We start from the raw sequence: 56,174 nt of genomic DNA, 5'->3' as shown, positions 1-56,174 counted from the left end.
CGTCTTCGAATTGCGCGTCCGGACCGCGATAGATGCTGACCGGCTCGACCAATGCGGCACGGTAGCGCGTCCAATCCACCTCGCCCTGGTAGGCGTATGGCATGCGGTCACCACGGCTGCCATCGTGCGGGCGCAGATAGCTTGAAGACGGCAACTGGCTGTACGGCATCGGGCGCGTACTGGCACAACCGATCAGCGTCACGCCGACAACCAGCAGCGCGCAGCAGCGGACAAGGGAATGCGACGACATGGGCAGATACCTGGAGAGGAAGCAGATAGGGACAAGCACGCGCGAGCGAGGCCGCGCGCTCAATGCATCAGATAGCTGGCCACCGCCAGCGCAAACACCACTGCGGCAGCAGTGAACAACACCCCGCTCTTGGCCCAGTGCTGCAGCCGGCGCGCCTGACGCGCGCTGCGGATATCCGGCAGTTCGCTCCAGATGTCGCGATTGCGCGTGCCGGTGCGGCCACAGCGAAAGTCCAGCAGCAGGACATCGGCGACAGGGGCAGGGGCAACGCTGTCGTTGGCAGCCGTATGCGGCGCCAGCAGCGCGATGGCGGCGGGGGAAAGCGGGGTGGAACGGATCGAGTGAAACATCACCATGCATCCTGGATGCGTGCGGTGAGTGCACTGTAGGCAGCGGGTGTTGGAAACTTATTGGGTTGGGTGCTGGACGATCGCCGCGCGCCGCCTGCGTTCAGCCGGTGCGGCGCACGCCCTCGCTGGCGAACACCACGCGCACGCACAGGCCGCGGCCCTCGTGGCCTTCGCAAGTTTCGATGCTGGCTTCGTGCAGGCGCGCGATACCGGCCACCAGCGACAGACCGATTCCGCTGCCCTGCACCTGGCTGCCGGCAACCCGGTAGAAGCGTTCGAAGATGGATGCGTGGGCACTCTCCGGCACGCCCGGGCCGTTATCGCTGACCTGCACGAACGGATGCAGGGCATCGGCGCGCAGGCAGTAGCCGCAACTCACTTCCACCATGCCGTGAGGCCGGCCATAGCGGATGGCGTTGTCGACCAGATTGCGGATCAGGATGCCCACCGCATCCACATCGCAGCGCAGCAGGCAGGGCGATGCTTCCACCTGCAGATTGATGTGGCGGGCCTCGGCCTGCACGCTGAATTCGTCCAGCACATGCGAGATCAGCTCGCCCATGTCCACCTGCTGGTACGCCGCCGAACTGATGCCTGCATCCAGCCGCGCCAGATCCAGCAATTGCTCGGCCAGCCGATTGCTGCGGCGCGCGGTTTCCAGCAGCTGCTGCAGCGCCGCGTCCTTGGCCTCCAGCGTGGGTGCGCGCAGCGCGACCTCGGCGTAGGCATGCAGCGCAGACAGCGGGGTGCGCAGTTCGTGCGCGGCGTCTGCCACGAAATCGCGCTCGGCCTGCACGGTCTTCTCCACGCGGGCCAGCAGCGAATTGAAGGAGCCGATCAGCGGGCGAATCTCGTCCGGCACCTGCGCCAGCGGCACCGGCTCGGTTTCCAGCCCGGTGCGTTGCGCGATGGCGCTGGAAATGGCGCGCAGCGGTGCGAGCGAGGTGCGGACCGCCCACCACACCAGCACGCCCAATACCCCCAGTTGCAAGGTGTTGAGCACCATCGCAATCAAGGTCTGCTTGAAGCTCATGCGCGAGGACACATTGCCGATCGGGGTGTGCGCATCGACCGCAGCCGGCGGCTCCGGTTGCGTATCGAAGCGGTGCTCCAGCGCGTCGGGCAGGGCGCTGATCAACTGGTCGCCGAACATGTTGAGCTCCTGCTCGAACACGCTGTGATGGCCCTGAGTGACCAGGGCGACCAGGATCCACAACGAGGTGGACCAGCTCAACAACACGATTGCGGCCAGCGCCGCCAGCATGCGTGCTTGCAGCGATTTCATTCCGGTGCCTTGCCGACCATGTAGCCCTGGCCATACACCGTGGAGATCAGCTCATCGCCCAGCTTGCGGCGCAGCTGGTGCACGTACACCGCAATCATGTTGCTGCCGCCTTCGGACGGGCCGCCGTAGACGCCTTCTTCCAGTTGATCCTTGGTGACCACGCGCCCGGCGCGTTCCATCAGCGCCAGCAGCAGGCGGTATTCGTGCGCGCTCAGCGCCACCCACTTGCCGTCGCGGGTGACCTTGCGGCTGCTCGGGTCCACGCAGACATCGCCCTGCGTGAGCAGCGGCACTACGCGGCCCTGGCTGCGCCGGGTGATCGCACGCAGCCGCGCCATCAGCTCGTCGAACTGGAACGGCTTGACCAGGTAGTCGTCGGCACCGGCATCCAGGCCGCGGATGCGGTCGGTGAGCTGGCCGCGCGCGGTCAGTGCGATCACCGGCGTGGCGTCGTAGTGGCCGCGCATGAAGCGGATCACCGTGAGCCCGGACTCGCCCGGCAGTCCGATATCCAGCAGCACCGCGGTGTAGCGGTGGTCCACCAGCACGGTCTTGGCGGCATTGGCGCTGCCGACGTGGTCGATGGTCCAGGACTGCTGGCGGACGCCATCGCAGATCGCGTTGGCCAGCATGGTGTCGTCTTCGACAAGCAGCAGGTGCATAGGGGTTCCGCCGGGCCCAGGGCCAGTCCGAGATCGGCAGCACTGTCGGAGATGGTCGTTAGGCAAATATTAGTGCATGGCCCGCCGGGCCGTTACAGGCGGCCGGCAGCCCTGCCATTGCGCAAGGCCCAGGGCCCCCGCGCAGGCGCTAGCGCTGCAGGATGGCGCGCAATGCCGCTTCCAGGTGGACGTACTGGAAGCGGAAGCCGGCATCCAGGGCGCGTTGCGGCAGCACGCGCTGGCTGACCAGCAGCAGCTCGGCCATCTCGCCAAAGCCCAGCCGCAGCAGGCTGGCCGGCAGCGCCAGCAGCGCCGGGCGATGCAGCACGTGGGCCAGGGTGCGCGCGAACTCGGCATTGGTAACCGGGGTCGGCGCGGTGGCGTTGTAGGCGCCGGCCTGGCCGTGTTCCAGCAACCACAGCAGCAAGGCCACCATGTCGGCGCGGTGGATCCAGCTCATCCAGTGCCGGCCATCGCCGAATGGGCCGCCGCCGCCGAAGCGGAACGCCGGCAGCATGCGCGCCAGCGCGCCGCCGTCGCGGTCGAGCACGATGCCGGTGCGCACCCAGCTCACGCGCGGGCCGAGCACGGCGATCCTGGCCGCTTCGGCTTCCCAGTCGCGGCACAGCTGTGCAGAGAAATCGTCGCCGGCGTGGTCCGCCTCGGTCAGGACGCTGTCGCCCCGCTCGCCGTAATAGCCCACCGCCGAGCCGGAAATCAGCACCGCCGGGCGCCGTTCGGCCGGCTGCTGCGCGATCCAGGCATGCAGCTGGCCGGTGATGCCCAGGCGCGATGCGCGGAAGCGCTGCTTGCGCGCATCGGTCCAGCGGCCGGCCGCCAGCGGCTCGCCCGCTAGATTGATGACCGCATCGGCCTGCACGCCATCCAGCGTGTCCACCACGGTCATGCCGGGCAGGCGACGCGTTGCGCGCCGCAGGTCGCGGGTCAGCACGCTGACCTGGTGCCCGGCCTGCACGAGTGCCGGACACAAGGCCTGGCCGATGAACCCGGTGCCGCCGGTGATGAGCAACTGCATGGGACATTCCTGCGCCGAATCGATGCGGCACGATAGGCCAGCGCTACCTGCTGCAAAGTGAAGTCGCTGCACACGCTGCGATGGCCGCGTGCGGCACCAGGACTGCGGCCGCGCGGAGGGCGTGTTCGATCGGCAAGACCGGCAAGGCCCAAACGCCAACGCGCCGGACAGGCCGGCGCGTTGGGTGCTTGCAGACGCTGTAACAGGCTCAGCGCGAGGAGGACACCGCGTGGGCACGCTCGAAGTGCGCCGACACTACGCGCCGGCTTTCTTCCAGATGCTGCTTGACCGGCGCGCTTTCGGCGGCGGGCAGCAGTTCGGCGTCGATGATCTTGATGGTGTCGCCGTGGTCGCTGACCATCGTGCGCAGGAAGGCATTGCGGTAGGCGTCCTTGCCATCGGGCAGGGTCGCTGTCTTTGCCAGTGCATCCACCGCTGCCTTGCCCTTGGCGCGCATTGCATCGGCACGTGGGCTGTCGGTGGCACCCAGTGCCTTGCTCTTTTCCAGGTTGGCTTCGTGGTCGTGCAGCAGCTGCTTGGCGAAGGTGTCGGTCGCGCCGCCCAGATCCTGGGAGATGGCCTGCTTGGCCAGCGCGATTTCATTTTCATCCAGCGCCGCCAGCACGCCGAGCACGGCGGGATCGCCCTTGGCCAGTTCGGCAGCGCCGGTGCCGCTGACCGGTGCGGCAGTCGGCTCGGGCGATACTGCTGGCGCAGTCCGCGAGGCATCGCCGCCAGGGCGATCGCAGGCGGTCAGGGAGAGCATGGCAAGGAGCGATGTCGCGACAAGAAGGGATTTCATGGAGGTCCTAAGGAATGCGGCCAATACTGCCGACGGTGAAATGCAAAGGAGCCGCTACGCGGCTCCGGTGATGCGTGGATCGGCGCCTGCCGGTCAGGCCAGCTGCGCCTGGGCGGCCGCGCCAAGGCCCAACGGTCTGGCTGGCGTACGCACGGTGTCCTGCGCGGTGCGGCACACGCGCGCCATGCGTGCGGTGCGCTCGCGAATCAAAGCGTGTTCGCTGGCCGGGGCACTGCCCAGCAAGCTGGCGACATGGAAGCCTAGGATGTCCTCCGCGCGGTCGCCCTGGTCGCTGACGATGTGCGGAACCAGCCGCTCCAATCGCTCCAGCTCCTGCTGCACTTGATACGGGGTTTTCATGATGCTCTCCAATGAGTAACGGTCCTGCTCAATACATGCTGCTCAACTATTGCGTGTGCCTAGCCGCTGCCAGCAATCAGTAGCCAACTGTTCGTAGTTGGACTGGGTGCTGGATGAGATGAAGTGATGCTCCAGGCGGTCGCGAAACAGGCGCAGACGTTCCTGATCGCTCGAACGCGGTGCCTGCAGGTAGATATCGCAGGCCATTTTCACCACCGGGGACAATTCGCTGAACTTGCCTGCACCCAGGTTGCCCTGCGCGTGCCGCGCCTGCCAATGCGCGATTTCGGCTTGTACATCGATGACGGATGGGTCTCTGCTCATGACTTCGCGTGGTCCGGGTTAAACAAACTTGACATGCAGGGTAACTGCGGCTGTGTCAACGAATGATCATCGAACACGACTATTCAACGCACTGCAGTGGTGCGTGCTTAACTGGTCAGCTTGCATTTGCGCCTCTACACGCTGCGTATGCAGGCCACGTCGCGCATGACGTGCAGTGCGATCGAGGCGATGGCGTCGTGCTGAGTAATAGCCAGCAATCGATTGCATTGGCTGAAATGTCGGCAATCGAGGTGTGAGGCTTGCATCGCGCATCAGTTGGTGGCTGCATCGATGAGCGAGAAAACGCCTACGCAATGCCGCAATTTACGGAAGATTCTGAATCGTTCCACACTTGTGTAACGTCTGATGCTTAGGATGTGGGATGACTTTAGGGAGATGAGAGTACTCAGGATGCAGGACAGCGAAAGCAGCCGTAAGCCGCAAGCCGCCAGCGGTACCTCCGAAGCACGCGTGTGGTGGCATGCCTTGGTGGAGCTACGAGGGGGACGTGTCGCCATCAGCTTGATCGTCGTCCTTGCGATCGTATTTGCGTTCTATCTGACGCTGAAATAAGCCGGTTCTCCCGGGCATCGCGTAACGCTGCATCAATGTCTGCGTGCGTCTCAACTGTTTGAACAAGCCAGCAACGGCACGCGGCTCGACGCTGCGAGGGGAGACGTGATGGCGCACAAGCAGTACTGCCAGGTCGTGGGGCATGTCACGCGTCCGGTGCCCGAGTACGGTCACGAGCGCGCCACGCATGCCTGGGTCTGCGGCGAAATTGCACGGTTGCTGGGCGTGCGCGGCGCAGGGCACGCCAGTGACTCCAAGCATGCTGTCCTCCAGACGGTGTTTCATGTGCCCGATGAGACCTTGACCTCGGAGCAGGCGCATGGACTCGGTATCGATGACGCGACGGACCTGCTGGGCGGCATCGTGCCGCATGCCTTCCTGGCGACCAAGGTGATCGGCCACCCGCTCATTGGCGACCACGCAGCCAGCATTGCCGGATGGAACCAGGCGCTGGCTACCGCGCTGATCCCGGCAACACTGGTGGGCTATACGGTGTTTTCGCGCATCGATGCCCTGCGTGCATTGGAGCTCTTGCTTCCGGATGGCGGTGTGCGACTCAAGCTGCCGACCGGCGTGGGTGGCAATGGCCAATGGCGTATCGCCGGTGCAGCGCACCTCGCGCAGGTGCTGGACAGCCTGCCGGAGCACTATCTGGGCACGCATGGCGCGGTGCTGGAGCGCAATATCCTGCAGCCCATGACGCACAGCGTTGGCGAGCTCTGCGTGGCCGGTGTCCAGATCGCCTATTACGGCACGCAATGCAGCGTGCGCAACATGCAGGATGAAGAGGTCTACGGCGGCTCGTCGCTGCATGTGTATCGCGGATCGCTCGAGGCACTGGCCATGACCGCGCTACCGTCGCTGCAGCAGCGCGTGGTAGAGCAGGCCTGCAGATACGATCGATTCATCACCGCCGCCTATCCTGGGTTGCACATCTCGCGGCGCAACTACGACGTGGTCAGCGGCAATGATGGGCAGGCCGGTCCGGTCTGCGGTGTGCTGGAGCAATCCTGGCGCGTCGGCGGCGCGACACCGGCCGAGCTTGCCGCGATCTCCAGCTTTCAGGATGACGCCAACCTGCAGTGGGTGCACGCATCCACGCATGAGATCTATCAGGGCGAACCGCCCGCGGATGCGCAGATCTACTACCGCGCAGAGCGCGCCGGGCCGGGTCCACGCTTCAAATACAGGAGGGTATCCACCCCATAATGGAAGCCAAACTTTCCAGCATCCAGATCCCGGTCGACCAGGACGAACTCAGCGGCACCTTGCTGACGCCCACCGGCATTCCCGCGGTGTTGTTCGTCCACGGTTGGGGCGGCAGCCAGCATCACAGCCTGGTGCGTGCGCGCGAAGCGGTCGGCCTGGGCTGCATCTGCATGACCTTCGACCTGCGCGGTCACGAAGGCTATGCGTCGATGCGCCAGAGCGTGACACGCGCGCAGAACCTGGACGACATCAAGGCCGCCTACGATCAGCTGGCCGGCCTGCCGTATGTCGATCCGCAGTCAATCGCCGTGGTTGGGCTCAGTTACGGCGGCTATCTGTCTGCATTGCTGACGCGCGAGCGCCCGGTGGAATGGCTGGCGTTGCGTTCGCCTGCGCTCTACAAGGACGAGCACTGGGATCACCCCAAGGTCAGCCTCAACGCCGATCCGGAATTGATGGATTACCGGCAACGCGTGCTGACCCCTGACGATAATATCGCCCTGGCGGCCTGTGCCGATTATAGGGGCGGTGTGCTATTGGTGGAGGCGCAACACGATGTGATCGTGCCGCATCCGGTGTTGCGCAACTACGCCAATGCCTTCGTCAATGCGCGCTCGCTGAGCGCACGCGTCATTGCCGGTGCCGATCACGCATTGAGCGTCAAGGAACACCAGCAGGAATACACGCGCACGCTGATCGACTGGTTGACCGAGATGGTGGTCGGCCGGCGCATCGCCCTGGCCAAGGAAGTGGTGGCCGCGCGCAAGCAGAGGCTCAAGCAGCAGAGCGACGCACCATCCTCGCCTGGGCAAGGCGCCAACGAGTTCCGCGGCGATATCCGCGCGGTGGAGAACAGCTCCAGCTGATTCGCGCGTTCGCCAAGGCGCCTCGTACCTGATGGCGCTTTCGACAAAAAAAGAACGGGCCCCTCGGGCCCGTTCTTTTTCAACTTCAGCGTTGTTTAACGCCAGGCTGTCATGACTTAGACGCGTGGGTCGGTCGGATTGCGACGTGCCGCCTCATCGTGATTCTCGGAATCGAAGGCTTCGCGCACTGCGTGCTTGGCCTTTTCCCAGCTCAGGCGCGAGTTGGACTTGAAACGGTCCCAGCCATCGCCCAGGTCGCGTTCCAGATGGTCGTCCCACTGACGGCCGGCATGTTGCTGGCGCGCCTGCATGCCATAACGATAGGCCGGACGATAATCGTCATAGGAATACTCGGCATCGCGATAGCTTGCGCTGTCGAAGCGGCCTTCGTAATGCGTATCGCCCTCACGATAGACGCTGTGCGTGCGATCGGCGCGTTCCCAGGCATCGCGCGCGGCAAGGCGCGCTTCTTCCCATTCCAGCCGCGATTCACCGCGATTGCGCGGCCACTCGCCGGCCAGGGTCGCTTCGGTTTCTTCCCAGGTGCTGGTCGGCCGCGTTTCGCGCGCCTGCAGGCCAAAGCCGTACACGGTGGCGTAATCGCGGTCGTAATCGGTGCCTTCCTTGTAGTAAGGACGGTTCTGATGTTCCTGGCGCCAGTATTCGGTTTCCACCGTCGGGTCCAGGCGCTCGGCCACGCCCTTGCCGGCTGCAGCGCCGGCCACCACGCCGACAGCAGCGCCGATCAAGGTGCCCAGCGGGCCGAACACCGTGCCGGCCAGCGCGCCTGCGGCAGCGCCGCCTGCGATGCCGCCCACACCCACACCTACCGGATGCGAACCGGGTGCACCGGAGATCGGATCACGATTCAGATCCTGCGCTTCGGCCTTGCGTTCCTGCTTGTCGAGGGGGGTGTCGTGGTTGCTCATGTCGTCTCCGGGGTGCCTGTAGGTGCGTCTGTCGAGCAGATCGCGAACGTGGCGCCACCTTGGACAGGGCGGAGTGAAACGCATGTGCTTGGATGTGAGTGCCGTCGCGACAAGACTGAACTGTGCATCCGCCGCTATGGATGAGGTTGCTGATGTCAGCTTGCAACATCGCGCTCCAAGCAAGTTCGCACTGCAGGTGTATTGATTTCTCGAATAGCCTCACGTGGTGTACGGATAATCTGTACCAAGACGTCAGCCGATAATGCCAAGCGTATCTCTACAAAGCAGTGGTCCGAAGAATCGTGACCGTATCGCCCTGCAGGTAGTTAAGTGCCTCTGCAGGCAATCAGGCACTGCAGATGTTTTAGCGATCGCTATTTCTGGCTGGCTGTGCGAAACGCAGTACCTGCGACCATGTCGATGCACGGGCGCTCGAATGACGCTCGACGCGGCAACGTAGGTGGACTGCGCCATCATGACCACAAGGCCATTGACGCACTGACAGTGCAGAAGTGCGATGCAATCCATACGCAGCCAGCCAGGCTGCAGCGCTCAACGATCAAGCGTCATTGATGAAAGTTGGGCAGGCACGCAGGCCTCCAACGTCAAACCACGCTCACCCGCCGTGCGTGCCCAAGGTGCGTGCGCCGGTCAAGATCATGCGCAGCATCTGCGAGATCTGTTCGATCAATTCGGGATCTTTTTCCGGCGGCGAGTCCATCGCCACCGCGCCCATCGCAAACACCAGCCGGGTGATCGCCTTGGACACCAGCGCCGGTGCATGCAGCTTTGCGTTGTCGGCGGCGGCCAAGCGGATCAGGTCCACCCGCAGCTCGTCTTCGAAATAGCTGAGCTCGCGCTCCACGGCCTGCTTGAATGCATCCGAGCCCACCGCGCCTTCGCGCAGCAAAACATGCAGCAACTTGTCGTCGGCGCGCAGCTGCTCCATGAAGGCTTCGACCGACACGCGGATGACGCTGCGGTCGGTGGAGGTGGCGCGCTGGCGGGCCTGGCCGATGATGGTGCGCAACGAACGCCCGGCCAGATCGATCAAGGCCACCGCCAGCTCGTCCATGTCGCGGAACTGGCGATAGAAGCTGTTCGGCGCGATGCCGGCTTCGCGTGCCACCTCGCGCAGGCTCAGCGTGGACAGGCTGCGGTGCGGTCCGATCAGCGACAGCGCCGCGGCGATCAGGTCCTCGCGTGAAATCGCCGGCTTGCGTGACGGCGGCGCGTCTTGGGAAGGCAGGGCGATGGAAGTCATGAGGCGGCAGCCGGGCGTGGGCCTGAATCATAGCTCCTCTGATCGATATACAACTGTATACACGGCTGTGCATGCATGCGTATAGTGCAATCCATGAACCTGGCATCTCCCCCCAAGTCCAAGTCCCCATTGCCGACGCGTCTGGCGCGCCGGCTGGTGTCGCCGCAGCTGTTCGACTTCTGGGCAACCCGGCTCAACCCGCTGTGGACCCTGGAGCGGCCGATGGCTCGCCTGGTCGCGCGCACGGCGGCCAGCCGCGACGCGGTGACCCTGGTGCTGCGGCCCAATGGCCACTGGCAGGGCCTGCAGGCCGGCCAGCACGTGAGCCTGGGCGTGGAGATCGACGGCCGCCGCCTGTTGCGCAGCTACAGCCCGACCGTGCTGGCCGATGGCCGCCTGGCGATCACCGTCAAGGCGATCGAGGGCGGGCTGGTCAGCCGCTACCTGGCCGGCGCTGCGCCGATCGGGACGGTGGTGTCGCTGGATCCGGCCTTCGGCGACATGCTGCTGCCGACCACCCCGACGCCGCTGTTGCTGCTGGCTGCCGGCTCGGGCATCACCCCGATGCGCGCGCTGCTGCAGGCCGCCGCGCAGGCCGGCATGCCGATGGACGTGGACCTGCTGTACTGGGTGCGCCAGCGCGACGAAGCCTGCTTTGTCGACGAATTCGAGGCGATGGCCGCCGCCCATCCGCGCTTGCGCGTACGGCTGCTGACCACCCGCGAAGGCGCCACGCCGGCGGCGCGCATCGATACCTATCCGTTGGAGCAGATCGCCGATCTCTCCAGCCGTCACGTCATGGTCTGCGGCCCGGGCGGTTTCGTGCAGGCGTCGCGTGCGCGCCTGCAGGGCAGCGTGGCCGCGTTCCAGGCCGAAGCCTTCAGCGTGCCGACGCTGGAAGACGGCGAAACCGGTGACGTGCAGGTCCAACTGTCACGCAGCGGCCGTACTCTCAGCCTGCCGTGCGGCCAGTCGCTGCTGGAAGGGCTGGAAGCACAAGGCCTGCGCCCGAAATACGGCTGCCGCATGGGCATCTGCAACAGCTGCGCCTGCGCGCGCCAGTCCGGCACCACGCGCCACCTGTTGACCGGTGAGCGCAGCAACGAACCCACCGCACAGGTCCGCCTGTGCATCAGTGCCCCGAGCACTGACCTGATCCTGGATCTGTAAGGAATTCTCATGAGCCGAGTCCATAACCGCGCCCTGTCCGCTGCCGAACTGCAGTCCTTCGGCGACGAGCTCGATGCCATCCGCGCCCGCGTGCAGAGCCAGGTCGGCGCCGCCGATGCGCGTTACATCCGCCGCATCGTGGCGGCGGTGCGCTGGACCGGCGTGGCCGGTCGCGCGCTGCTGTTCCTGGGCGCGTTCGTGCACAGCGTGCTGATCCCGGCCTGGATCGCCGGCGTGGTGCTGCTGACCCTGTCCAAGATCCTGGAGAACATGGAGCTGGGCCACAACGTCATGCACGGCCAGTACGACTGGATGGGCGACCCGCAGCTCAACGGCAACACCTACGAGTGGGACATCGTTGCCACCAGCGACAACTGGCGCAAGACGCACAACTTCAAGCACCACACCTATACCAACGTGCGCGGCATGGACGACGACATCGGCTACGGCCTGCTGCGCATCTTCCCCGAGCAGCGCTGGCGCCCGTTCTACCTGCTGCAGCCGTTCGTGGCGGTGTTCTTTGCGCTGCTGTTCGAATGGGGCGTGGCCATCCAGGACCTGCGCCTGGGCCGCTGGTTCGCCGGCAAGATGAAGGCGGCCGAATTGCGCGCCTCGTTCCTGCCGGTCGGCCGCAAGATGGGCCGCCAGATGCTCAAGGACTACATCGTGTTCCCGTTGCTGGCCGGCCCGTTCTTCCTGACCGTGCTGCTGGGCAACCTGGCTGCCAACGTGCTGCGCAGCATCTGGACCTTCGTGATCATCTTCTGCGGCCACTTCACCGCCGATGCGGAAGTGTTCCCGAAGGAGTCGATCCGCAACGAGTCGCGCGGCCATTGGTATCTGCGTCAGCTGCGGGGTTCCTCGAACCTCACCGGTGGCAAGCTGATGAACGTGCTGTCGGGAAATCTGAGCCACCAGATCGAGCATCACTTCTATCCGGACCTGCCAGCCAATCGCTACGCGCAGATTGCGGTCGAGGTGAAGCAGGTCTGTGCGCGCTACGGCCAGCACTACAACACCGGCTCGCTGCCGCGTCAGTTCGGCCAGGTGATGTGGCGGATCGTGCGGCATGCGTTCCCGAGCCGGCCCAAGCCGGTACGCCGCCAACGCGAAGGCGCCTTGCAGAGCGCCTGATCGAAAGGGCCGCCATTGGCGGCCCTTTTTTTTTGGGGTGCAGTCAGTCCCTGCAGGATCGCCACACGAGATTGCGCCTTGTCGGGTGCCCAGCATCGGTACTTGTGGCAGTGGGTGAACGCAAAGCGGTAGCGCCAGCTCGGGCAACACGCGTTCGGGCAATTTGAGCTTGAGTGCGGGTGAGATCAGCACCTGCGCTGCGATTCGAGCATGCCGTGCGCGCATACCGTTTATTGCGGTGCCCGGATCGCCGTGGCTGTTGGTCGACTGCGCGTCCTGACGGTCCAGGTCAGTGCAGGGCGCCGTACTGGCGATGATCAGTGCGCGACGCCACGCATCAGTGCGTGGTAGGCGATGAAGCCGGTGGCTGGCAGCGCGCGCGAGAACAGCCAGCCCTGCGCCAGATCCACGCCGTGCGCGCGCAGATAGTCCAGTTGCTCCTGCCGTTCCACGCCTTCGGCAATGGTGCGCAACTGCAGCGTCTTGGCCATGTCGATGATGTGCGAGGTAACCGCGCTGGTGGCCGAGTGGGTGCCGATGGTATCCACGAAGGACTTGTCGATCTTCAGCGCGTCCAGCGGCAAGCCTTGCAGGTACTGCAGGCTCGAGTACCCGGTGCCGAAGTCGTCGATCGACACCGTGTGGCCGGCACCGCGCAGGTGGGTGATGGTGGTGCGGGCCGCTTCGATGTCCATCAGGCTGCGTTCGGTCGCCTCCACCCACAACTGCCCGCTGTCCACGCTGGTGCCATGCAGCGCCTGCGCAAGCACGGTCTGCACACGGCCGCTCTTGATGTCTTCAGCGGAGACATTGATGGCCACGTGCAGGGAGGGGTCGGTCGCCAGGGTGGGGCCGAGGTCGCGGATGACTTCGGCCACCACCAGATCGGTGATCGGCAGGATCAAGCCGCTTTCTTCGGCCAGCGGGATGAAGGCATCGGGCGGGATCAGCACGCCATCGGGTTGCTGCCAGCGTACCAGCGCCTCGGCACCGACGCAGGCGCCGGTGTCCAGCGCGATGATCGGCTGGTAATGCACGACGAACTCGTTGCGCTGGACGGCGATCTCCAGCCGTGCCAGCGGCGACAACCGCCGCCGCGACACCCAGATCACCAGGCTGACCAACAGCAGCGCCAGCGCAATGCCGACCGGCACCACCTGCAGCCGCGCGGCCGCCAGCGGCCCGCGCAGATAGGCCGCCGGCTCGGTGACGACCGCGGCCCAGTCGCCGCGGCGGTCGCGGCCGGACAACACCTGGCCATCTGCGTCGGTGCCGGATGCATCGGTCGGCGGTGCGATCAGTAGCCGCTCGGCGGCAGTGCCGGTGCTGCTCAGGATCTGCCCGTCTGGCGTGCCGATCGCCAACTGCAGGCCGGGCGGCAGATTGATGTCGGTCAGCGTGGTCGGATTGATCAGGACGTTGTAGTCGCGCAGCTGCAAGGCCATCAGCGGGTGTTGCGGATTGGCCAGCGGACGCAGCCGCGTGGTGACCGCGATGCCGCGCTTGACCACGAAGTCGGCCGTGCTGTGGGCAACGGTCGCTGGCGATGGTCCCCACGAGGTGCAGCGCAACCGGCCCTGCTGCATGTATCCCAGTTCGACGATGTAGTGACTGGCCAGCACCAGCGCGCGCATCTGCCCCAGATGCGATTGGGAGCAGGGCTGCAGCTGCGATGCGGCCATGCTCAGGAGCGCACCATGCGCCTCGTCGAAGGCGGTGTCGGTGCGCCGGATCGACAGTGCCGCGAGCTGCGCGAGCTTGCTTTCCTCGCGGTCCAGCGCCAGCCGCCATGCCAGGTAGTAGGACAGGCTGACCGGAAGCGTTGCGCACAGCACTACCAGCAACACGGTCAGACTGATGATGCGTTGACGCTTCACCTCACCACCCACATCTGCGTGGAGGCGTGCTCACGCACAACAGCCCGTGCAGAGCGGCGCTGACATGCATCGCCCCACGAATGGCGTGGCGTATTTGCGCCGCGCACGGAGGTGCCGCGCGAGGACGCTGGAGACAGTGACGGTGGACTGATGATGCTGCACGTCGCGAATGTACGACAGACGCGCGGGTTGCGCGCGTCCGCGGGGCGAAGCAGATGTGATTTTCTGCAAATGACGGTGCCGGCAGGTGTGGTAATCGGCCTCGTCAATGGATTCACGCGCCTGCACCAGGCGGCGCGCTAGGGTCGGGTGGTCTGTGCTCCCAAGCGGGAGCCGCGGCGCCATCCGGCCCCGTGCAAGGCACTTTCCTGGAGGAATCACCATGACAACGCAGAAAGAACGCGTCGGCGGCACCGATGCAGTGCCGATCTTCAAGATGCAGGAAACCACCCGCGATGGCGAGCTAACCAAGTACGTGGTCGGCGACACCGGCGTCGCCTTCGACAGCCTGGAAGGCGCGCAGGCTGCGGCCAAGGATCTGGGCACGCTCAACGGTTGAGCCGGGCTGCAGTCCGGTCGCCAGTCGTCCACTACCAAATAGGCGAGGGGTGGCAGGTCGAGGGTGCGGCGCCCTCACCGCTTGCGGGACACGCCGTGCATCCGTCCGTGCAGGCTCCTTGGCGGCATTGATGCCGCCAAGGGTCCCGCAACCGGCAGGGGTCTCGCACTAGCGAGCTGGTCGGCTGCTTTCTCGAAAGCGTGTTCCTGAGCTTGTGGCGGGCAGAGGAGACGTTTGTCGGTTGCGCGTTGAAAGCCTCTCTACTGCGCGGCTTGGGATGGGAGGCCGGTAGCATGCACCGTGATCCGAACACCCTATGTCTTGCCTTGCCTTGCCTTGCCTGCCTGCCTGCCTGCGCGCACCGACCATCTCCACTGGTCCTTGCCTGCCCACCGTCGCGGGACCTTACGCGGCATGGATGCCGCGTAAGAGCCTACAAGGACGTACTTGCGGCGTGTCCCGCGATGGTGGGCGGGCAAGGGCCCTGCAGCCAGGCCGCAGATCAGCCGCTCTAGAGTTGGTCTGGCTCTACAGTGCAGCTACCCGCAACCCGACCCCCCAAAGACATAAAACATTCGCTGGTCGAGGGAACGTGCCCAAGCGAGGACGTTGAAGGCTGCTTTGTCAGCTTGGCGTAGCTGTCAGGGAAGTGGCTGCTCCGTCAGCCGCCCGGTGTGCGGGGTGTGGATCAGCGGGGCCAGATCGAAGCCCTGCTCGCGTGCATGCGCCAGATAAGCCTGGGTAATGTTTTCGTCCAGCTGCGGCAGCCTGGCCAGCAGCCACAGATACTTGCGGTCGGGGCCACCGACCAGCGCGGCGGTGTAGTCCGCATCGATGCGCATCACCCAGTAATCGCCTTTGGTGAAAGGAATCCAGCGCAGGCCTTGGGGCAGGAAGGTGACTTCCAGCCGCGCGTTGCTGTCGTCGATGGCGCGCGCCTGCCCGATTGCTTCTTCTAGCTCGCCCTCGGCGGTCAGGCAGCGGTTCTGCACCCGCACCGTGCCATCGTCCTGCAGCGAATAATGCGCCGACACGTCGGTGCAATCGGCATCCTCGAAGCGAATCGGCAGCCGTGCGATTTCGTACCAGGTGCCCAGATAGCGATTCAGATCCAGGGACGGGACGGTGACTAGGTCGGGAAGTCGGCTCATGGCGGCCTCTGCGCAGTGGTGTGGCGGACGTTGTACGTGCATTGCCATGAAATGGATGTTGCGACGCTGGAGAGAACGTGTGGACGTACCGGCGAATGCTGTGCTGCCCGATGCAAGCACGTGTACGCACCTTGTCGCCGAACCGGCAGCAGATAGCTCTGCGATGGATGCAGCGATCGATCGCATTACCGTTTCGAACTCCTTAGCGTCCCAACGAAACAGCGCGGCATCGTTGTGTGGTGGACGCATGCAGCCGCATTGGCGTGTTTGGACCGGTGCTGCTACGCCGCGCTCGCCGTGCCGATGGCGCGATCCAGTTTGCGATAGCCGATGGCCTCGGTCAGATGCCGGGTGGCAATGGCCGCACTGTCGTCGAGATCGGCAATGGTGCGGGCCACGCGCAGGATGCGATGCATCGAGCGTGCGGAGAGCTGCAGGTGTTCGATGGCGCGTTCCAGCAGCACCTGATCGTCGCCTTCCAGGCGGCAATGATGATCGGTCTGTGCCTGATCCAGCTGCGCATTGGGTGCGCCGGCACGCGCAAGTTGCCGCTCGCGTGCGGCAACCACGCGGGTACGCATGCTGGCGCTGTCTTCGCCGAGATTGCCGCTGCGCAAGGCTTGCGGGGGCAGTCGCGGCACTTCGACATGCAGGTCGATCCGGTCCAGCAACGGGCCGGAAATGCGGCTGCGGTAGCGGCGGATGCTGTCGCTGCTGCAGCGGCAACGCCCGCTGCCATCGCCGGCCCATCCGCACGGGCATGGGTTCATGGCAGCAACCAGCTGGAAGCGTGCGGGGAAATCCACGCTGCGCGCGGCGCGCGAGATCGTCACCAGGCCCGATTCCAGGGGCTCGCGCAACACTTCCAGCGTCTGCCGCTGCCACTCGGGCAGTTCGTCCAGGAACAGCACGCCGTTGTGGGCCAGCGAGATCTCGCCGGGGCGCGGATGCGTGCCGCCACCGACCAACGCAACCGCGCTGGCAGTGTGATGCGGGGCCCGATAGGGCCGCTGCCGCCAGCGCGCAAGATCCAGCCCGCGGCCGCTGACCGAGGTGATGGCAGCGGTTTCCAGTGCCTCGGCCTCGCTGGATTCCGGCAACAGGCCGGGCAGGCGCGAGGCGAGCAGGGTCTTGCCGCAGCCCGGGCTGCCGACCAGCAATAAATGGTGACCGCCGGCGGCGGCGATCTCCAGCGCGCGACGCGCGTGCGGCTGGCCGCGCACATCGGCCATGTCGGGCAGGGCACGCGCGCCGAGCGCCGGGATCGCCACCTCGGCAGCGGGCGCCCGTTGGCTGCCGTTGAGCGCGGCGCAGACTTCCAGCAGCGTGCGCGCGGTGAAGGCTTCGACATGCCCGGCGATGGCAGCCTCGGCACCATTGACCAGCGGCACGATCAACCGTCGCCCGGCCTGCGCGGCAGCCAGCGCGGCCGGCAGCACGCCGTCGACGCCACGCAACTCGCCGGTCAACGCCAGCTCGCCAAGAAACTCGTAGTCGGCAAGGGTTTGACGATCGATCTGCCCGCTGGCGGCCAGGATGCCGAGGGCGATCGGCAGGTCGAAGCGGCCGCCGTCCTTCGGCAAGTCGGCCGGGGCCAGGTTGATGGTGATGCGCCGGGCGGGAAATTCGAATTGTGCGCACAGCAGCGCCGCACGCACGCGTTCGCGCGATTCGCGCACCGCGGCCTCGGGCAGGCCCACGATCTGGGTGGAGGGAAGCCCGCCGGAGAGATGCACCTCCACCCGAACCTCAGGCGCATGCACCCCCACGCGGGCACGGCTGTGCACCAGCGCCAGACTCATGGTGGAAGGCCCTGATCAGGGAGTGGCAGGTGGCGCTGCGGGCGTCGTCGCAGGCGCGCGGGCTTCCAGCGCGGCCACGGCCTGTTCCAGCGCGTCGAGTTTCTCGCGCGTGCGCAGCAGCACCGCGCGCTGCACGTCGAACTCTTCGCGGGTGACCAGGTCCAGCTTGCCCAGGCCGGCCTGCAGCGCGCCCTTGAAGGTGCTCTGCAGTTCTTCGCGCGATTGGCGCAGGCCCGGCGGCACCAGGTCGCTGAGGCGGCGGGCGAGGTCGTCGAGCTGGTTGAAATCGATCATGGGTGTTCTCCGCAGGTCCGTAGGAAGCCTAGTGCAGGCCGGACACGCGGGACATCGGCAAGGCAGTCGGCAGGCGGTAAGGATAGTCCCATTCGACTGTCGGCCGCGGTGACGGGCGCGCGCCGCTGGGTGAGTGTTACGGCCGTCCACGGTATGCTGCGCGCCCTGTCATGCCGCTGGATCTGCACCGATGAAAATGATCATGGCCATCGTCAAACCGTTCAAGCTCGACGATGTGCGCGAAGCGCTCGCCGGCTGCGGGGTGGCAGGCATCACGGTCACCGAGGTCAAGGGCTTCGGGCGCCAGAAGGGGCACACCGAGCTGTATCGCGGCGCCGAATACGTGGTCGATTTCCTGCCCAAGGTGAAGATCGAAGTGGCGGTGACCGACGACCAGGCCGAGCGCGTGGTCGAAGCCATCGTGACCGCGGCCGGGACCGGCAAGATCGGCGACGGCAAGGTGTTCGTCTACGACCTGGGCAGCGTGGTGCGCATCCGCACCGGCGAGCTGGACAGCGACGCGCTGTAAGGCGTCAGCGGGCAGCGCCTTTGGCCGCTGCTGCGCCGTTGGTACTCAGGCGATTGGCCGATTGCTGAGATACCGCACCCGTCATCGCCCGATTGCCGCGACACAGCGCCACGGCGTCCACCACTGCGTCGTGGGTCACCGTTCGCCTTGGGTAGGCGGCATTTGGCATCGACGGCCGACGCAGCTGAGAAACGTTGAGCCGGCTCGATTTCACCCGAGCAGCTGGCCTGCTACACAACCCGAGCGGTGCCATGCCACGCAGCCTGCTCATACCATTTCAATACCGAAGATTGGATCCAGCACCTGGGCCCGCAGCGGCACAGGCGTCATGCCCGCGAACAAGCTTTTGGCTTCCGGCCTGATTTGAGTGTCCCAAAACCGGCCCGCTTGTCGCCACGCGACGACTTGCCTACTCTAGGGCCTAATACCATTTCAATACCGGAGTTCGGGGATGAAGCGACGCGATAGGAAGTCGGGCTTGCGCCCGCTCTCGCTCTGGCTGGCAGCAGGCCTGGTAGCGGCAACAGTCCCCGCCTTGGCAGAGCCGGTTACCCAGCCGGCGATCTTCCCCGCCCCGGTTTCGATCACGCTCGAGGGTGGCACCGTCGCGCTGGGGCAGTCAGTGGTGCTGGTGGTGGCGCCGGGCGCAGATCCGGAGTCGGTCGCGCTGGTACGCCGCATCCTCGGTACGGCCGGCGTCACCAAGATCGCCACCGCGGCGCGTCTGCCGGCCACGCTCGACCGCCCGCACATCGTGCTCGGCACCGGCGAGGCGGCAGTGGTGCGCGATGCGCTGACCCGCAGCAAGGCGGTGCAGGACACCCACAAGGAGGGCTATACGCTTGCCAGCGTGGCGCTCGGCACCGGCAGCCTGATCACGCTGGCCGGTCATGACAACGATGGGCTGTTCCATGCGGCGCAGACGCTGCGCCAGCTGGTCGAGCGCCCGGCCATTCCGACCCTGGCGATCCAGGATCATCCGGCGATGCCGATCCGCGGCACCATCGAAGGTTTCTACGGCGCGCCATGGTCGATGGCCGACCGCAGCAAGCACATCGAGTTCCTCGCCCGCAGCAAGGCCAATACCTTCATCTACAGCCCCAAGGACGACCCGTACGCGCGCGACCGCTGGCGCGAGGCATATCCGGCCGCCACCCTGAAGGCGCTGGGCAAGCTGGCGGCCACCGCCAAGCGCAACCATGTCGACTTCGTCTATGCGATCTCGCCAGGGCCGACGGTGTGCTTCTCCGATCCGGCCGATGCCAAGGCGCTGCTGCGCAAGTTCGATGCCTTCCGTGCGCTGGGCGTCCGCAGCTTCTACGTGGCGCTGGACGATATCGAATACACCAAGTGGAACTGCGAGCGCGACAAGACCACGTTCGGCGCGTCCGGCGCGCAGGCGGCCGGTATCGCGCAGTCGCATCTGCTCAACCTGGTGCAGGCCGATCTGGTCGCCCGCCACGATGCAGCGTCGGAATTGATCATGGTGCCGACCGAGTATTACGACGCCAAGGAAAGCCCGTACAAGGAAGCGCTGCGCAAACATCTGGACCCGAAGATCGTGGTGCAGTGGACCGGCACCGACGTGGTGCCGCCAGCCATTTCCATTCCCGATGCACGCGCGGCGACCAAGGCGTTCGGCCGCAAGACGCTGCTGTGGGACAACTACCCGGTCAACGATTTCGAAACCTCGGCCGGGCGCCTGCTGATGGCGCCTTATGCGCGGCGCGAGGCCGGCCTGTCGGCGGAGTTGTCCGGCATCGTCTCCAACCCGATGAATCAGGAAGTGCCCAGCCGGGTCGCGGTGATGGGGCTGACCGCCTTCGCCTGGAACGACACCGGCTACGACGCCCAGCGCACCTGGCATGCGGCCGCACGCGACCTGGCCGGTGGCGACGCGCAGGTGACCGCCGCGCTGCTGACCTTCTTCGATACCCAGCATCTGGCGCCGACCTTCGGCAGCCAGCCGTGGCAGGAACAGGCGCCGCGGCTGAAGGCGGTGCTCGACCAGGTGCGCGAGGCGATTGCGCTCGGCGATGCGGCAGCGCGCAGCCAGGCCATCGCCGAGCTGGCGCGTACGGCCGACGCGTTCGCGGCCGCGCCGCAGACCATTCGTGCAGGCGTGGCCGACAAGGGCTTTGCGGAACAATCGCGCCCCTGGCTGGAGGCGATGGAAGGCTGGGGCCGCGCGCTGCAGCAGACCGCGGCCGGGCTGGAAGCCGCCAATCGCGGTGACGCGCAGGCAGCAGTTGCGTTTGCCGATGCCAAGCGGATCGCCGCCGAAGCCGCCGCGATCCTCTCGATCCCCGGCGCCACGCGCTTCGGTGGCCCGGTCAAGATCGCCGATGGCGTGCTGGACCGCTTCGTCGCCGACGCACCGCAACTGATCGCCTACCGCGCGCCGGCGGCAGACGAAGCGGCCGGCGGGCAGTGAGGAGCCGGGGCGGCGACCGGACCACGGCCTAGCCACCACGCGAGCGCCGCCGGTGCGCGGCATCGGCGCGTAACCCTGTCCACTGTGGTTCCCCCGCGCCGTTGCGCACCACCTGGCGATTGCTCGCCAGGAAGATCGGCGCACCGTTGGCGTGGCATCGGGATGGCCAGGCTTGCAGCCCGGTGGGCGTGGCCCGCGTCACCGGATCAGCATGCGGGACGCAGATCGATGCGCGTTGTTGCGCTGGCGCCGATGCTGGATGCAGGGCGCGGTTGCATGTCATCGGCTAAGCATCACGGCGCGTGCGCGCTGCCTCGGCGGCGGGTCTGCGGCCTGCCGGTCAGCAGGTTTCAGTCGGCACTGGTTGGCTGCGCATCGCGCTTCAGGTACCGATACAGCCGCTTCCAGCTGCCGCGGATGGTGCGTACCCAGCGCGGCTCGGCGCTGCGTGCGGCCTCGTCGGCGGTCGGCGCGATCCCGGCCAGGCGCTGGCGCATCTTCTGGAAATTGGCCAGGTCGCTGCGCTGCAGTTGCCGCGCCAGCGTGCCGCGCCGCAACCAGCGCGGGAAGCGCCAGGCCGAGGTGAAATCGATCAGCACCGGCACGCCGGCACTGATCACCACATTGGTGCCGTGCAGATCGTTGTGGGTGATGCCGACGGCGTGCAGGCGGCGCAGCGCCTGCTGCAGCTGCTGGAACACCTCCTGGCCGACCACCGCGCTGGCGCTGAGGGTGTCGCCCGGAATGAACTCCATGCCCAGCGCCAGCCCGCCCAGCGTGCCGAGCAGGGCCGGCGCATGCCGCCAGCCGTGCAGGCGGGCCAGCATCTTGGCCTCGTGCCGCACCATCAGCCGCGCGATCGGCGCCAGCAGCGTACGGCGGTAGCGGCTGTAGTCCTTGACCACCGCCAGCTGCCCATCCAGATGTGTGCGATAGACGTTGGGCTCGAGCAGCCGGGTGCCCTGCTTGAGCAGCACGGGCGTGACGATTTGCAGGCTGGAGGTGTCCAGCGGCTGGTAATGCATGGCAAGTCTCCGGACCTTGGCGGCGCGGAGGAATCACGCGTCTGGCAGGTTCACGACGATCGCGAGGGATCGGTCCGGTGAATTTTAGAACTTGCGAGTACTGAAATTACATTTGTTTAACAAATGAAATGTTCTGGACATGGAACAGCCTTGCTATTCAAGCGGTTGAAGCACTCGGGTTTTGCAAAATCACCGGATCGGACGGCACGCGGGAGCGCTCTGCCGATGCACTGGGCGGCCACACGCGGCACCACGGCCGCGGTGCGATCTCGCTCGATCGCAATGGGAGCTGGCGATCGGCTCGCGGCGGATCGGTAGTGGCGGAACATGTCGAAGCTCACCCCGGCAGAGTGCGGTTGGATATGCGTCTCGCCGCTTCTTGACAGGTATTGAGACTCCAGACACTGTGCGCGCTGCGGTCAGGGGGCTGCATCACGCGCGCGTCGCGCACATCCACGCCGGTGTGCCACGGCCGGTGCCTTGGGCATTGCAGTGATGCGGGGACGCCCCCGGAGAGATGACAGCAACTGCGCCACTTCCAGACGCCGTCGGGTTCGCCCGCGCGCGCACGGATGCGGGAATGATGGGGGACCACTCATGGGGAATACGATGAAAAGGACTGCAACACTGCTATTGGCCTGCACGGCGCTTGGCGTCATGGCACAGGCTTCAGCGCAATCGCTGTCGCGCGGCTGGGACAGCTACCGGCAGCAGCAAAAGCAGCCGCAGGCCGGTACGCAGGAGGCCCCTGCGCCGGCAGCGCCGCAGTCGCGTCCGTCGCAAGCCGGCAGCGGCGGCGCGCCGACCTCCGTCGGTGGAAGCGGAAGTGCAGGTGTGGTCGACCAGACCGGCGGATTTGCCACCGTCACGGCGCAGACGCCTGCAGTAGATGCGCCGCCTGCGCCGGCGTACGCAGCAGCGCCAGTACCAGCAACGGGCACTACGCGGACCGAGCAATCGCGTATCGACAGCGGCGCGTTTATCAGCGTGCAGCGTGGTAGGGGCGAGGTGTTCAGTGGCTACAAGCAGGACATGCTTGGCCTCAGTGCCGGCTATCGCTGGCGTGCCGGCTCGGTGACGTTGATCGGGCTCGAGGGATCGGTTGGGCGCCTGGACCGCGGAGACTCGACCGACGATGTCTTTATTCCAGCAGTGAAGTTTGGCGGCATCGGCGGTACGGCCCGCTTCAACTTTGGTGACACTCCACTGTTTGCTGTGGTGCGTATTGGCTCATGGTATGCGGAGGTCGCAGAAATGAGTGATGAAATCTACGGTGGCTACGCGAGCCTCGGCCTGGGCGTCGATATCGGCAAGCACGCGAGTGTGAGCGCGATGTACACCAACTACATTTACGCCAACGATTACTATGACTACGCCGAAGACACCACCATCAATCGTGCCGAAGTACTGAACGCGGCACTCGAAGTCCGCTTCTAATGTAAGCGAACGATCCAGGAACGGCGGGCGGCAGCGTCCGCCCTTCTGCGTCAGATGTAGTTCAACAGCGACTTGGCAGACGGCAATTCTGTTTGAGGCCGCACCTTGTAGCCGCGCCGCATACGGTCATTGGCGTTGCACGGGCATCCATGCGGGTTGTTGTAGTGTCACGGTCAACGCATTGACTCAGCCGTTGGCGAGGGCAGATGGACGCATTGGCGCAGTTTTTGACGGACGAGCAGGACCCGACGGCAGTGGGCAAGATCCTGCCCAAGGTGAACGAGCTGCTGACGCGGGACGAGCAGGTCGAGTACATCGCGGTGCAGAAGAAAATGGTGGTGAACCTGTCGCCGGCCGCGGTGGTGCTGACCACTCGCAGATTCATCGTGGTGCACCCCACGCTGTTCGGAATGACCTTCCGCGATGTCCCCTGGCGCGAGGTGCTCGACGTGCATATGAGCGAGCAGATGCTGGGAGCGACGATCATGTGCCGCACCACGCAGGGCGGTTACCTGTCCATCGACAGCCTGCCCAAGAAGCAGGCGCGGCGGGTCTACGCCTATGCGCAGCAGGTGGAGGAATCGGCCTACGAAAAGCGCCAGCAGCTGGAGTTCGACAAGTTGCGCGCATCGGCAGGTGGCGTGGTGGTGCACGCACCCACCGCACAGGGCAGCGCGTCCTCGTCACCGCCGAGCACGGCTCTGGCCGCGGACGATCCGATCCAGGTGCTGAGCAAGCTCAAACAGCTGCTGGATGCGGGACTGGTGACCCAGGAAGAGTTCGACGCCAAGAAGGCCGAGGTGCTGGCGCGGTTGTAGGGCGCTCGGCACGGTTGCCTGGTCACGGCCCGGCCTGGCCGTGATTACTGGCGCGCCGCCCGCATCCGCTGGCGGCGCGCTACGGTGCGTGAGCCGCGCTTACTCGCCCAGCGCCTTGGCCACGAACGGCGGTGCGACCAGCACGCCGGTATGCAGGTGCGCGGTGTAGTACAGCGTCTCGAAGCCCTTGGCCTGCGCGGCGTCCTGGCGGAAGGCGAAATCGGCGTTGGCCTGCTTGCTGGCCATGGTCACGCTCCACCAGCCGGTGGGGTAGCACGGCTGCGGGAAGGGCAGGGTCTTGAACGACTGGAATCCGGCCTTGCCCATTTCGGTGCGCATTTCGTTGATCAGCGCCAGCAGCGCCAGCGGCGATTCGGACTGCTGCACCAGGATGCCGTCGTCCTTCAGCGCCTTGAAGCAGCTCTCGTAGAAGGCCTTGTTGAACAGGCCCTCGGCCGGGCCGACCGGGTCGGTGGAATCGACGATCACGATGTCCACGCTGCCGGCTGGGCAGTTGGCCATGTAGGCCACGCCGTCGTCGAACAGCAGCTCGGCACGCGCATCGTGGTTGGAATCGCACAGCTCGGGGAAATACTTCTCCGACATGCGGGTGACCTGCTCGTCGATGTCGCACTGGGTGGCGCTTTCCACGCCCGGGTGCTTGAGCACCTCGCGCAGGGTGCCGCAGTCGCCGCCGCCGATAATCACCACGCGCTTGGGCGCGGCGTGGGTGAACAGCGCCGGGTGGCTGATCATCTCGTGATAGAAGAAATTGTCGCGGCTGGTCAGCATCACCGCGCCGTCGATCAGCATCAGCTTGCCCCAGTCGGTGGTCTGGTAGATCTCGATCTTCTGGAACGGGGACTGCACCTCGTCCAGCTTGCCGCTGATGCGGAAGCCGATCGCCGAGCCTGTCGGCTGGAAGTGTTCGATGTACCAGTTGTCGTTGGCGCTCATGCAAGGTCCTGAAAGATGGGGCTGTTCCTTCTCCCACTTAGGAGAAGGTGGCGCAAAGCGCCGGATGAGGGTCGGGCGCAGCCGCGCACAGGCAAGCTGCTGACGGCCATCCCGAACCCCCGCCAACCCCGCTCCAATCAGGAGCAGGGCGTGAAGTCGGCGCGGATTGTAACGGACCCTGCGCGTGCCAGGCGTTACACTTCACGCCCTTTTTGCCCCAGCCGAGTCAGCGAAATGAGCGATTGGTCCCTCGACCAAGCCCGCAAGACCTATTCGATCCCGCATTGGGCCGACGGGTATTTCGATGTGAACGACGCCGGACATGTGGTGGTCACGCCGACCAGCGACGGTCCGTCGGTGTCGTTGCCCGAGGTGGTGGACGCCGCGCGCGCAGCCGGCGCCAAGCTGCCGCTGCTGGTGCGTTTCCCGGACATCCTGGGCCAGCGCCTGGGCAAGCTGCAGGCGGCGTTCGCGCAGGCGCAGTCCGAATGGGATTACGCAGGCGGCTACACGGCCGTGTACCCGATCAAGGTCAACCAGCATCGCGGCGTGGCCGGCACGCTGGCCAGCCACCACGGCGACGGCTTCGGCCTGGAAGCGGGCAGCAAGCCGGAGCTGATGGCGGTGCTGGCGCTGTCGCGCCCGGGCGGGCTGATCGTCTGCAACGGCTACAAGGACCGCGAATACATCCGCCTGGCGCTGATCGGCCGCAAGCTCGGCCTGCAGACCTTCATCGTCATCGAAAAGCCCTCCGAGCTGAAGCTGGTGCTGGAAGAAGCGCGCGCGCTGGACGTCAAGCCCGGTCTGGGCGTGCGCATGCGCCTGGCTTCGCTTGGCGCGGGCAAGTGGCAGAACAGCGGTGGCGACAAGGCCAAGTTCGGGCTGTCGCCACGGCAGGTGCTGGACCTGTGGAAGACGCTGCGCGACACCGAGTACGCCGACAGCCTGCAACTGCTGCATTTCCACATGGGCTCGCAGATCTCCAACGTGCGCGACATCGCCAACGGCATGCGCGAGGCCACGCGCTACTTCGTGGAGCTGTCGCGGCTGGGCGCCAGGATCAGCCATGTGGACGTTGGCGGCGGCCTGGGCATCGATTACGAAGGCACGCGCTCGCGCAGCTATTGCTCGATCAATTACGGCCTGCATTCCTACGCCAGCAACATCGTGCAGCCGCTGGCCAGCGCCTGCGAAGAGCACGGCCTGACCCCGCCGCGCATCGTCACCGAATGCGGCCGCGCGATGACCGCCCACCATGCGGTGCTGATCGCCAACGTGTCCGAAGTGGAGCAGGCGCCGGAAGGCCGCGTGCCGGATGCGCACGACGACGAGCCGGCAGCGATCCGCCACCTGCGCGAGATCCATGACGAGCTCGACGTGCGCCCGGCGGTGGAACTGTTCCAGGAGGCGCAGCACTTCCATGCCGAAGGCTTGAGTGCGTACGCACTGGGCCAGATCGACCTGACCCACCGCGCGCGTATCGACGACCTGTTCTATGCGATCGCGCACGGCGTGCGTGCACGTCTGAGCTTCGACGAGAAGAGCCATCGCCCGGTGCTGGACGAGCTCAACGAGCGGCTGGTGGACAAGTACTTCGTCAACTTCAGCGTGTTCGAGTCGATTCCGGATGTGTGGGCGATCGACCAGGTGTTCCCGATCGTGCCGATCGAGCGCTTGAACGAAGCGCCGCAGCGGCGCGGCATCATCGCCGACATGACCTGCGACTCCGACGGCATGGTCAAGACCTACGTTGAGAACGAAAGCCTGGACAGCTCGATGCCGCTGCACACGTTGAATCCGGGCGAGAGCTATCGCATCGGCTTCTTCCTGGTCGGTGCCTACCAGGAAATCCTGGGCGATATCCATAACCTGTTCGGCGATACCGATGCGGTGGAAGTGGCCGTGGACGGCGATGGCTATCGCATCGCGCAGCAGCGCCGCGGCGATACCACCGATGTGATGCTGGACTACGTGGGCTATCAGTTGGACACGCTGCGTGCTACCTATGCCGAGCGCATTGCCGCCGCGCAGCTACCGCCCGAGCGCGCACAGGAACTGAGCGATGCGCTGGAAGCAGGGTTGACCGGTTACACCTATCTGTCCGACGAACCGTTGGGCTAAGGCACTGCGCGCTGCGGCCGAGGCCGTGGCGCGCCATTCTGTTTCAGCTCCGCGCGTAATGCATTGACGAGACGGCCCGCAGCACCGCTGTGCGGCCGTAGTGCGGCGTGGCTCAGGGTCCGAATCCGGTGCCATTACCGGACGCCCTGGCTTCTGCGCGCCCTGGCCGAGCCCGGTAACGTCTTGCCCCGGCGACGACGTGCGACGACCAACACTATCCGCTCAAGTCAGCGTCAGGCTATCACCAACAACAAGTACGCATGCGTGATCGCCGCGGCGTGGCAATGACAATCAAATAACCGTCGTGTGACCATGCGGTTGCAGACGGCATTCAAAAAAAGCGCTGTGTCTTGCGGAATGGTTGTCCCTGCGACGCAATAAAATCAATGCCGCTGCATGCAGTGGTCTTGGTGCATGCGGTCCCGGATACGCCATGAAACATGCAAAATTCCCGGCAAAAACGCCTTCGCCGGATTGCTACGCGATGCATGGCAGTCTGTTCCGTAGCGTGCAACGCGCGAAAAACGCGATCTGTAGACGTATGCATCCAGAACACTAGTTGAAATCACACTTCGGCAAAAAATTTTTGCGGGCGACGCGGATTTCGTGATTTTTGCACGGTTTATCGCGGCGGCTAATTGTTAGTGTTTGTTTAACTTGTCGGGAAACAAGTGTTTTAGGAAAGTCAGTGCACGTCGTTGTATCGACGCTGCACGCCGCTTCGTGATGCGTTCCCATTGTGCGTTTCCATCGTATATCGCCGGCATGCGCTGGCGGTCGTCGGTGTCTCTTACCCCACGTTTCAAGGCCAGGTGCTGATCCGGCGTCCCACTGACCGCATTGCGGACATGGCGCACCGGGCGACTGCGCGCCACACAAGAAGGATGCACGCAATGCACACCGACGCCTCTCCCGTGTTTCCCCTGACCAAAGCGCAACGCGGCCTGTGGGTCGCCAGCAAGTTGCATACCGACAACACCTTGATGTTGTCCGAAGCCCTGGAAATGTTCGGCCCGCTGGATCCGCAGCTGCTGATCCGCGCCAGCATGCAGCTGACGCGCGAATTCGACACGCTGCGGCTATGCATCGCCGAGCACGACGGCGTACCGCATCAGGTGGTCCTGCCCGAATACACCGCCGCGATTCCGTATTTCAACGTCAGCGAAGATCCTTCACCGCGCAACGCCGCCGAGCATTGGGTCGACGAAGAAATCCGCAAGCCGGAAGATCTGCAGAACGGGCCGTTATGGCATTGCGCGGTGTTCCGCCTTGGCGAAGACCACCATATGTGGGTGCAATGCGTCAGCCATCTGGTGATGGATGGCTATTGCGCCTCGATCATGATGCAGCGCATGGCGGTGCTGTATAACGCCTACGCAGAAAACATCGAGCCGGAGCCTGCGCAGTACGGTAGCGCGCTGTCGCTGATCGAGCTGGAACAGCAGTATCGCGACTCCGATCGTTTTCAGCGCGACCGCAGCTACTGGATGCAGCAGCTGGCCGATCTGCCGCCGCCGGCGACCCTGGCGCGTCCGGGCAATCACCTGTCGACCGGGTTGTTGCGTGGCACCGGACAATTCTCGCCACAGCAGGTGGTGCGGCTGCGCGCGCTTGGCAAGGACTATGGCGCCAGCCTGCCGCAGATGCTGATTTCGCTGATCGCCGCGTATTACTACCGTTGCACCGGTGCCGAGGATCTGGTGCTGGCCATGCCGGTGACCGGCCGCATCAATGCGCGCTACCGGCAGACCGCAGGCTTGGTGGCCAATGTGATTTCGCTGCGCCTGAAAATGGATCCGCAGCAGCCGGTGCATGCGCTGTTCGCGCAGGTGTCCTCGGTGGTCAGGCATGCGCTGCGTCATCAGCAATACCGCTTCGAGGATGTGCGCCGCGATCTGGGCATGTTCGGGATCGATCAGAAGTTCGCACGCCTGGCAGTGAACATCGAAGCCTTCGATTACGCACTGCGCTTTGGCCAGGCCTATGCGATGCCGCATAACCTCTCCAACGGTCCGGCCGACGATCTGACCATCTTCTGCTACGAGCGCGGCGACGGTGCCGCGTTGCGCTTCGATCTGGATGCCAATCCGGCGCTGTACGACAGCGACGAGCTGGCCGAGCACTGCCGTCGCCTGACCCATCTGGCCGATGCGGTGCTGGCCGATCCGGAATGCGCGCTGGGCCAGATCGATGTGCTGGGCGATGCGGAACGCCGCCGCCTGTTGCAGACCTGGAACGCCACCGCCGCAGCGCTGCCGGAACCGGCCACGCTGCTGCACGGCATGCTGCAGCGTGCCGAGCTGATGCCGGCGGCAGTGGTGGTGCAATACGACAACCGCACCCTGGACTACGCCACGCTGTGCGAACTGGCCTCGCGCATCGCCGCGCAATGGGTGGCCGATGGTGTCCGCCCCGGCGACGTGGTCGCCATCGCGTTGCCGCGCAGCGAACAATTGCTGGTGGCCTTGCTGGCGGTGATGTGGAGCGGGGCGGCGTACCTGCCGCTGGACCCGGAAAGCCCGGCCGCACGCAACCGGCAAATGCTCAACGATTCCGGTGCCATTGCGCTGGTCTGCGAACCGGCATTGTGCGAGCGCTATCTGCTCGGCGGCATGGTCTGGCTGGATCCGCGCCCGGCGGTGTTGCCGGCGGCAATCGCGCCGCTGGCCACGCCGGACGGTACGGCCTATGTGCTGTACACCTCCGGCTCGACCGGCGCGCCCAAGGGCGTGGAAATCAGCCATCGCAACCTGTTCAATTTCCTGCATGCGATGGAGCATGAGCTTGCGTTGCGTCCGCGCGACCGCGTGCTGGCGGTCACCACCATCACCTTCGATATCGCCGGGCTGGAGCTGTACCTGCCATTGTTGGTGGGCGCGCGCGTGGTCATCGCACCGGCCGGCATCACCCACGATCCACGCAGCCTGTCGCGGCTGATCGCGCAGGAGCAGATCAGCATGGTGCAGGCGACCCCGTCGCTGTGGCGCATCCTGCTGGCCAATCAGGATCTGGCGCTGGACCGCATCCACGCCCTGGTCGGCGGCGAAGCCCTGGTGCCGGAACTGGCGACCCAGTTGCTGAGCCGGGTCGGGCGCCTGACCCAGTTGTATGGGCCGACCGAAACCACGATCTGGTCGACCATCATGCCGTTGCAGCTCACCGACGCTGCCGCCCCGCCGATCGGCAGGCCGCTGCTCAATACCCGCGTCTATGTGCTCGATGCGCAGCGGCAACCGCTGCCGACCGGCGCGATCGGCGAGTTGTACATCGGTGGCGCGGGCGTGGCCAAGGGCTATCGCGGCAAGCGCCAGCTGACCAGCGAGCGCTTTGTGCGCGACCCGTTCGCCGACGACGGCAGCAACATGTACCGCACCGGCGACCGCGTGCGTCAGCGCCGCGACGGCATGCTGGAATTCATCGGCCGCGCAGATGCGCAACTGAAGATCCGCGGCCATCGCGTGGAGCCGGCCGAAATCGAAAACGCCTTGCTGCTGCACTCGCAGGTGGCGCAGTCGGTGGTGGTCGGTCATCGCGATGGCGACCACGACGCGCTGCAGTTGCTGGCGTATGTGGTGGGCAAGCATGGCGCGACGCCATCACCCGAGCTGTTGCGCGCCCATCTGCAGCAGCGCCTGCCGGCGTCGATGATTCCCGCCTTGTGGGTGCCGTTGCAGGCACTGCCGCTGACACCCAATGGCAAGCTGGATCGCCGCGCCTTGCCGTCGCCGGGTGCGCTGCCGCAGCGCGCGCATGTGGCGCCGCGCGATGCGCTCGAACACCAACTGGCCGCGATGCTGCAGGACGTGCTGGGCATCGAAGTGGTGGGTGTCGAAGACAACTTCTTCGAGCTCGGCGGCGACTCGCTGCGCGCGGCGGAAATGGCTGCACGCTTCCCGCAGGCGTTTGGTGTCGAACTGCCATTGGGCACCCTGTTCCATGCGCCGACGATTGCCGGCTTGGCCGAGGTGATCAAGCGCAACGCGCAGACTCCGAACGATCCGCTCGGCGTGCTGTTGCCGTTGCGTGCGGGCACCCCGGGTACGACACCGCTGTTCTGCATCCACCCGGTGGTCGGCCTGGGCTGGTCGTATCTCACCTTGCTCGGTCAGCTGGATCCGCAGTGGCCGGTGTATGCCTTGCAGTCGCCTGGCTTGAGCGACCCGCAGCATCGCCCGGAAAGCATCGAAGCGATCGCGCGTGACTATCTGGCGCGGCTGCGCACGGTGCAGCCGCAGGGGCCGTATCGATTGATCGGCTGGTCGCTGGGCGGCTTGATCGCGCATGCCATCACTGCCGAACTGCATGCGCTGGGCGAAGAAGTCGAATTGCTGGCGATGCTCGACAGCTACCCGCACCTGGAGCAGGCCGCGTCGCTGCCGGAATCGGAAAACGTGCGTGCATCGGTGCATGCGCTGGGCCTGCATCTGGCACACGGCCAGCCGATGCCGACCACGGTGGCCGAACTGGCCAGCCTGCTGTGCGATCACTACGGCTTGAACGACCTGCCCGCAGTGCGCCAGCTGCTCGAACAACGCCCCACGTTGCTGGACGACATGGGTGGCATGACCCAGCACCACCTGCATCTGGCGCGGCGTCACCGTCCCAAGCCGCTGGACCAGGATGTGGTGTTCGTCGAAGCGAGCGTGCGCATGACCTCCGGCGGCGACGATACGGTGTGGGTGGATTACCGGCCGCAGGCCTGGCGCCCGTATGTGCGCAACCTGCAGTTGCATGTGCTTGACAGCGACCACCACTCGATGCTGTCGTCCACGCATTCGGCCACGCTCAGCGCACTGCTGCACGCGGCCACCACGAAAGCCGCACAACGCGATGGCAGCATCGCCACCGCCAGCGACGGGGTGGCCGAATATGCCTGAGTCTTCCTTCAACGTGGGACGCCAGCGCCCGGTGCTGATCGCCACCCTGGGCACGCATGGCGATGTGCGCCCGATCATCGCGCTGGGCCGTGGCTTGCAGGAGCGCGGTTACCCGGTGCGGGTGCTGACCAGCGCCAACTTCGAAGCGCTGATCCGCGCCAATGGGCTGGACTTCTTCCCACTCAGCGGCGACCACCAGAAACTGCTGCAGGGCCATCCGGATGTCGCCGAGATGCGCGGTGGCTGGCGCGGCATCTGGGGCACCTTGCGTGCGCAGCTGCTGGAGTGGGCACGCGACTGGGCCGAGCAGGGCCGCGCGGCCTGTGCCGATGCCGGCCTGATTCTCGGCGTCGGCAGCGCCAGCCTGCTGGCGCATAGCCTGGGCCAGGCCTATGGCCTGCCGGTGGTATTCACGCAATTGCAGCCGCTGACCGCCTCGCGGCATGTGCCGTTGATGGTGATGCCCACCGTGCGCCTGCCCGGGCTGGTGAGTGTGGCGTTGCATCACGCGGTGCGCTTTGCCGGCTGGCAGCTGATGCGTCCGGCGCTCAACGGCATCGTGCGCCCGGCCTTGGGGCTGCCGGCATATCCGTGGAGCGGGCCCGATCGCAGCGCGCAGCGCGTGGTGTATGGCTACAGCGAGCATCTGTGCCCACGTCCGCCGGACTGGCCGGACCGGGCCCAGGTCAGCGGATTCTGGCAGTTGCCGCAGCCGCAGTGGCAGCCGCCGGCCGCGCTGCAGGCGTTTCTGCAGGCCGGCCCGCCGCCGCTGTATATCGGCTTCGGCAGCATGATCAGCAGCGACGCGGCCCAGCTCACCGCCATCGTCAAGGCGGCGGTGCGTCTGACCGGTCAACGTGCGCTGCTGGCCAGCGGCTGGGGCGGGCTGGCGGCTGCGGAAGACGCATCCGACGATGCCGAGCGCTTCTTCCAGCTGGAACAGGCACCGCACGATTGGCTGTTTCCGCGGGTGGCGGTGGCGGTGCATCACGGCGGTGCCGGCACCACCGGTGCGGCGCTGGCTGCGGGGATTCCGTCGGTGGTGCTGCCGTTCGGCTACGACCAGCCGTTCTGGGCGCACTGCCTGGCCCAACGCGGCGTCGCCCCGCCGGCGCTCGCACGGGTCGGATTACAGCCGGAGACCCTGGCCGATGCCATCGGCCAGGCCAGCGCGCCGAGCATGCGCGCAGCGGCACGCGCGCTGGGGCAGCGCATCCGCGAGGAAGACGGAATCGGCCGCGCGGTGGAGCAGCTGGAAGCCTGGGGATTGCTGCAACCGGGGCTGTCGGTGGCGCCGGCCATGCGGATCGAGCAGGCCGTCGCGTGACACAGGCCGATGCGTGATGGGTGACGCTGTGGGGAGCCACAGCGTCGGCGTTGCATTGGCTGCGGCAATGCGGCTGGCCTCACCGAAGCCCTTTGGCTGCTGCACGGGCGGGGTGCTAGCGTGTTGCTGTCGCCGATAGGTGGTCGACCGGACCCGGCCTGTACGACGGAGTGACGTGGAAACAGCGTCTGTATTGCTGATCCGAGCTGGCGAATGCGCCAGCGCTGGAGCCGGCATCGTCGCATCGACGGGATGCGGCACAATCGGGCTCCCTCGGCTTTACATCGCCCGCATGCGCTATCCCGCTCTCGATCTGCTGCGTGGCATCGCCATTGTCTGGGTGATGCTGTTCCATTCCTTCGTGGTCGGCGGTCTGGGGCCGGACTGGGCGTGGTTGTCGCGCTACGGCTGGATGGGCGTGGACCTGTTCTTCGTCCTGAGCGGCTTTCTGATCGGCACGCAGGTGCTGAGGCCGCTGGCGCGCGGGCAACGCCTGGACTTCAAGGAGTTCTATCTGCGCCGCGCGTTTCGCATCCTGCCGGCGTTCTTGCTGGTGCTGGTGATCTACATGGCGTGGCCGGACTTTCGCGAGTCGCCCGGGCTGGCGCCGTGGTGGATGTTCGTCACCTTCACCCTGAACCTGTTCGTCGACTACGGCCGTGATGCCGCGTTCTCGCACGCCTGGTCGCTGTGCGTGGAAGAACATTTCTATCTGGTATTTCCGTTGCTGGCGACGCTGCTGCTGCGTCGGCCCTCGGCTGCACGCTTTGGCGTGCTCTGCGTGCTGGTCGTGGTTGCAGGCATCGCGCTGCGTGCCGGCATCTGGTGGCACAACACCGCCCTGGACAGCGCTGGCGCCGGGCTGCAGCGCAACTGGTTTATCGAAGACATCTACTACCCGACCTGGAACCGTCTGGACGGTCTGCTGGCCGGTGTCGTGCTGGCGGTACTGAAGGTGTTTCGCCCCATGACGTGGCAACGGCTGCAGCAGCACGGCAACGCCATCCTGTGTGCGGGCGTGGCGATTCTGGCGCTGGCACTGTGGCTGTTCCGCGAGCGCACCGGCCTGATCGGCAATGCGGTGGGCTGGCCGGTGCTGTCGCTGGGGCTGGCCTTGCTGGTGCTCGCCGGCACCGCCAGCAGCGGTGTGCTCGGTGGTTTGCGCGTACCGGGCGCGGCATGGCTGGCGGCCATCTCCTACAGCCTGTATCTGACCCACAAGGCCGTCTTCCATCTCACCCAGGGCTGGTTCGGCCCGGCGCTGGAGGGGCGCGGCGTGCTGGCATTTGCGGTGTATGGCCTGGTGGCAGTGCTGGGCGGCGCGCTGTTGCACTACGCGGCGGAGCGCCCGTTCCTGCAACTGCGCGACAAGATGCTGCGGCCAGGCGCGCAGCCGTTGGTTGCCGCCGATCGCGGCTGACCGGGCAAAGCAAAACGCCGCGCAATGCGCGGCGTTGTCGTCATCCCTGGCGGTACGCCGGTTGCCGCGCCGCACCCAGCTTGGATGCGGCGCGATCTGCTCGCGCGCCGACCGCCACACCAGCGGATCGCGGCGCGACCGAGGCACTGGCGTTGCAGGCCATCGTTACTGCGCGTCGCGCGCCACCTGGAAACCGGCGAACGACTGCGTGACCGGCATGATTTCCAGCCGATTGATGTTCAGATGCGCCGGCAGGCTGGCGACATAGAAGATCTGCTCGGCAATGTCCTCGGCGGTCATCGGGGTGGCGCCACGGTACAAGGTGTCGGAGGCGGCCTGGTTGCCGCCGGTGCGCACCAGGGTGAATTCGGTTTCGGCCATGCCCGGTTCGATCGAGGTCACGCGTACGCCGGTGCCGTGCAGGTCCGCGCGCAGGCCCAGCGAAAACTGCTGCACGAACGCCTTGGTGCCGCCGTACACATTGCCGCCGGTGTAGGGGTAGGTCGCCGCGACCGAGGCGATGTTGATGATGGCGCCACGGCGTGCGATCAGTGCCGGCAGCAGGCGGTGGGTGAGGGTGACCAGAGCGGTCACATTGGTGTCGATCATCTGCTGCCACTGGGTCAGGTCGGCCTGCTGCGCGGGCGCGGTGCCCAGCGCCAGCCCGGCGTTGTTGACCAGCACATCGATGTCGGCAAACTCGGCCGGCAATGCATCGATCGCTGCCGACAGGGCCTGCGCATCGCGCATGTCGAAGGCAGCGGTGTGCACCTGGCCGGCGGGCAGCTCGGCCGCCAACGCATCCAGGCGCTCGGCGCGGCGGCCGGTGGCGATGATCTTCCAGCCGGCGGCGGCAAAACGGCGCACGGCGGCGCTGCCGAATCCGGAGGTGGCACCGGTGATCAGAACAGTCTTGGACATGGGGGATAACTCCTGCGAACGAGGGGGTCAGGCAAAGGGATCAGGGGGTGGTGGCAGCGCCGGGTGCGTGGGCCTGGGCACGGCGCGCGCGCAGCTCGGCCTCACTGAGCGGCTCGCGCGTCACTACGCGGCCGTGTTGCACCTGCAGGAGCAGATACGGTGCTTCTGCGGCGCCGGGTGCGCTTTCGCCGGGACCCGCAGCGGTTGGCAGGGCGACCACCAGCTCGCCATCGATCCAGTCCGCGGCGACCGGAGCGGTTCGCCCGGGGAACAACACTTCGAGCGGTAACGCTGGCGGCGCGGTGTCGCAGGCACCGATGACGATGCGATCCAGCAGCACCTGCGCCTGCTCCACGCGCCAATCGGCCTGGTAGCCGCGCCAGTTTGCACTGCAACTGCCCAGCGCCGGCCGCGCACGCGCCACGAAACGTTGCCAGGTGGCCTGGTCGTCCAGCACCGGCGCCAATGGCTCGGCCAGCAGCACCGCGTCCTGCCCGTCGATCCGGATGCGGTCGGGAATCTGCTCGGTGGCGTGCGCCGCGCCGATCAGTCCCCACCACAACCACAGGCCGGCGGTGCGCTGCAGCACTGCGGCTACTGCGCCTTGATCGCAATGGCGGGCAAGCCGCTACCGGTCAGTTTCTGCTTGGCTTCGGCCAGTTCGCTGGCGCTGCCGTACGGCCCCATGCGCACGCGGTAGACGGTCTTGCCGCTGATGTCGGCCGACTCCACGCGTGCGGCCAGGCCCATCATCGCCAGCTTGGCCTTGGTCGATTCGGCATCACCGGAGGCGCCGAACGAGCCGGCCTGCAGGATGTAGCGGGTGTTGTCGGTCACTGCAGAGGCAGCGGCCGGGGTGACAGCTGCTGCCGTCGCTGCCGGCTTCGGCGCAGCGGTTGCAGCCGGCGTGCTCAGTGCCGCAGTGCTGGCCGGCGCCGGCGTGGCGGCCGGGCGTGCCGGAGCGGTCTCGGCCAATGGCTTCGGTGCGCTGGCGGCCGTTTCGGTCAACGGGACCGGCACGCTGGCGGCCGGCGTGGCTGCCGCCACGCTCGCGCCCGGTGCAGGCGCGACCGGCTTGCCTTCCAGCGCCGCGCGCGCGCGTGCGGCTTCCTCGGCGCGCGCGCTGGCCGCCAGTTCGGCATCGGACATCTGCACTTCCTTGCCGGGCAGCAAGGTATAGAAGTCGTACTGGGTCTGCGCATCACCCGGCTTGGCCTGCTGCTTGGGCGGTTGCGCGCTGGGCTTGGGCAGCTCGGCCGGCGTATCCACGTCGGCATCGGCCACCGGCTCGGGCTGTGCGTCGGGGTTGGCGCGTGGGCCTACGCGCAGGAAGCCGTCGCCGTCCTTCTTGAACAGGTTGGGCGCGGCCAGAAAGATCACTGCCGCAATCGCAGCGCCCGCCACCAACCACACCCAACCGGGGGTGCCATTGCTGGTGTTGCGTCGCGCCTGACTCTTACCGCGTCGTGCTGCCATCTACCACTTCTCCGAATCACGTCGTTGCGGGCCATGCGGCCCGGCTTACATCTTTTCTGGGGCGCTGACGCCAAGCAGTTCCAGGCCGTTGGCGAGCACCTGTTGCGTGGCGACGGCGAGGGTGAGCTTGGCGTCGCGCTCTGCGGCATCGTCCACCAGCAGTTTGGTGTTGTGATACCACGTGTGGAAGGCGTGCGCCAATTCACGCAGGTATTGCGCGATCTGGTACGGCTCCAGCGTCTGCCCGGCGATTTCCACCACGTCCGCATAGCGCGACAGCTCGACCATGACGTTGAGCGAATGCTCGTCGTCCAGGCGCGCCAGCTCGGCCAGTCCGTGCGCCTGCTCGTACTTGTAGCCCTTCTCCTGCGCCTGCCGCAGCACGCTGCAGACGCGGGCATGCGCGTACTGCACGTAGAACACCGGGTTGTCGTTGCTCTGCTGCCGCGCCAGGTCGATGTCGAAGGTGAGCTGCGAGTCGGGCTTGCGCGCGATCAGGAACCAGCGCACCGCATCGGCGCTGGTTTCCTCGATCAGATCGCGCAGGGTGACGTAGCTGCCGGCACGCTTGGACAGTTTCACTTCCTCGCCGCCGCGCATCACCGTGACCATCTGGTGCAGCACGTACTCCGGCCAGCCCTGCGGGATGCCCAGTTCCAGCGCCTGCAGGCCGGCGCGCACGCGCGTCAGCGAGCCGTGGTGATCGGCCCCCAGCTCGGTGATCGCGCGCTCGTAGCCGCGCTGCCATTTGGTCAGGTGATAGGCCACGTCCGGCACGAAGTAGGTGTAGGTGCCATCGGACTTGCGCATCACCCGGTCCTTGTCGTCGCCGAAGTCGGTGGACTTCAACCACAACGCGCCGCCTTCTTCGTAGGTATGGCCGGAGGCGATCAGCTTTTGCACCGCCTCTTCGACCTTGCCGTCCTTGTACAGCGAGCTTTCTAGGAAATAGATATCGAAATCGACGCGGAACGCAGCCAGGTCGTGGTTCTGCTCGTTACGCAGGTAGGCCACGGCGAAGCGGCGGATCGCGTCGAAGTCGGCAGGGTCCTTGCCGCCGGTGACCAGGTGGCCTTCCAGGTCGACGGTGTCGCCAGCCAGATAGGCGGTGGCCACATCGGCGATGTAATCGCCGCGGTAGCCGTTCTCCGGCCAGCCGTCGCTGTCGGGGGTGAGCCCCTGCGCGCGCGCCTGCACCGACAAGGCCAGGTTCTCGATCTGCACGCCGGCATCGTTGTAGTAGAACTCGCGCTTGACGTTCCAGCCGTTGGCATCGAGCACGCGTGCCAGGCTGTCGCCGATCGCCGCGGCGCGGCCGTGGCCGACGTGCAGCGGGCCGGTCGGGTTGGCCGACACGTATTCCACGCCCACCGAGCGGCCGTTGCCGGCCAGCCCGCGGCCGTAGTCGTGGCCCTGCTTGAGCACATGCGCCACTTCGCGCTGGTAGGCGGTGGGGGCGAGATGGAAATTGATGAAGCCCGGGCCGGCGATCTCCACCTTGGCCACGTCGTCGCTGGCCGGCAGTGCGGCGACCAGCGCCTGGGCCAGCGCGCGCGGGTTGCTGCGCGCCGGCTTGGCCAGCAGCATCGCGGCATTGGTGGCGAAGTCGCCGTGCTCGCGCGTCTTGGGCCGCTCGACCACAAAATCCGGCGGCAGGGTGTCGGCAGGCAGGGTACCGTTGGCGCGCAAGGCTTCAATGCCTTGGCCGATCAGTGCGCGGAGTTGGGCTTTCACGTGGGATCTGCTTGGAACGAAACCACCGATTTTACCCGACCGCGCGCCCCGGGGTCGGGCCGATGGTTCAGGTCACCGCCACGCGCTTATCCCAGCCAGCCGCGCTCGGCCAGCGAGACCGGACGCCCGTCGCCGATCACGAAGTGGTCCAGCAGGCGGATATCCACCAGCTCAAACGCATCCAGCAGGCGCCGGGTGACCGCGCGGTCGGCCTCGGACGGCTCCGGATTGCCGGACGGATGGTTGTGCCCGACGATCACCGCCGCGGCGTTGTGCAGTAGCGCCCGCCGCACCACTTCGCGCGGGTGGATGTCGGCCCCGTCGATGGTGCCGGTGAACACTTCCTCGAAGGCGATGGCGTGATGGCGGGTGTCCAGGTACAGCACCGCGAACACCTCGTAGGGGCGCGCACGCAGCCGCTGCGAAAAGTAGCGGCCGACGCTGGGCGGGTCGCTGAGCGCGTCGCCGCGTTCCAGTGCGCTCAGCAGGTGGCGGTGCGCCAGTTCCAGCGCTGCACTGAGCTTGCAGGCCGAGGCCGGACCCAGGCCGGGCAGGCGCGCCAGGGCGGGCGCCATGCGATCCAGCAGCACGCGCAGCGGGCCGTGGCGCAGCAGCAGATTGCGTCCGGTCTGGACGGCGTCCTGGCCGCGCAGGCCGGAGCCGACAAAGATCGCCAGCAGCTCGGCATCGGACAGGGCAGGCGCCCCGCGCGCCAGAAGTTTTTCGCGCGGGCGTTCGTGGGTGGGCCAGTCGTGAATGTGCATATGGCGAGATTGCCGGTGCTCATCGCTCACGCCTATCAGGCCGGACGGGGGCATCGGCTAATCTAGTTGTCCTTGTAACCGTAGGACGACTCCGACGTGATCGGCTCCACTCAGGCCCGCCCCCTGAACGGACAGCGCTTGCTGCTGTGCGTCGGCGGAGGCATTGCCGCTTACAAATCGCTCGAACTGGTCCGTCGCCTGCGCGACGCCGGTGCGCAGGTGCAGGTCGCCATGACCAGCGGCGCGCAACAATTCGTCACCCCGCTCAGCTTCCAGGCCCTGTCCGGGCAGCCCACCCGCACCACGTTGTGGGACAGCGCCGCCGAGCAGGCGATGGGACATATCGAACTGGCGCGCTGGGCCGATCAGGTGATCGTCGCTCCGGCCACCGCCGACCTGCTGGCGCGGCTGGCGCACGGCCTGGCCGACGATCTGGTCAGCACGCTGTGCCTGGCCACCACCGCGCCGCTGACCGTGGCCCCGGCAATGAACCACCGCATGTGGCTGCACCCGGCCACGCAGGCGAACGTGGCGACCCTGTCCGCGCGCGGCGTGCGCGTGGTCGGTCCCGAGGACGGCCCGCTGGCCGAAGGCGAGTCCGGCCCCGGCCGGCTTGCCGAGCCGGCGGCGATCATCGCCGCCCTGGCCGGCGGTGCCGGCAGCGCCGCGCCGATCGCCTCCAAGGCTGCTGCCGCCCCGGCGTTCGTGCCCAGCAGCGCGCAACTGGACGGCCTGCGCATCGTGATCAGCGCCGGCCCCACCTTCGAGGACCTGGATCCGGTGCGCTACGTGGGCAACCGCAGCAGCGGCAAGATGGGCTATGCGCTGGCCGCGGCCGCCGCCAGCCAGGGCGCCGACGTGGTACTGGTCAGCGGCCCGGTGCACCAGACCACCCCGGCCGGGGTGCGGCGGATCGACGTGCGCTCCGCTGCGCAGATGCGCGATGCGGTGCTGGGTGCGTTCCCGGCCGACATCTACATCGGCGCCGCTGCGGTGGCCGACTACACCCCCAAGCGGGTGGTCGCGCAGAAGATCAAGAAGACCGGCGAGACGCTGACCCTGGAGCTGGTGCGCACCCCGGACATCCTGGCCGAGGTCGCCGCGCAGACCGGCGCGCTGAAGCTGGTGGTCGGCTTTGCCGCCGAAACGCACGACGTGGAGCATTACGCGCGTGGCAAGCTGGCCGCCAAGCGGCTGGACCTGATCATCGCCAACCAGGTGGGGATCGAGGGCGGCGGCTTCGAAAGCGACAACAACGCCGCCACCGCCTACTGGCAGGGCGGCGAGCGCGCCTTCCCCAGCAGCAGCAAGACCGAACTGGCCGACCAGCTGTTGGCCCTGATCGCGGAGAGATTGCAGGCATGAGCACCCCGACCCAGTCCTTGCAGGTGAAGCTGCTCGACCCGCGCTTTGGCGATCTGTGGCCGCTGCCGGCCTACGCCACCGACGCCAGCGCCGGCATGGACCTGCGCGCGGCGCTGGAAGCGCCGATGACACTGGAGCCCGGCGATGCGGCGCTGATTCCCAGCGGCATCGCCATCCATCTGGCCGACCCGCAGCTGTGCGCGGTGATCCTGCCGCGCTCGGGCCTGGGCCATCGCCACGGCATCGTGCTCGGTAACGGCACCGGACTCATCGATGCCGATTACCAAGGGCCGCTGCTGATCAGTACCTGGAATCGCGGCCGTGAGGCCTTCACCATCGAGCCGGGCGACCGCATCGCCCAGCTGGTGATCCTGCCGATCGTGCGCGTGGGCTTGCAAGTGGTGGATACTTTCGTCGACAGCGCGCGGGGAGCGGGTGGATTCGGCCACACCGGCGTGCGCTGACGGGGGACGTCACATGAGCAAGGCGAACGAGCGCAGGCAGTCGATGTCCAGCGTGCGTACGAGTGGTCCGGTGTTGGGGGGGGTATTGGTGCTGCTGGCTGCCTGGTTCGGCTGGAGCAGCTACACGCAATGGCGCCAGGATGCGGTTGCGCAGGAGCTGGAACAGGCGCGCGACCGCGCCGTGCAGGACATCAGCCGAGCCATGGCCCAGCAGGCCAGCCAGCTCGACGCCGTGCTCAAGCAGCCACAGGTCATCGCCGCGTTGGCCAATGGCGACGCGCTGGCGGCCGCCTCAAGCATCCGCGAGCGCTTCAAGGGCGCCGAGGATGTGCAGGTCCTGTCCGGCGACCTCGCTGCCGCCTACGACAATCCCAAGGACTTCGGCTACGCGCGGCTGAGCCTGCTCGAGTCGGCACTGGTGGCAGAGCGTGCGCAGGTGCACGTGGTGCGCGATGCCAAGCAGGTCCGTCTCGGCGTGGCGGCAGCGGTGCGCCTGGGCGCGCAGCCGGCGGTGGCGTACGCGCGGCTGCCGTTGTTGCGTCTGACCGGCCCGCTGGATGCGATCGCAGTGCCCGGCAGCGCGTACCTGGCCTTGCGCCAGGGCAGCTACAACGTCGCCCAGCAAGGCGATGCGGTGCTGGGCGATGCCGCCGAAACCCTGGCCAGGCCATTGGGTAACAGCGGCCTGCGCGTGGCCGCCGCGGTACCGCAACGCGATGACGGCCCGCTGGGTCTGGGCGCCGTGGGCTGTGCGATCGTGGCCGCGCTGCTGCTCGTCATCGCCGTGCTGTTGGTGCTGGCCAGCCGTGGCCGCGTCGCCTTGCCGCGTCGCCGCGTGACCGGTGAGCCGACCGCCGACGAACCCACCTTCAGCCAGAGCCTGCAGCACGACGCCAGCCTCGCCAGCCAAGCGCGCGCGCTGGAGGCAGATGCGCCGCCCGCACCGCCGGCGCTGGTGCCGGCCGTGCAGGTCGCCACCGAGATGTTCCGCGCCTACGACATCCGTGGCGTGGTCGGTAAGGACCTCAACCCCGGCGTCGCAGCGTTGATCGGCCAGGCCATCGGCAGCGTGATGCAGGCGCAGGGCCTGCGCGAGGTGGTGGTCGGCCGCGATGGACGGCTGTCGGGCCCGGAGCTCGCCAACGGCCTGATCGACGGCCTGCGCCGCGCCGGCTGCCAGGTGATCGACATCGGCCTGGCGCCCACCCCGGTGGTGTACTTCGGCGCCTACGAACTACGCGCCGGCAGCTGCGTGGCGGTCACCGGCAGCCACAATCCGCCCGACTACAACGGCTTCAAGATCGTGATCGGTGGAGAGACCCTGTCCGGGGCGGCGATCGCCGAACTGCACCAGCGCATCAACGAAGGCCGCCTGCATACCGCGGCAACGCCTGGCGAGCTGGAACAGCGCGACATCAGCGACGCCTACATCCAGCGCATCGCCGACGACGTGCAACTGGACCGCCCGATCAAGGTGGTGGTGGATGCCGGCAACGGCGTGGCCGGCGATATCGCGCCGCGCCTGCTGGAAGCGATCGGCGCCGAGGTCATCCCGCTGTATTGCGAGATCGACGGCACCTTCCCCAATCATCATCCCGATCCGAGCGAGCCGCACAACCTCGACGACCTGGTCAAGATGGTGCAGCGCTTCGATGCCGATATCGGCGTGGCCTTCGATGGCGATGCCGATCGTCTGGGCGTGGTCACCAAGCAGGGCGCTATGGTGTTCCCGGACCGTCTGCTGATGCTGTTCGCCGCCGATGTGCTGCAGCGCAATCCCGGCGCGCTGGTGATCTACGACGTCAAATGCACCGGCAAGTTGTCCGATCACGTGCTGCGCAACGGCGGCAGCCCGTTGATGTGGAAGACCGGGCATTCGTTGATCAAGGCCAAGATGCGCGAGACCGACGCCGAACTGGCCGGCGAGATGAGCGGGCACTTCTTCTTTAAGGAGCGCTGGTACGGTTTCGACGACGGCATCTATGCGGCCGCACGCCTGCTGGAAATCCTGGCCCAGCGCGAGGAAACCCCGTCGGAGGTGTTGGACGCCCTGCCCGAAAGCGTGTCCACGCCGGAAATCAAGGTGCCGGTGGATGGCGATGCGCACGCGCTGGTCGCGCGCATTGTCGAGCGTGCCCAGGCTGGTGAGGAATCGCCGTTCGAATCGGCGCGGCTGTCGACGATCGACGGATTGCGTGCGGACTTCGCCGACGGCTGGGGCCTGGTGCGTGCCTCCAACACCACGCCGATCCTGGTGCTGCGCTTCGAGGCCGATACCGAAGACGCACTGCAGCGGATTCGCGGGTTGTTCCGCAGCCAGTTGCAGGCCCTGCTGCCGGACCATCCACTGGAATTTTGACCGGCCGGTGGGTCACGGGCGACTGCCCTGCCGGCGCACCGGCAGGGCAGGTCGCGTCGCCGTAGCTGCCGACCACACCGTGCTCGGCACTGGCAGATGCAGGCGATCACCGCAGCGCGCAGCCCGCTCCGACAGGCGTAGGCGGTCGACGTCAGACGTCGCCCGAACAGACGCCGCTCGACGTCAGACGTTGATCGAGCAGGCGCCGCTGGACGTCAAATGTTGATCGAGCAGACGTCGCTCGCACAGATATCCCGCAAGGCTGACAGGCGAAGATGCACAACACGATGTCTGGTTCGCGCCGGACGGACGCACGCGATCACGGTCACCTGCCTCCCGGACCCGGCATACGTGCGCGATCATCAGGCGCTGCAATCGCGGCGCCGTGTGCAGCGTGGCCGTGCAACAGCCAGACCGCATCCCAGTACGGATACCCACCGATCTGCGCGGCCAGCCCTGCGCGTACTGGCAACGCCACCAGCGCGCGCGCGAACTGTCGGTGGTCCTCAGTCGGCGCAAGCGCCGATGCCTGCATCTGCGGCTGCCACACCGTCCCGCCACGGCCGCGCGCGCGATTGACCGCCTCGGCAGCCGCCTGTCGTGCGACCCAAGCCAGTTGCAGCAGCGCAGCCTTGCCCGGCGCCTGCAACAGCGCGCACCAACTGTCCGGCAGCAGCACCCAGCACAGCAACTGCGCACCCCGCCAATGACCGGCGGCCGCAAGGCTGGCTGCGGCCGCTCGCGCGCAACGCCATTCGGCAAACAACGGCACCTGCTGATGCGTGTACAGCCGCAGGTGCCAATGCGCCGCAATCGGTGCCGACCCGGACAACGGACGATGGAGGAGCGCGCTGGACATAGGCACAGCATGCCGATGAGCAAACAGCCGCGGCATCGGCCACGCGCCTCATCCCAGGTCGGTAACCATCGCATCGCGACGTACGAAAAAAACGCTTTGACCCCAGCTAGCGAGCCCCTGACGTTATCCACCGAAAGCAGAGCCAATGCAGCACGCTCAATCAGCTCAGCTACGCCCGCATCGCCTCGAAGTCCGGAAACGCGGAGCGGGAGTGCCGCACTTACGAATCCCCAATCCCCAATCCCCAATCCCCGCTCAATGCACCGCCCGATCCCGCCTCCAGCCGCGATGCTTCACATCCAGATACAGGCTGTAGAACGCGGTAAACGCCGGGAACAGGTTCTGCAGCACCCCCACCGAATCCTGCTTGGCAGAGAACACGAAGTAGCTCAGCGTCATCAGGCTGCCGACCACGCTCATGTACCAGAACATGCGCGGGATCACCGGCTTGCCGGCGCGCTTGGAAGCGACGAATTGCACCAGCCAGCGGCCGCCGAACATCAGTGCGCCCACGTAGCCGATCAGCTTCCAGCCGGTGACATGCAGCCCGGTCCAGTACAGCCAGGTCAGCGGTTGATCCAGCCAATGCAGTTCCATCAGCGCTCCTGCACCACGGTGCGCTTGCTGCGGGTGATCAACCAGGCCACGCCGCGCAGGTCGCGGATGCCGACCAGTGCGCGATTGAGGTTGTTGTACTTGGACACGCCGGCGGTGCGATGGCGGTGATGCACCGGCACGCTCACCGTGCGCCAGCCGGCGCGCTGCATCAACGCCGGCAGATAGCGGTGCATATGATCGAAGTAGGGCAGGTCGAGGAACGCCTCGCGCTCGAACAGCTTGATGCCGCAGCCGGTATCAGGGGTGTTGTCGTGCAGCATGCGCGAACGGATCGCGTTGGCCCACTTGCTGGCCCAGCGCTTGGACCCCGAATCCTGGCGGTTGACCCGCCAGCCGGCGAACAGCTTCACCTGCGGCTCGGCGCTGGCGCGCGCGGTCAGCAGTTTGGGAATGTCGGCCGGATCGTTCTGGCCGTCGCCGTCGAGCGTGGCGATCCAGCTCGCACGCGCGGCCTTGACGCCGTTGCGCACCGCCGTGCTCTGGCCGCTCTGGGTCACATGATGCAGCACGCGCAGTTCCGGCGTGGTGGTCTTCAGGCCTTGCAGTACCGCCAGGGTGTCGTCGCGCGAGTGGTCGTCGACATAGACGATCTCGAACGCCACCAGCCCGCGCAAGGCGGCGACGATCTCGCCGACCAGGGCGGCGACGTTATCGCGCTCGTTGAACACCGGGACGACGACGGAAAGCTGGGGTTGGCTCATGGATTCGTGGTGGCCAGATGAAGGCTGAGCGAAAAAGATCGCGCATTGTGCCCTGACTGTCTGAGTCAGGCATGAAGCGAACCCGCGTTGTGTGCGCTGGAGCGAGCGTCAAGCAGCCTGTAGCGTGTACTAGCGTGTTAAATAACCGGACACGCGCAGCCGGCAGGAGGTCGTGATCCGCGCCAGGATGGTGCAGGTAGGGCGCGGAAAGCTCAACGCTCCAGCGCGCCGCCTGCCGATGCGCCCGTCGCTGCGGGCGTGACCTCGCGGCGATGTGCGATCGCCTAGTCGCTGTGCCGCCGCGCAAGCGCGCCCTAGGCGCGCTCGCCGAAATAACTGCGGCACCAGTCCACCACCTGCGGCAGGCCGTGCTCGACCGGGGTGGCCGGCTCGAAGCCGAAGGCGGCGTGCGCGCGTTGCGTATCGGCCATGGTGCGGATCATGTCGCCCGGCTGCATCGGCCGGTAGACCTTCTCGGCCGGGCGCCCGGCAGCCTGTGCAATCACGTCGATGAAGTATTCCAGCTCCACCGGTGTGTGGTTGCCAAGGTTGAACACCCGGTGCGGCACCGGCTCGCCGCTGGGCGTGTCCAGCGCGCCCAGCACGCCGGCCACGATGTCGTCGACGAAGGTGAAGTCGCGCTGCATCCTGCCGTGGTTGAACACCTCGATCGGCCGCCCCGCCAGCACCGCGCGGCTGAAGATCAGCGGCGCCATGTCCGGCCGGCCCCACGGCCCGTACACGGTGAAGAACCGCAGCCCGGTCGCGCGCAGGCCGTACAGCTGCGCATAGGTATAGCCCATCAGCTCGTTGGCGGCCTTGGTCGCCGCATACAGCGAGCGCGGCTGGTCCACGCGCTGGTCTTCGGAAAACGGCGGGGTGGCCGAATCGCCGTACACCGAACTGCTCGAGGCATACACCAGGTGCTGCACACCGCGGTGCCGGCACAGTTCGAGCATGTTGACGAAGCCGACCAGGTTGCTGTCGACGTAGGCGGACGGGTTTTCCAGCGAGTAACGCACCCCCGCCTGCGCGGCCAGATGCACCACGCGTGTGGGCCGGATCTGGTCGAACAACGCGGCCAGGCCGTCGCGGTCGGTCAGGTCCAGCGTGCGGATGTCGATGCCCGGGCACAGCGCCGCCACCCGGTCGCGCTTGAGCTGCGGGTCGTAGTAGCTGTTGTAGTTGTCCAGGCCCACCACCGACTCGCCGCGCGCAGCCAGCGCGCGGCAGGTGTAGGCCCCGATGAAACCGGCGGCGCCGGTGACGAGAATGGTCATTGCAGTGGTCCTGGAGATATCGGAAGCGGGCGGGCAGGCAGGTGGCGCTCAGAACAGCCCGAAGCGCTTTTTGGCGACGTTGACGCGATCGAGCGCAATGATGTCCCCAATCCCCTTGGCATCGAAGCGATCCAGCAGCGCATCGCTGCCGTCCTTCAGTTTCAGCGCCATCTCCTCCGGATACAGCGGCACCACGGTCATGAACACGATGGTCTTGTCGGCATCGATGGCCAGGCGCGCAAATCCCTCGGGCGTGCTCACCGGCGGCAGCACGATGGCGCCATCGAAGCGCACGCCGGGTGCGTAGGGTTCGGCCGGATGGCCATTGGGAATGGTGTGGCCGAAGCCCAGCCAGGTGTCGAACTTGTGCGGCAGCCGGGCCAGGGTCTTGAGCAGGCGGATCGGCCAGTAGTGGCGCGGGTCTTCGAAGTCGCGCTGGTCCATCGGCCAATCGGCGGGCAGGCTCAGCATCAGCTCCATGTACTGCGGCGCTTCCACGCCCTCGGGCAGGGTCATCGGCCGGTCGCTCATGCCCGAGGTCACCAGCCGCAGGTACGGGACATCCGCGGTGGCGGGCACCACATGCACGTCCAGATGCACGGCGTCGGAGATGATTTCGTGCAGGACTCCCGAGATCGGCCCCAGGTGCTGCTCGATATGTGCGCTGATCTGCTCGATGCAGTCGCCGCCGTGTGCCGGCTCGAATGCTTTTTCCTGCGCGTGCAGCATCAGCGTGCTGCCGCCGGGGCTGATCTGGTCGTCTTCAGTGCTCATGGGTTGCTCCGGTTGATGGCCGCATCTGATCGCATGCGCGCACTCACCCCAGACTGAGCGGTGCTTCGCTGGCCAGGGTTGCCTTGCGTTCGGCGCTGAACGCCCACCACGGCCGTGGCGCCTCGCCTTGCATGAAGCGCGTGATCGACAGGAACACGTCGATCACGCAGGGATCGTGCAGCACGCCGGTGCGCAGACACAGCTGCGCATACATGTCGTATGCATCGCGACCGCGCAGTTGCGCGGCAACCCGGATGCCGATCCGCTGCAGATCCTTTTCGCAGGCCGGCCCCACGTTCGGCAGGTCGGTCAGATGCAGCAGGTGCTTGCGATCGACCTTGGCGGGATTCATTGCCGGGGATGCTCCTGGTGCGGGTGCACAGGCTCAGCTGCGCTGCAGGCGCAGGCGTTCGAGCACGCCGTCCAGCGTGTCCAGGTCGGTGTAGTGGATCACCAGCTTGCCCTTGCCGCCGCGGCCGTGGTTGAACACCACCTTGGTGCCCAGCGATTCGGACAGTTCGGTCTCCAGCGAGGCGATATCGGCCTGCGGCGCAGCGGCGGCCGGCTTGCCCTTGCGCAATGCGCCGGGCACCTTGCCGGCGGCGAACTGCTGCGCACGGTGTTCGACCTCGCGCACCGACCAGCCCTGGTCGGCCGCTTCCTGTGCCAGTTTGCTGGCCAGCTCCGGCGCCAGGGTCAGCAGCGCACGCGCATGGCCCATTTCCAGGCGGCGGGTTTCCAGCAGCACGCGGATCGCCACCGGCAATTCCAGCAGCCGCAGCAGGTTGGACACCGATGCGCGCGAGCGGCCCACCGCACCGGCGGCCTCGGCGTGGGTCAGCGAAAATTCGTCGATCAAGCGCTGCAGCGCCTGCGCTTCTTCCAGCGGGTTGAGGTCTTCGCGCTGGATGTTCTCGATCAGCGCCATCGCGATGACGGTGCGGTCGTCCAGCTCGCGCACCACCACCGGGACTTCGCTCAGCCCGGCCAGCTGCGAGGCGCGCCAGCGACGTTCGCCGGCCACGATCTCGAACTGCCCCGGCGCCAGCTCGCGCGCCACGATCGGCTGGATCACCCCCTGCGCCTTGATCGACTCCGCCAGCTCGGCCAGCTTGACCTCGTCCATCTCCTTACGCGGCTGGTACTTGCCCGGCTGCAATTGGGTGACCGGCAACCGGCGCAGGCTGTCGCCCGGCTGCAAGGCCTCCTCGCTGGCCGCGCTCGGCGCCGCGGCGGCGGCCGCGCCCTTCGGCCCCAGCAGCGCTTCCAGGCCACGGCCCAGGCCGCGCTTCTTTGCGGGGATCGGCTTGTTCATCAGACGGTCTCCACGGGCCGGTAGGCCTTGTTGCGGTCGTTCTGGCGGCGCACGATTTCGCCGGCCAGCCCCAGGTAGGCCACGCCACCGCGCGAGGTGCGGTCGTAACCGACGATGCTCTGGCCATGGCTGGGTGCTTCGGCCAGGCGCACGTTGCGCGGCACGATGGTGCGGAACACCTTGTCGCCGAAATGCTCGGTCAGCTCTGCCGACACCGCATTGGCAAGGTTGTTGCGGATGTCGAACATCGTGCGCAGCACGCCTTCGATTTCCAGCGCCGGATTGAGGTTGGCGCGCAACGCCTCGATGGTTTCCAGCAGCGCGGTCAGTCCTTCCAGTGCGTAGTACTCGCACTGCATCGGCACGATGATCGAATCGGCCGCGGTCAGGGCATTGAGCGTCAGCAGCGACAACGCCGGCGGGCAGTCGATCAGGATGAAGTCGTACTCGTCGCGGATCGGCGCCAGGGCGCGCTTAAGCCGCTGCTCGCGCTCGCCCTGATCCATCAGCTGGATCTCGGCTGCGGTCAGGTCGATGTTGCCCGGCAGCAGGTCGAAGCCTTCCGGCGCGGTGACCCGGATTTCGGCGGCGGTGTTTTCGCCCAGCAACAGGTCGCAGGTCGAGGCAGCCACGTCGCGCTTGTCGATGCCGCTGCCCATGGTCGCGTTGCCCTGCGAGTCCAGATCCACCAGCAACACGCGCTTGGGCGCGCGCGCCAGGCCGGCCGCCAGATTGACCGCGGTCGTGGTCTTGCCGACGCCGCCTTTCTGGTTGGCAATGGCGATGATCCGGGCCATGCGGGAGAGCCTCGTGGGCAGGGAGTAAGACCGGCCATTATGCGGGCAGGGCGTCGGATCGGGAAATGCCGCCCGCGGCAGTGCGCTGCACGGGCGGGAATGACGGCTGCGCCGGTCAGCCGGTGGGCGCCGCGCCGGCCGGCGGCTCCTTCATCGCCCGGTAGCGCTGCAGGATGTCGGCGATCTCGCCGTCCAGCGCCACCCGTTGCTGCTCGAAGCTGGTCTGCAGACGCAATTGCGCCATCAGCTCGCGATGGCGTTGCTGGATGTCGGCGGCCAGCTTGTCGGCCACCGCCTGGCCGGCCAGTTCGCGGTCGCCGGCGCTGCGCAGCATGCTGGCCAGCCCTTCGCGCAGGCTGGTCACGTTGAAGCGCGCGGTGTGGATGTTGTTGTCGACGATGGCGATGCGCTCGTTGAACACCCGGCGCAGGTCGTCCTCGCTCTGGTAGGACATCAACATCGCCTGGTCGGTGCGCTGGCGCATCTGCTCGGCGGCCAGGTCGGCCTGGCGTTGCTGCTCGCTGGCGGCTGCTGCGGCGCGCTCGTCGCTGTTCATGGCGCGCTGCACCTCGGCGCTGCGCAGGCCGCTCTTGGCGTTGAATTCGTCGCGCGCCTGATTGACCGCCTCCGGCGGCAGCGTATCGCTGCACACCCGGGCGCCGTTCTGGTTCCAGCAATACAGCTTCTTCGCGGCCGGCTTGTCCTGCGCGATGGCAGGCGCGGCGGCCACGGCTGCCGCAACGGCGGCGAGTAACGCCAAACGGGTGTGTCTCGGCATCATCGCAGCCCCCTGTCGCCTGCCGTCAGCCTGTGGTGTCGGTGCCGTAGCGGCCACGATAGGCCAGCAGCGGTTCCCGGAAGCCCACAAGGTCGGCGTTTCCTGCCGCAAAAGCAAGCAGGTCGCCCAGGTTGGCCACCGCGATCACCGGGATGCCGGCCTCGGCCGCCACCGCCTGCGCAGCCGAGCGGCGATCCTGCTCGGAGGCGATCTCCTGCCGGTCCAGCGCCACCACGATCCCGGACGGAATGCCGCCGGCGCCACGGATGATGCCCAGCGCCTCGCGGATCGCGGTGCCGGCAGTGATCACGTCGTCGACGATCAGCACCTTGCGGCCCTCAAGCGCCGCACCGATCAGGCTGCCGCCCTCGCCATGGTCCTTGGCTTCCTTGCGGTTGAACGCCAGCGGCAGGTCGCGCCCGCGCCCGGCGTAGGCGCAGGCCAGTGCGGTCGCCAGCGGGATGCCCTTGTAGGCCGGCCCGAACAACAGATCGAACTCCAACCCCGCCGCGTCGATCGCATCGGCATAGCACTGCGCCAGCTGCGCAGTCTTGGCGCCCGAATCGAAGCGCCCGGCATTGAAGAAATACGGGCTGAGCCGCCCGGACTTGAGCGTGAACTCGCCAAAGCGCAGGGCATCGGCGCCCAGGGCCAGCTGCAGGAAACGGGTGCGGTGGTCGGTCATGGTGACGAGATTGGGGAATGGGGATTCGGGATTAGAAAGCATAGCCGGTCGCGCCTTGCGGCATCCGCTGATGCGGTACGCTTTCCCGAATCTCCAATCCCCATTCCCGAATCCCGGCTCTTCATCCATGCGCATCATCAGTTTCAACGCCAACGGCCTGCGCTCGGCCGTCACCAAGGGTTTCTTCGAGTGGTTCGCCGACCAGGACGCCGACGTGCTGTGCGTGCAGGAGACCAAGGCCCAGGAGCATCAGCTGGCCGGTCCCAAGTTCCTGCCCACCGGCTACAAGGCCTGGTTCCGCGACGCCAGCACCAAGAAGGGCTACAGCGGCGTGGCCATCTACAGCAGGCATGAGCCCGATGAAGTGCGCACCGCGCTGGGCTGGCCCGAGTTCGACGAAGAAGGCCGCTATGTCGAAGCGCGCTTCGGCAACCTCAGCGTGGTGTCCTTCTATATCCCGTCCGGCTCGTCGGGCGAGTTGCGCCAGGGCTACAAGTTCCAGGTGATGGAATGGCTGCGGCCGATCCTGGAGCAGTGGCTGGCCAGCGGCCGGCAGTACGTGCTGTGCGGCGACTGGAACATCGTGCGCTCGGCGCTGGACATCAAGAACTGGAAGTCCAACCAGAAGAATTCCGGCTGCCTGCCGCCCGAGCGCGACTGGCTCAACGGCCTGTGCGCCGATGCGCTGGAAGACACCAACGCCGCCAGCGGCCGCGGCTGGGTCGACACCTACCGCGTGCTGCATCCCCAGGGCCAGGACTACACCTGGTGGAGCAACCGCGGCGCAGCGCGCACCAACAACGTCGGTTGGCGCATCGACTACCAACTGGTCACCCCCGGCCTGCGCGACAAGGTGAAGGCCTGCTCCATCTACCGCGAGCAGCGCTTCTCCGACCACGCGCCGTACATCGTGGATTACGCGGAGTGAGTGAGGTCACCAAGCCACGTCAGCGCTGGCAGCAAGTACTGACTAACCTGCGCCAGCGCAAAGTGCTGGCGATGCTGTTGCTGGGCTTCAGTTCCGGTCTGCCGTTGTATCTGGTTGGCAACACGCTCGGCTTCTGGATGCGCAAGCAAGGCATCGAGCTGGACACGATCGGTTTCCTGTCCTGGGTGGGCCTGGCTTACACCATGAAGTTCTTGTGGGCACCGATTGTCGACAAGACAGACGTGCCGCTGCTGGGCCGATTGGGACGCCGCCGCGGCTGGATGCTGCTATCGCAGGCGGTCGTTGCGACGGGCCTGGTTGGGATGGCGCTGGTCCAGCCCAAGGGCGGCCAGATACTGGTGATGGGCGTCGCCTGGGAACACTTGGTGGTGTTCGGCGTGATGGCGGTGGTGGTTGCCTTTGCCTCCGCTACCCAGGACATCGTCATCGACGCATGGCGCATTGAAAGTGCCGACAATAGTGAACAGCTCGGCCTGCTGACGTCTGCGTCGGCACTAGGCTATCGCTCGGCGCTGTTAGTCACCGATGCGCTGATCCTGATCATCGCCGCACGCGTCGGCTGGCAAGTGTCCTATGAAGTCATGGCGGCGCTGATGGTGCTGGGTGTGATCGCCGTAACGATGGCAGGTGAGCCGGCCCGCGAAATCATCGCCGTACAAGCGCAGGCTGCGTCGCTATGGACGCCGCGAGGGCTGTTCGACGCCATCGCCGGGCCCTTTCTCGCCTTCATTCGTGAGCACCGCAGTGGCGCAATCCTGATCCTGGTGGCCATCAGCGTCTATCGCATGGCCGATTTCGTGATGGGGCCGATGGCCAACCCGTTCTACGTCGACCTCGGCTTGTCCGAGGATACCGTCGGTGCCATCCGAGGCTCGGTGGGTCTGGTTGCCACGTTCGTCGGCATTGCAGCGGCCGGTCTGGTCTCCGTGCGTTGGGGAGTGCTTGCGACCTTGATGGCTGGTGCAGTATTGGGTCCCTGTTCGAATCTGGCATTTGCATGGCTGGCCTATGTCGGGCCGGACACAAGCAAATTTGCAGTGGCGATGGCAATCGATAACTTCGCCAACGGCTTTGCCGGAACCGCGCTGATCGCCTACATGTCCAGCCTCACGAGTTTTGGCTATACCGCAACTCAGTACGCTTTACTGAGCTCGTTCTATGCCATGCCGGGCAAGGCGCTGAAAGGCTTCTCGGGCTGGTCGGTCCAGGCACTGTCACAGGGACGAACCCTGCTGGAAGGGTATGCCTTGTTCTTCGTCGGGACAGCGCTGGTTGCGATCCCCGTAGTGATCCTGTGCGGGATGCTTATCCTGCAGCAGCGCCGGCACACTGCCGCAGCTTGACGGTTGCAGGTGGCCCCGGCGCTGCGGGATGATCATCCAACGCGCCGGGGACCTGCGAATAGGGAGTAGGCATGACCGATCTGGTGTTGCGGGACATCGATCCATTGCTGGTGGACAGGATTCGTCGCATCTCCGTCGCTCGCGGCTGGACCCAGCATCAGACCGTGATGCATCTGCTCGAACAGGGCCTGTTCGCCAGCGAATACGAAGTCACCGGCGGTCTGCAACACCCGGAAGTCGATGCCCTGGCCGAAGCGATTGCCGCGCTCAAGGCGCTGCCGGCGGGGAATAGTCCGTAGCGTTGTAAACGGTCAGCCAGCGCTGCCTCGCGTGCGAATCCATTCGGCGCGAGGATGCTGCGAATGCGGGCGCTCGCATTGATCCAGCCCCCTCACGCCGGATAGATCGCCCCCAGCAACCGCGGCCCGGCCGCCCCGGTCACCGACGGCAGATTGGCGGCACGGCCTACAAGCAGCTCCGCGGCCAACCATGCGAACCCCATTGCCTCCAGATAGTCCGGATCCAGCCCATGCCGCGCGCTGGATTCCACCACCACGCCCGGCAGTCGCGCCGTCAGTCGTGCCATCAACATCGGATTGCGCACCCCGCCACCGCACACCAGCACCCGGCGGGTATCGGGCTGCAGCCGCAGCAACGCGTCGGCGACGCTGGCCGCGGTCAGTTCGAGCAGGGTCGCCTGCACATCGGCCGCAGACAGCGCTACGTCTCCCAGCGACCGCATTGCCTGCATCGCCCAGTCCAGATGGAACTGCTCGCGTCCGGTGCTCTTGGGCGGTGCCAGCGCAAACCACGGGTCGGCCAGCAACGCCTGCAGCAGTGCGGTATCGACTCGCCCGCTGGCGGCAAACGCACCGTCGGCATCGAACGGGGTGCCGCGATGCTGCTGGCACCAGCTGTCCAGCAATGCATTGGCCGGCCCGGTATCGAAGCCCAGCACCGCGCCATCGCGCGGGATCAGCGTCAGGTTGCCGATGCCGCCCAGATTGAGCACCGCGCGGTCTTCATCGCCCGTGCCCAGCATGGCCAGATGGAAGGCCGGCATCAGCGGCGCGCCCTGGCCGCCGGCAGCCACATCGCGACGGCGGAAATCGGCCACCGTGGTGATGCCGGTGTGCTCGGCAATCCGGCTGGCATCGCCGATCTGCCAAGTGAAGGCCGGATCGGCCTTGGGGCGATGCCGAATGGTCTGCCCATGCGAGCCGATCGCGCGAACGCGCCCACGCGCGACGCCGCTGTCGCGGATCAGTTGATTGGCCGCGGCCGCAAACGCCAGCCCCACCTGCGCATCCAGGCGTCCAAGCGCATCGATGGCGATCACGTCGGCGCCCTGGCCCAGCATCACCAGCGTGTCGCGCAGTTGCGGCTCCCAGGCCACGGTGGTGCCGGCAACCAGTTCGCAGCGGCGATGGCTGTCATCGGCAAAGCGCACCAGTGCGGCATCGATGCCGTCGGCGCTGGTGCCCGACATCAGGCCCAGGTAGAGCGGGGATTCCAGGTGTTCCGGAGCAGACATGCCAGAGCCAGTTGCACAGTGGTCATGCAGCTTGTGCAGCCGGGGTGGGAGAGTCAACCGGCCCTGCACGCATGGCGGTGAGGCCAATGGGCTGTACGCGCGTCAGTCAGCGCTGCACCGGCAGCGCCGACTGTCGCGTCGGCATCATGGTTTCCACTGGACGCTGGCAGCGATCCGGCGCCGGCCGCAACGTTGCATGAGCTGCCAGCTCCTTCGCGAACCGCTGCGCAGCCATCCGACCGGCGATGGCCAGGTCGGCGGCTGAGAAGTTAGCCGCCGCCACTCAACCGCGCGGCTTGCCCTTGGCAGGCTTGCCGGCGTCGGCGTAGATCAACTTCTCCATGCCTTCGATACGCGCCAGCGCCGGCGCCGTCTGCGCGCGGAAGGCGGCCAGCTCGGCACCCTGCAAGGGCTCGGGCGGCGGCATGGTCACCGACATCGGGTTGCGCTGCTGCCCGGCGACACGGAACTCGTAATGCAGATGCGGGCCGGTCGCCAGGCCGGTCATGCCGACATAGCCGATCACCGTGCCCTGGTTGATGCGCTGGCCGGCCTTGATCTTGCCGAAGCGCGACATATGCCCGTACAGCGTGCTGAAGTTCCTGCCATGGTCCAG

At 66.5% G+C, this 56,174-nt stretch carries 52 protein-coding genes (2 of these 52 only partly in view); 19 read left to right on the top strand and 33 right to left on the bottom strand.

The annotated features are described in order from the left end of the window. The 8 genes from AC1PLA_RS19325 to AC1PLA_RS19290 all read right to left on the bottom strand — a co-directional run. A protein-coding gene (locus tag AC1PLA_RS19325) for a DUF3313 domain-containing protein (protein ID WP_481105165.1) crosses the window boundary here: on the bottom strand, window positions 1-250 show its beginning. 413 nt of this gene lie to the left of the window's left edge; only the first 250 of its 663 coding nucleotides appear in the window; its start codon is at window positions 248-250; its stop codon lies beyond the left edge, outside the window. A 59-nt stretch (window positions 251-309) separates the two neighbouring features. After that, window positions 310-600, bottom strand: a complete 291-nt coding sequence (locus AC1PLA_RS19320) for a hypothetical protein (protein WP_047130141.1) — start codon at window positions 598-600, stop codon at window positions 310-312. A 100-nt stretch (window positions 601-700) separates the two neighbouring features. Beyond that, window positions 701-1,885: an ATP-binding protein gene (locus tag AC1PLA_RS19315; RefSeq protein ID WP_481105164.1), complete on the bottom strand. Its 1,185-nt coding sequence runs from the start codon at window positions 1,883-1,885 to the stop codon at window positions 701-703. Further along, the gene (locus AC1PLA_RS19310; protein WP_016902656.1) at window positions 1,882-2,547 is read right to left on the bottom strand and encodes a response regulator transcription factor; all 666 of its coding nucleotides are present in this window, start codon (window positions 2,545-2,547) and stop codon (window positions 1,882-1,884) included. Before AC1PLA_RS19310 ends, AC1PLA_RS19315 begins: the two co-directional genes overlap by 4 nt. Window positions 2,548-2,695: 148 nt before the next feature. Further along, window positions 2,696-3,583, bottom strand: a complete 888-nt coding sequence (locus AC1PLA_RS19305) for a TIGR01777 family oxidoreductase (RefSeq protein WP_104595434.1) — start codon at window positions 3,581-3,583, stop codon at window positions 2,696-2,698. A 208-nt stretch (window positions 3,584-3,791) separates the two neighbouring features. After that, entirely contained in the window at window positions 3,792-4,385 is a 594-nt protein-coding gene (locus tag AC1PLA_RS19300) for a DUF4142 domain-containing protein (protein WP_039521011.1), read from the bottom strand. Window positions 4,386-4,478: 93 nt separating this feature from the next. Next, window positions 4,479-4,745, bottom strand: coding sequence for a hypothetical protein (locus AC1PLA_RS19295; protein WP_046346090.1), 267 nt, complete (start codon window positions 4,743-4,745; stop codon window positions 4,479-4,481). Window positions 4,746-4,787: 42 nt separating this feature from the next. Next, window positions 4,788-5,069 carry a hypothetical protein gene (locus AC1PLA_RS19290; protein WP_016902660.1) on the bottom strand — a complete coding sequence of 94 codons (282 nt, stop codon included), beginning with the start codon at window positions 5,067-5,069 and terminating at the stop codon, window positions 4,788-4,790. Window positions 5,070-5,750: 681 nt separating this feature from the next. Here AC1PLA_RS19290 and AC1PLA_RS19285 point away from each other — a divergent pair. Continuing rightward, on the top strand, window positions 5,751-6,851 hold the full coding sequence (locus tag AC1PLA_RS19285) for a DUF3182 family protein (protein ID WP_481105163.1): 1,101 nt from the start codon (window positions 5,751-5,753) through the stop codon (window positions 6,849-6,851). Then, window positions 6,851-7,717 (top strand): alpha/beta hydrolase family protein, encoded by an 867-nt coding sequence (locus AC1PLA_RS19280; RefSeq protein WP_481105162.1) that lies wholly within the window; start codon window positions 6,851-6,853, stop codon window positions 7,715-7,717. Before AC1PLA_RS19285 ends, AC1PLA_RS19280 begins: the two co-directional genes overlap by 1 nt. Window positions 7,718-7,833: 116 nt before the next feature. On the opposite strand, the gene AC1PLA_RS19275 is transcribed toward AC1PLA_RS19280, so the two are convergent. Together AC1PLA_RS19275 and fabR are read right to left on the bottom strand one after the other, a co-directional pair. Beyond that, on the bottom strand, window positions 7,834-8,646 hold the full coding sequence (locus tag AC1PLA_RS19275; protein ID WP_016902664.1) for a hypothetical protein: 813 nt from the start codon (window positions 8,644-8,646) through the stop codon (window positions 7,834-7,836). Window positions 8,647-9,262: 616 nt separating this feature from the next. After that, window positions 9,263-9,910, bottom strand: a complete 648-nt coding sequence (fabR, locus tag AC1PLA_RS19270) for an HTH-type transcriptional repressor FabR (protein ID WP_016902665.1) — start codon at window positions 9,908-9,910, stop codon at window positions 9,263-9,265. Window positions 9,911-10,003: 93 nt separating this feature from the next. Between fabR and AC1PLA_RS19265 the strand changes: the two genes are divergently transcribed. Both AC1PLA_RS19265 and AC1PLA_RS19260 read left to right on the top strand, forming a co-directional pair. Further along, window positions 10,004-11,080: a ferredoxin reductase gene (locus tag AC1PLA_RS19265; RefSeq protein ID WP_481105161.1), complete on the top strand. Its 1,077-nt coding sequence runs from the start codon at window positions 10,004-10,006 to the stop codon at window positions 11,078-11,080. Window positions 11,081-11,089: 9 nt separating this feature from the next. Next, window positions 11,090-12,214, top strand: a complete 1,125-nt coding sequence (locus tag AC1PLA_RS19260) for a fatty acid desaturase family protein (protein ID WP_481105160.1) — start codon at window positions 11,090-11,092, stop codon at window positions 12,212-12,214. Window positions 12,215-12,531: 317 nt separating this feature from the next. On the opposite strand, the gene AC1PLA_RS19255 is transcribed toward AC1PLA_RS19260, so the two are convergent. Then, entirely contained in the window at window positions 12,532-14,091 is a 1,560-nt protein-coding gene (locus AC1PLA_RS19255; protein WP_104571139.1) for an EAL domain-containing protein, read from the bottom strand. A gap of 382 nt (window positions 14,092-14,473) precedes the next feature. Between AC1PLA_RS19255 and AC1PLA_RS19250 the strand changes: the two genes are divergently transcribed. After that, a complete protein-coding gene (locus AC1PLA_RS19250) occupies window positions 14,474-14,650 on the top strand; it encodes a hypothetical protein (protein ID WP_010374782.1) in 177 nt (58 codons plus the stop codon). A 641-nt stretch (window positions 14,651-15,291) separates the two neighbouring features. On the opposite strand, the gene AC1PLA_RS19245 is transcribed toward AC1PLA_RS19250, so the two are convergent. From AC1PLA_RS19245 to ubiK, 3 genes are all read right to left on the bottom strand, one after another. Next, the gene (locus tag AC1PLA_RS19245) at window positions 15,292-15,801 is read right to left on the bottom strand and encodes a lipocalin family protein (protein ID WP_181141908.1); all 510 of its coding nucleotides are present in this window, start codon (window positions 15,799-15,801) and stop codon (window positions 15,292-15,294) included. A gap of 281 nt (window positions 15,802-16,082) precedes the next feature. Next, window positions 16,083-17,603, bottom strand: coding sequence for a YifB family Mg chelatase-like AAA ATPase (locus AC1PLA_RS19240; protein ID WP_481105159.1), 1,521 nt, complete (start codon window positions 17,601-17,603; stop codon window positions 16,083-16,085). Between the two features lie 15 nt (window positions 17,604-17,618). Next, window positions 17,619-17,897, bottom strand: a complete 279-nt coding sequence (ubiK, locus tag AC1PLA_RS19235) for a ubiquinone biosynthesis accessory factor UbiK (protein ID WP_039520992.1) — start codon at window positions 17,895-17,897, stop codon at window positions 17,619-17,621. A gap of 190 nt (window positions 17,898-18,087) precedes the next feature. Between ubiK and AC1PLA_RS19230 the strand changes: the two genes are divergently transcribed. Both AC1PLA_RS19230 and AC1PLA_RS19225 read left to right on the top strand, forming a co-directional pair. Further along, window positions 18,088-18,426 carry a P-II family nitrogen regulator gene (locus AC1PLA_RS19230; protein WP_016904463.1) on the top strand — a complete coding sequence of 113 codons (339 nt, stop codon included), beginning with the start codon at window positions 18,088-18,090 and terminating at the stop codon, window positions 18,424-18,426. Window positions 18,427-18,877: 451 nt separating this feature from the next. After that, window positions 18,878-20,860, top strand: coding sequence for a glycoside hydrolase family 84 protein (locus AC1PLA_RS19225; RefSeq protein WP_104595446.1), 1,983 nt, complete (start codon window positions 18,878-18,880; stop codon window positions 20,858-20,860). A 350-nt stretch (window positions 20,861-21,210) separates the two neighbouring features. Here the strand turns inward: AC1PLA_RS19225 and AC1PLA_RS19220 are convergent, their stop codons facing one another. Continuing rightward, on the bottom strand, window positions 21,211-21,885 hold the full coding sequence (locus AC1PLA_RS19220) for an RIO1 family regulatory kinase/ATPase domain-containing protein (RefSeq protein WP_481105158.1): 675 nt from the start codon (window positions 21,883-21,885) through the stop codon (window positions 21,211-21,213). A 609-nt stretch (window positions 21,886-22,494) separates the two neighbouring features. Between AC1PLA_RS19220 and AC1PLA_RS19215 the strand changes: the two genes are divergently transcribed. Together AC1PLA_RS19215 and AC1PLA_RS19210 are read left to right on the top strand one after the other, a co-directional pair. Next, window positions 22,495-23,322, top strand: a complete 828-nt coding sequence (locus tag AC1PLA_RS19215) for a hypothetical protein (protein WP_481105157.1) — start codon at window positions 22,495-22,497, stop codon at window positions 23,320-23,322. Window positions 23,323-23,528: 206 nt separating this feature from the next. Next, window positions 23,529-24,140: a PH domain-containing protein gene (locus AC1PLA_RS19210; RefSeq protein WP_053046220.1), complete on the top strand. Its 612-nt coding sequence runs from the start codon at window positions 23,529-23,531 to the stop codon at window positions 24,138-24,140. Window positions 24,141-24,239: 99 nt separating this feature from the next. On the opposite strand, the gene speE is transcribed toward AC1PLA_RS19210, so the two are convergent. After that, entirely contained in the window at window positions 24,240-25,097 is an 858-nt protein-coding gene (gene speE, locus AC1PLA_RS19205; RefSeq protein WP_016901978.1) for a polyamine aminopropyltransferase, read from the bottom strand. Window positions 25,098-25,331: 234 nt separating this feature from the next. On the opposite strand from speE, the gene speA reads away from it, so the two are divergent. The 4 genes from speA (at window position 25,332) to AC1PLA_RS19185 (ending at window position 34,842) form a co-directional block, all read left to right on the top strand. Next, entirely contained in the window at window positions 25,332-27,218 is a 1,887-nt protein-coding gene (gene speA, locus AC1PLA_RS19200; RefSeq protein WP_039524835.1) for an arginine decarboxylase, read from the top strand. A gap of 893 nt (window positions 27,219-28,111) precedes the next feature. Then, a complete protein-coding gene (locus tag AC1PLA_RS19195) occupies window positions 28,112-32,095 on the top strand; it encodes an amino acid adenylation domain-containing protein (protein WP_481105156.1) in 3,984 nt (1,327 codons plus the stop codon). Further along, window positions 32,088-33,422, top strand: coding sequence for a glycosyltransferase (locus AC1PLA_RS19190; protein ID WP_481105155.1), 1,335 nt, complete (start codon window positions 32,088-32,090; stop codon window positions 33,420-33,422). Before AC1PLA_RS19195 ends, AC1PLA_RS19190 begins: the two co-directional genes overlap by 8 nt. Window positions 33,423-33,714: 292 nt before the next feature. Continuing rightward, window positions 33,715-34,842 carry an acyltransferase family protein gene (locus tag AC1PLA_RS19185; protein WP_481105154.1) on the top strand — a complete coding sequence of 376 codons (1,128 nt, stop codon included), beginning with the start codon at window positions 33,715-33,717 and terminating at the stop codon, window positions 34,840-34,842. Window positions 34,843-35,007: 165 nt separating this feature from the next. On the opposite strand, the gene AC1PLA_RS19180 is transcribed toward AC1PLA_RS19185, so the two are convergent. The 5 genes from AC1PLA_RS19180 to radC all read right to left on the bottom strand — a co-directional run bounded on the left by AC1PLA_RS19180 (window position 35,008) and on the right by radC (window position 39,737). Next, on the bottom strand, window positions 35,008-35,763 hold the full coding sequence (locus AC1PLA_RS19180) for an SDR family NAD(P)-dependent oxidoreductase (RefSeq protein ID WP_016901972.1): 756 nt from the start codon (window positions 35,761-35,763) through the stop codon (window positions 35,008-35,010). A gap of 40 nt (window positions 35,764-35,803) precedes the next feature. Then, on the bottom strand, window positions 35,804-36,352 hold the full coding sequence (locus AC1PLA_RS19175) for a hypothetical protein (RefSeq protein WP_481105153.1): 549 nt from the start codon (window positions 36,350-36,352) through the stop codon (window positions 35,804-35,806). 5 nt (window positions 36,353-36,357) lie between these two features. Then, window positions 36,358-37,239: an SPOR domain-containing protein gene (locus tag AC1PLA_RS19170; RefSeq protein ID WP_481105152.1), complete on the bottom strand. Its 882-nt coding sequence runs from the start codon at window positions 37,237-37,239 to the stop codon at window positions 36,358-36,360. 45 nt (window positions 37,240-37,284) lie between these two features. Next, window positions 37,285-38,973 (bottom strand): arginine--tRNA ligase, encoded by a 1,689-nt coding sequence (argS, locus tag AC1PLA_RS19165; RefSeq protein ID WP_481105151.1) that lies wholly within the window; start codon window positions 38,971-38,973, stop codon window positions 37,285-37,287. Between the two features lie 86 nt (window positions 38,974-39,059). Then, window positions 39,060-39,737 carry a RadC family protein gene (gene radC / locus AC1PLA_RS19160; protein WP_481105150.1) on the bottom strand — a complete coding sequence of 226 codons (678 nt, stop codon included), beginning with the start codon at window positions 39,735-39,737 and terminating at the stop codon, window positions 39,060-39,062. A 96-nt stretch (window positions 39,738-39,833) separates the two neighbouring features. Between radC and coaBC the strand changes: the two genes are divergently transcribed. From coaBC to AC1PLA_RS19145, 3 genes are read left to right on the top strand one after another with little or no spacing between them, the layout of a single operon-like run. After that, the gene (gene coaBC, locus AC1PLA_RS19155; protein ID WP_349780533.1) at window positions 39,834-41,102 is read left to right on the top strand and encodes a bifunctional phosphopantothenoylcysteine decarboxylase/phosphopantothenate--cysteine ligase CoaBC; all 1,269 of its coding nucleotides are present in this window, start codon (window positions 39,834-39,836) and stop codon (window positions 41,100-41,102) included. Then, window positions 41,099-41,566, top strand: coding sequence for a dUTP diphosphatase (gene dut, locus AC1PLA_RS19150; RefSeq protein WP_016901966.1), 468 nt, complete (start codon window positions 41,099-41,101; stop codon window positions 41,564-41,566). Before coaBC ends, dut begins: the two co-directional genes overlap by 4 nt. Window positions 41,567-41,579: 13 nt before the next feature. Beyond that, window positions 41,580-43,925 (top strand): phosphomannomutase/phosphoglucomutase, encoded by a 2,346-nt coding sequence (locus tag AC1PLA_RS19145; protein WP_481105149.1) that lies wholly within the window; start codon window positions 41,580-41,582, stop codon window positions 43,923-43,925. Between the two features lie 325 nt (window positions 43,926-44,250). Here AC1PLA_RS19145 and AC1PLA_RS19140 read toward each other — a convergent pair whose 3' ends face one another. The 10 genes from AC1PLA_RS19140 to pyrE all read right to left on the bottom strand — a co-directional run bounded on the left by AC1PLA_RS19140 (window position 44,251) and on the right by pyrE (window position 51,732). Then, window positions 44,251-44,784: a transposase gene (locus tag AC1PLA_RS19140; protein WP_481105148.1), complete on the bottom strand. Its 534-nt coding sequence runs from the start codon at window positions 44,782-44,784 to the stop codon at window positions 44,251-44,253. A 255-nt stretch (window positions 44,785-45,039) separates the two neighbouring features. Beyond that, complete coding sequence (locus AC1PLA_RS19135; RefSeq protein WP_016901963.1) at window positions 45,040-45,381, bottom strand: lipid-A-disaccharide synthase N-terminal domain-containing protein; 342 nt, start codon at window positions 45,379-45,381, stop codon at window positions 45,040-45,042. Next, window positions 45,381-46,103, bottom strand: coding sequence for a glycosyltransferase family 2 protein (locus tag AC1PLA_RS19130; protein ID WP_024940453.1), 723 nt, complete (start codon window positions 46,101-46,103; stop codon window positions 45,381-45,383). The genes AC1PLA_RS19135 and AC1PLA_RS19130 overlap by 1 nt, the downstream gene beginning before the upstream one ends. 314 nt (window positions 46,104-46,417) lie before the next feature. Continuing rightward, window positions 46,418-47,383, bottom strand: a complete 966-nt coding sequence (locus AC1PLA_RS19125; RefSeq protein WP_102251042.1) for an SDR family NAD(P)-dependent oxidoreductase — start codon at window positions 47,381-47,383, stop codon at window positions 46,418-46,420. A 48-nt stretch (window positions 47,384-47,431) separates the two neighbouring features. Further along, complete coding sequence (locus AC1PLA_RS19120) at window positions 47,432-48,157, bottom strand: suppressor of fused domain protein (RefSeq protein ID WP_166764791.1); 726 nt, start codon at window positions 48,155-48,157, stop codon at window positions 47,432-47,434. 43 nt (window positions 48,158-48,200) lie between these two features. Beyond that, entirely contained in the window at window positions 48,201-48,509 is a 309-nt protein-coding gene (locus AC1PLA_RS19115) for a helix-hairpin-helix domain-containing protein (protein ID WP_016901959.1), read from the bottom strand. A gap of 33 nt (window positions 48,510-48,542) precedes the next feature. Further along, on the bottom strand, window positions 48,543-49,472 hold the full coding sequence (locus AC1PLA_RS19110) for a ParB/RepB/Spo0J family partition protein (protein ID WP_039510312.1): 930 nt from the start codon (window positions 49,470-49,472) through the stop codon (window positions 48,543-48,545). Beyond that, window positions 49,472-50,269, bottom strand: a complete 798-nt coding sequence (locus tag AC1PLA_RS19105; RefSeq protein WP_016901957.1) for a ParA family protein — start codon at window positions 50,267-50,269, stop codon at window positions 49,472-49,474. The genes AC1PLA_RS19110 and AC1PLA_RS19105 overlap by 1 nt, the downstream gene beginning before the upstream one ends. Window positions 50,270-50,384: 115 nt before the next feature. Beyond that, window positions 50,385-51,050: a hypothetical protein gene (locus AC1PLA_RS19100; protein WP_100224744.1), complete on the bottom strand. Its 666-nt coding sequence runs from the start codon at window positions 51,048-51,050 to the stop codon at window positions 50,385-50,387. A gap of 22 nt (window positions 51,051-51,072) precedes the next feature. Next, window positions 51,073-51,732 (bottom strand): orotate phosphoribosyltransferase, encoded by a 660-nt coding sequence (pyrE, locus tag AC1PLA_RS19095; RefSeq protein ID WP_349780527.1) that lies wholly within the window; start codon window positions 51,730-51,732, stop codon window positions 51,073-51,075. Between the two features lie 127 nt (window positions 51,733-51,859). Between pyrE and AC1PLA_RS19090 the strand changes: the two genes are divergently transcribed. The 3 genes from AC1PLA_RS19090 (at window position 51,860) to AC1PLA_RS19080 (ending at window position 54,323) form a co-directional block, all read left to right on the top strand. Beyond that, a complete protein-coding gene (locus AC1PLA_RS19090; RefSeq protein WP_016901954.1) occupies window positions 51,860-52,660 on the top strand; it encodes an exodeoxyribonuclease III in 801 nt (266 codons plus the stop codon). Continuing rightward, complete coding sequence (locus tag AC1PLA_RS19085) at window positions 52,657-54,024, top strand: AmpG family muropeptide MFS transporter (RefSeq protein WP_481105147.1); 1,368 nt, start codon at window positions 52,657-52,659, stop codon at window positions 54,022-54,024. The genes AC1PLA_RS19090 and AC1PLA_RS19085 overlap by 4 nt, the downstream gene beginning before the upstream one ends. Before the next feature lie 71 nt (window positions 54,025-54,095). After that, window positions 54,096-54,323 carry a hypothetical protein gene (locus AC1PLA_RS19080; RefSeq protein WP_016901952.1) on the top strand — a complete coding sequence of 76 codons (228 nt, stop codon included), beginning with the start codon at window positions 54,096-54,098 and terminating at the stop codon, window positions 54,321-54,323. 92 nt (window positions 54,324-54,415) lie between these two features. On the opposite strand, the gene AC1PLA_RS19075 is transcribed toward AC1PLA_RS19080, so the two are convergent. After that, window positions 54,416-55,558 carry an anhydro-N-acetylmuramic acid kinase gene (locus AC1PLA_RS19075; RefSeq protein ID WP_481105146.1) on the bottom strand — a complete coding sequence of 381 codons (1,143 nt, stop codon included), beginning with the start codon at window positions 55,556-55,558 and terminating at the stop codon, window positions 54,416-54,418. Between the two features lie 283 nt (window positions 55,559-55,841). Beyond that, window positions 55,842-56,174, bottom strand: the final stretch of a protein-coding gene (locus AC1PLA_RS19070; RefSeq protein WP_102251049.1) for a M23 family metallopeptidase. 1,086 nt of this gene lie beyond the right edge of the window; 333 of the gene's 1,419 nt are visible here — the last part of the coding sequence; its start codon lies off the right edge, out of view; its stop codon occupies window positions 55,842-55,844.

Source organism: Xanthomonas sp. NCPPB 1826, assembly GCF_056725285.1.
The sequence above is the reverse complement of the archived record's forward strand: the minus strand, read 5'-3'. Positions and strand labels throughout refer to the sequence as shown.

Coding starts and splice junctions, on each gene's coding strand:
- AC1PLA_RS19310 (WP_016902656.1), bottom strand. CDS start 2,547: ATGCACCTGCTGCTTGTCGAAGACGACACCATGCTGGCCAACGCGATC.
- AC1PLA_RS19245 (WP_181141908.1), bottom strand. CDS start 15,801: ATGAGCCGACTTCCCGACCTAGTCACCGTCCCGTCCCTGGATCTGAAT.
- AC1PLA_RS19210 (WP_053046220.1), top strand. CDS start 23,529: ATGGACGCATTGGCGCAGTTTTTGACGGACGAGCAGGACCCGACGGCA.
- AC1PLA_RS19305 (WP_104595434.1), bottom strand. CDS start 3,583: ATGCAGTTGCTCATCACCGGCGGCACCGGGTTCATCGGCCAGGCCTTG.
- AC1PLA_RS19075 (WP_481105146.1), bottom strand. CDS start 55,558: ATGTCTGCTCCGGAACACCTGGAATCCCCGCTCTACCTGGGCCTGATG.
- AC1PLA_RS19130 (WP_024940453.1), bottom strand. CDS start 46,103: ATGAGCCAACCCCAGCTTTCCGTCGTCGTCCCGGTGTTCAACGAGCGC.
- AC1PLA_RS19140 (WP_481105148.1), bottom strand. CDS start 44,784: ATGTCCAGCGCGCTCCTCCATCGTCCGTTGTCCGGGTCGGCACCGATT.
- AC1PLA_RS19285 (WP_481105163.1), top strand. CDS start 5,751: ATGGCGCACAAGCAGTACTGCCAGGTCGTGGGGCATGTCACGCGTCCG.
- ubiK (WP_039520992.1), bottom strand. CDS start 17,897: ATGATCGATTTCAACCAGCTCGACGACCTCGCCCGCCGCCTCAGCGAC.
- speE (WP_016901978.1), bottom strand. CDS start 25,097: ATGAGCGCCAACGACAACTGGTACATCGAACACTTCCAGCCGACAGGC.
- fabR (WP_016902665.1), bottom strand. CDS start 9,910: ATGACTTCCATCGCCCTGCCTTCCCAAGACGCGCCGCCGTCACGCAAG.
- AC1PLA_RS19260 (WP_481105160.1), top strand. CDS start 11,090: ATGAGCCGAGTCCATAACCGCGCCCTGTCCGCTGCCGAACTGCAGTCC.
- AC1PLA_RS19105 (WP_016901957.1), bottom strand. CDS start 50,269: ATGGCCCGGATCATCGCCATTGCCAACCAGAAAGGCGGCGTCGGCAAG.
- AC1PLA_RS19185 (WP_481105154.1), top strand. CDS start 33,715: ATGCGCTATCCCGCTCTCGATCTGCTGCGTGGCATCGCCATTGTCTGG.
- AC1PLA_RS19225 (WP_104595446.1), top strand. CDS start 18,878: ATGAAGCGACGCGATAGGAAGTCGGGCTTGCGCCCGCTCTCGCTCTGG.
- AC1PLA_RS19100 (WP_100224744.1), bottom strand. CDS start 51,050: ATGATGCCGAGACACACCCGTTTGGCGTTACTCGCCGCCGTTGCGGCA.
- AC1PLA_RS19090 (WP_016901954.1), top strand. CDS start 51,860: ATGCGCATCATCAGTTTCAACGCCAACGGCCTGCGCTCGGCCGTCACC.
- AC1PLA_RS19295 (WP_046346090.1), bottom strand. CDS start 4,745: ATGAAAACCCCGTATCAAGTGCAGCAGGAGCTGGAGCGATTGGAGCGG.
- AC1PLA_RS19080 (WP_016901952.1), top strand. CDS start 54,096: ATGACCGATCTGGTGTTGCGGGACATCGATCCATTGCTGGTGGACAGG.
- AC1PLA_RS19290 (WP_016902660.1), bottom strand. CDS start 5,069: ATGAGCAGAGACCCATCCGTCATCGATGTACAAGCCGAAATCGCGCAT.
- AC1PLA_RS19145 (WP_481105149.1), top strand. CDS start 41,580: ATGAGCAAGGCGAACGAGCGCAGGCAGTCGATGTCCAGCGTGCGTACG.
- AC1PLA_RS19250 (WP_010374782.1), top strand. CDS start 14,474: ATGACAACGCAGAAAGAACGCGTCGGCGGCACCGATGCAGTGCCGATC.
- AC1PLA_RS19190 (WP_481105155.1), top strand. CDS start 32,088: ATGCCTGAGTCTTCCTTCAACGTGGGACGCCAGCGCCCGGTGCTGATC.
- AC1PLA_RS19125 (WP_102251042.1), bottom strand. CDS start 47,383: ATGACCATTCTCGTCACCGGCGCCGCCGGTTTCATCGGGGCCTACACC.
- AC1PLA_RS19280 (WP_481105162.1), top strand. CDS start 6,851: ATGGAAGCCAAACTTTCCAGCATCCAGATCCCGGTCGACCAGGACGAA.
- radC (WP_481105150.1), bottom strand. CDS start 39,737: ATGCACATTCACGACTGGCCCACCCACGAACGCCCGCGCGAAAAACTT.
- AC1PLA_RS19220 (WP_481105158.1), bottom strand. CDS start 21,885: ATGCATTACCAGCCGCTGGACACCTCCAGCCTGCAAATCGTCACGCCC.
- AC1PLA_RS19195 (WP_481105156.1), top strand. CDS start 28,112: ATGCACACCGACGCCTCTCCCGTGTTTCCCCTGACCAAAGCGCAACGC.
- AC1PLA_RS19115 (WP_016901959.1), bottom strand. CDS start 48,509: ATGAATCCCGCCAAGGTCGATCGCAAGCACCTGCTGCATCTGACCGAC.
- AC1PLA_RS19275 (WP_016902664.1), bottom strand. CDS start 8,646: ATGAGCAACCACGACACCCCCCTCGACAAGCAGGAACGCAAGGCCGAA.
- AC1PLA_RS19320 (WP_047130141.1), bottom strand. CDS start 600: ATGTTTCACTCGATCCGTTCCACCCCGCTTTCCCCCGCCGCCATCGCG.
- AC1PLA_RS19110 (WP_039510312.1), bottom strand. CDS start 49,472: ATGAACAAGCCGATCCCCGCAAAGAAGCGCGGCCTGGGCCGTGGCCTG.
- AC1PLA_RS19180 (WP_016901972.1), bottom strand. CDS start 35,763: ATGTCCAAGACTGTTCTGATCACCGGTGCCACCTCCGGATTCGGCAGC.
- AC1PLA_RS19300 (WP_039521011.1), bottom strand. CDS start 4,385: ATGAAATCCCTTCTTGTCGCGACATCGCTCCTTGCCATGCTCTCCCTG.
- speA (WP_039524835.1), top strand. CDS start 25,332: ATGAGCGATTGGTCCCTCGACCAAGCCCGCAAGACCTATTCGATCCCG.
- AC1PLA_RS19120 (WP_166764791.1), bottom strand. CDS start 48,157: ATGAGCACTGAAGACGACCAGATCAGCCCCGGCGGCAGCACGCTGATG.
- AC1PLA_RS19315 (WP_481105164.1), bottom strand. CDS start 1,885: ATGAAATCGCTGCAAGCACGCATGCTGGCGGCGCTGGCCGCAATCGTG.
- AC1PLA_RS19240 (WP_481105159.1), bottom strand. CDS start 17,603: ATGAGTCTGGCGCTGGTGCACAGCCGTGCCCGCGTGGGGGTGCATGCG.
- dut (WP_016901966.1), top strand. CDS start 41,099: ATGAGCACCCCGACCCAGTCCTTGCAGGTGAAGCTGCTCGACCCGCGC.
- pyrE (WP_349780527.1), bottom strand. CDS start 51,732: ATGACCGACCACCGCACCCGTTTCCTGCAGCTGGCCCTGGGCGCCGAT.
- AC1PLA_RS19230 (WP_016904463.1), top strand. CDS start 18,088: ATGAAAATGATCATGGCCATCGTCAAACCGTTCAAGCTCGACGATGTG.
- AC1PLA_RS19265 (WP_481105161.1), top strand. CDS start 10,004: ATGAACCTGGCATCTCCCCCCAAGTCCAAGTCCCCATTGCCGACGCGT.
- AC1PLA_RS19215 (WP_481105157.1), top strand. CDS start 22,495: ATGAAAAGGACTGCAACACTGCTATTGGCCTGCACGGCGCTTGGCGTC.
- AC1PLA_RS19170 (WP_481105152.1), bottom strand. CDS start 37,239: ATGGCAGCACGACGCGGTAAGAGTCAGGCGCGACGCAACACCAGCAAT.
- AC1PLA_RS19135 (WP_016901963.1), bottom strand. CDS start 45,381: ATGGAACTGCATTGGCTGGATCAACCGCTGACCTGGCTGTACTGGACC.